Raw genomic sequence first — 45,312 nt, 5'->3', positions numbered from 1 at the left:
TTGATACCCAGCTGAGTATCGCGGGTCTGTGTCCAGGTGGTCACACGGGACAGCATATCAATCTCGCCGGACACCAGCGCAGTAAAACGCTCTTTAGCATTCAGTGGAATATACTTAACTTTAGTTGCATCACCCAGCACGGCGGCGGCCACCGCCCGGCATACGTCAACGTCCAGACCTTTCCAGTTACCTTTATCATCAGGCACCGAGAAGCCAGGGACACCACTCGTTACACCACACTGAAGTGCGCCACGTTCCTTCACAGTTTCCAAAGTACCAGCCATTGCTGTACCTGTCATTGCAACCATCAGGACGGCAGCAGATATCAGGGTTTTCTTCATTGGATGCTTCCTCTTTGTAACGAATTAATGAATAACAAAAGCGGGCTATGTTCAGCAGCACAGCTACAGCACTATGCTAAGCAAAGAGCGTTCCACTTCTTTATTCTTTTAATCCATATAGTTAACTTTCAGTCTATTAGTGTAGCAACTGTTTTCCGACTGTACAGAAAGCAGCTAATTAACTAACTATTTTCATGCAGCTTTTAAATAATGTTGTAATAAATTTACAATTAAACTGTCAAAAACAGTCAAAAAAACTGACATTTTCGATCACGAAAAAATAGGTACGCACCAAAAAAAACCACCCGGATGGGTGGTTTTTAAAGTACGGCTTATATTCAGTGCGTTATTCAGATGGGTTAATATCCAGTAACTCAACCTCAAACACCAGCGTCTCATTGGGTCCGATCGCGTCACCCATGCCACCGGGGCCGTATGCCAGATCAGCCGGAAGTACAAGGCGAGCTTTCCCCCCCACTTTCATCAGCTGAAGCCCTTCGGTCCAGCCCGGAATCACACCATTCAGAGGGAAAGAAACCGGTTCACCACGACTATAGGAACTATCAAAGTCGGTACCGCTGATCAGCGAACCACGATAATGTACTTTCACAGTATCTTCAGGCTTAGGGCTGGCTCCCTCACCGGCGGTCAGCTCTTCATACTGCAGCCCGGATTCGGTTGTGATAACACCCTCTTTTTTGCCATTCTCAGCCAGGAACGCTTCACCTTTCTTCAGGTTTTCATCTGCCAGCTTATTAAACTCGGCCTGCTTCTCTTCCATTTTTTTCTTCTGGAAGGCCATCATTGTGGCTTCAACCTCATCCGGTTTCAGCAGCGGCTCCTCACCAGAGTACACCGTTTCTACTGCGCGTCGCAGCGCATCAACATCAAGCTCAGCAACATCGGCTTTCAGCCGTTCGCCCAACATCAGACCCAGGCTGTATCCCAGTTTCTGCTGATCAGTCTCCAGAGAGTATGGTTTTTCAACCTTTGCGACGGCTTTATCATCTTTGTCGGGGCCACATCCCACCAACACAATACTTGCTACGGCCACGGCCACCAGCGTTTTCTTCATTGTCATTCCTTAATCCCTAGGGGTCAGTTATCTGCTGTTAGTAAACCATTAAACTGAAAAGTTCAGTTAATTACCACCGCACCCGATTGCTTTCTCAACTAATTGTTGAAAATGAGCCTGCAGATCTCCTGTCATAACAGGGTCGGTACCCGCCGCAGTACACAGATTAACATAGCCCAGTTGATTCATATCACCTGCTGTACCAGAGACATCAGGACAGCGATCTCTCAGATCATAGAGCAAACCTGATTCCACTCTTTCTGCGGCCAGTTCTGCTTTTTTCAACCGCTGATAACATTCCTCTTCTGCGCTTGAACGCTTTGACTGACGCAGCTGATAGCGCAGCAGACGCAGGGGTTCAAGCATATTGATACGCCACTCCCGGACACCCGCATAATCCAGAGTCTCAGGCAGTTGCCGCCCCAGATGCGCCAGCCATAAGGCAAACAACAGATCGTTTACGCTCAATTGATAACGGTTTTGCAACCGCAGACACAGCTGTTCGATAGCCGGGTCAGAATAGATCGCTACGGCATAGTTCCAAAAGGCATTATTTTCTGACATCTGTGATAAAATCCGCCGCCATGATTCAGTTAAACCAGCTTAGCTTACAACGAGGACCCCTGCGCCTGCTAGACAGAGCGCAGCTGACGATTCACGCCAATCAGAAAGTCGGTATTGTGGGTGCCAACGGCGTTGGTAAGTCCTCACTCTTTAAATTAATTCTCGGTCAGCTGCAGCCCGATGAAGGCGACCTGCAGCTGCCAGGCAATCTGACCATCGCCCATATGGCTCAGGAGGTCGCCGACAGTGACCAGCGCGCCATCGATTATGTCCTCGATGGCGACCAGCGACTACGTGCCATTCAACAGGCACTGACTGAGGCAGAGCAGAGCGACAATCATCACCGCATCGGCGAGTTACATGCTCAACTCGATGCCATTAATGGCTACAGTGCCGAAGCCCGCGGGCATCAGTTATTAAGTGGTCTGAGTTTTGCCCCTCGTGATGCCGAACGACCCGTCAACACGTTTTCCGGAGGCTGGCGTATCCGCCTCAACCTGGCACAGGCTCTGATGAGTCATTCCGATATCCTGCTGCTGGATGAGCCCACCAACCACCTGGACCTGGATGCCACGATCTGGCTGGAGCAGTGGCTGCGAAACTATCAGGGTACTCTGCTGCTGATCTCCCACGACCGCGACTTTCTCGATGCGGTCAGCACCCATATTGTGCATATGCATCAGCAGAAAACCGAACTGTATAAAGGCGGCTATAGCGACTTTGAAAAGCGCCGGGCGGAACGGCTGGCACAGCAGCAATCGCAGTTTGAGAAGCAGCAGGTCAGAATCGCCGAGATTGAAAGCTTTGTACGCCGTTTTAAAGCCAAGGCGACCAAAGCGAAGCAGGCGCAAAGCCGGGTTAAAGAGCTGGAACGGATGGAGCTGATCGCTCCCGCCCATGTGGACAGCCCGTTCAGCTTCTCCTTTCAGTCATCGGATAAGATCTCCTTTCCCCTGATGAGTCTGGATAACTGCCAGCTCGGTTACAGCCAGCCGATTCTTAACGACGTAAAGCTGACACTCTCTCCGGGAGACCGGATCGGTCTGCTGGGGCCGAATGGCGCGGGTAAATCCACCCTGATTAAAACCCTTACCCGGGACCTGCCGCTGATTGATGGTCTGTATCAGGCTGGCGAACATCTGAAGATTGGCTATTTTGCCCAGCATCAGCTCGAAGCCCTGGATCTGGAAGCCTCACCCGCCCTGCATATCCAGCGAATATCACCAAAAGCCAGTGATCAGGAGATTCGTAACTACCTGGGCAGCTTTGACTTTAATGGCGACCGGGCACTGGAACCGGTGAAACGTTTTTCCGGCGGTGAAAAAGCCCGGGTAGCATTGGCACTGATCGCCTGGCAACGGCCCAACCTGCTGTTACTGGATGAACCGACCAACCATCTGGACCTGGAGGTTCGCCATGCGCTGACGCTGGCGCTGCAAAATTTTGATGGCGCACTGATTCTGGTATCCCATGACCGCCACCTGCTGCGCAATACCGTTGATCAGTTCCTGCTGGTCGCCAACGGTCAGGTATCCCCCTTTGACGGTGATATGGACGACTACCAGCAGTGGCTCACAGCCCAGCGCCGGACTCAGAATCAGGTCATTGAGGAGCCGAAGGAAAACCGTTCCCTCAGTGCTGCAGAAAAGAAAGAGCAGAAACGACTCGACGCTGAACGGCGTAACGCCCTGCGCCCGCTGCGAAAAGCGATTGAAAAGCTGGAGGCGGATTTAGACAACGTCACTCAAGCGCTACAGCAGATTGAAACCACCCTGGCTGATGTTTCGCTGTATGAAGAGAGCAATAAAGAGCAGCTGAAACAGCAGTTGCAGCGCCAGGGCGAACTGCAGCAGAAGGCGGATGCAATTGAATCCGAATGGATGGAAAAGGTCGAACAACTGGAACAACTGGAGAGCGAGACCGCGATCTGAAACGCAATGATTAGCGGATCAATATCGTAGTCTCTCCCCTCTTAGCCTGGCTTAATGGGCGTGCATAATGGTATGCACCAGGGCATCCAGTTCACCACGACTCGCCACAATGTGGTCGAGTACCTCATCCACATCGGCCTGCGTTATGCGTAACTCACTGAGCACCGAATCAGGAATCGCCTCAACCGGACCATCCGCCAGTTCCTTGCTGCGCAGCGCCCGGCTAACCACATAGATCAGCTTCGCTTCATGGCTCGCCAGCCCGTCATAATTCAGATCATTATGGTAGCGTACCGCCTCAACCACCACCTCGGGCAATCCCCAGTTATCCAATAGCCAGCCACCAATCTGCTCGCGGGTGACATTCATCACCTGCTTCTCAATAAACTCCAGCGCCATATGAGGGTTCGCTTCAATATAGCGGGACAACAAAGAGAAATGAGGCGGAAACAGGTGCGCCAATATCAGGTAGCCAAAGTTTTGTAACAACCCGGCCAGATACACCAGCCCCGGTTTTGGCCTGATCTCGGCAGGCATCTTTTTACACACCAGCTCAGTCGCGGCAGCAAGGTAAACAGACTGTTTCCAGTAGGGAATGCCATCACGCGGCGTATCATCAGGCACCTTGAGGGTTTTACCCATCGCGACCCCCAGCGCCAGATTCACCACCAGATCAAACCCCAGCACCCGGATGACAGCATCTTCAACCGAATGCACCTCGCCCGGAGCGGCATAATAGGGTGACGCTGCCCAGCTCATGACCTGGGCCGCCAGACTGGCATCCCCCCGTACCAAAGGCACCAGATCATCAATTCCTGCAGTGGGATCAGAACGCAGTTCTACCAGGCGTTTCATGGACGGCGGTAACGGCGGTAGTCCAAGAGTATCCTCCAGACGCTGCTGAATCCGCAGCGTGGTAAAGCGCTCAACAGCCCGGGTAATCACCTGTTCATCACTGCCGTCCTGCTGATGCTGGTCAATCGACTGGGAGGTCAGCCCCAACGAGCAGAGGGACATGTGATCCCCAAACCACTCACTCTGGGCCTCAAAAGCCAGCCCGGTATAAGACTCCACCACATCAAACCGCTCATAATCCGCCAGCGACTGATCGATAAATACCGGCAGTTGGAACAGTTTTTCCTGACCGGCCTGTGACTTCAGGGCGGCCTGATTGAAAAATTTTGAAGCGTCTTTACATCTGACAGGTTGCAGATGTCGGCCAGAATGTTTCCAGATACTCACCAGATTTAACAGCATATTCGCCGGTAACAGCACCAGAGCCTTGCCTTCATGATCATTCAATAACACCATGCGGATTACTCTGGAATCTTTATCCGAGCTGAAGATAGATTTAACTGCTATAGACAAAGGGCATTCTCCAATTCACAGGCCATCGAAGAGCTATCGGCCTGAAAAGTACGATCTTTAATTGGTTCCAGTATAGTTAGCGCCCAGCCAGCCAGCAGCAATAAGCTCACCATTTCGGGTTACTCTGTGCAGAGAAATCGCTGTTGTCTGTTCACCGACAGGTCAACTACTTGAGTTATATGATATTTTTTGCAAAGCGAGCCCCTTTTATTGAATATCTGCTTTAATTACAGCTCAGCCCCCCTTTCTGACGGATAAACCAGAATCAGGAACTCAGTTATGCGCAACGTGCTTCTCAGTGTCATTTTGACGACTACCGCCCTGTTCCCATCGTTTCTTTATGCGGTTAATGAAGATCTGGCCCCGGAGTCAGCAACAGGGGTTCAGACGCAGGCAACGGTCAGAGCCCGCCAGCAGTTGGTTGTCTCCGCCCACCCTCTCGCAACGCAGGCGGGATACAACATACTGCAACAGGGTGGCAGTGCCGCGGATGCCGCCGTTGCGGTCCAGGCGATGCTAACGATGGTTGAGCCTCAGTCATCTGGTATCGGCGGCGGTGCGTTTATGCTCTACTGGGATAACAGTGCGCAAAAAATCACCGCATTTGATGGCCGGGAGACAGCCCCTGCTGCTGCCACTGAAGATCTGTTTCTCACAACCAGTGGCACGCCCATGAATTGGTGGGATGCCATGGTGGGAGGACGCTCAGTCGGTACGCCCGGGGTTCTGGCGATGCTGGAGCTGAGCCAGAAAAAGTATGGCAAGCTGCCCTGGGGAAAACTGTTTGATGACGCAATTTCGACCTCAGAAGCCGGTTTTAACGTAACCCCACGGTTACACCAGCTGTTAGCATCGAAGATCAATCCAGGGCTTGGACGCTATCCGCAAGCCCTGCAATATTTCTTTACCGCAGACGGGGAACCTCTGCCCGAAGGATATCTGTTAACTAATCCGGCACTGGCAGACTCTCTGCGGCAGATTGCACAGCAGGGTGCTAAAACACTCTATCAGGGGCCTTTGGCAGGTAAAATCATCACGGCGATAAAACAGGCAAAGGATAACCCGGGCAAACTTACCCTGAGCGATCTGCAAAACTATCGGGCGGTTGAACGCCAGGCAATCTGCCGGCCGTTCAGACAGTATCGGGTCTGCGGTTTTCCGCCACCGACTTCAGGCGGAGTTACCACCCTGCAGATCCTTACACTGATGGCGTTAGCTGAACCGCAAGCGTTGCCACCGGATAGCCTCGAGTTCTATCACCTGTTTACCCAGGCAAGCCGTCTGGCCTATGCCGACCGGGCCCGTTATCTGGCGGACAGCGATTTCATCCCTGTGCCGGTGAATGAGCTGCTGGATGACGAATACCTCCGCCAGCGCAGCCAGCTCATCAGCCCTCTCCGCGATATGGGGAAAGCGGCTCCCGGTGAGTTACCCAACAAGATCAGTCGTGCCGATGATCGCTCTCCTGAGCTGCCCTGTACCAGCCACTTTGTGATCGTTGATCGCTGGGGCAATGCGGTTTCGATGACTACCAGTATTGAGATGGCCTTTGGCTCCACCCTGATGGCAGGCGGCTTTCTGCTGAACAATCAGTTAACTGACTTCTCATTTGTTGCCGAGGTTGACGGGAAACCGGTGGCAAACCGGGTTCAACCCGGCAAGCGCCCCCGCAGTTCGATGTCGCCGATGATGGTATTTGATGAAAATAATCAGTTAATCGCTGCACTGGGCTCCCCCGGTGGCAGCCGGATCATCAGCTATGTCGCTGAAAACCTCTATCGTAAACTCAGCTCTGATATTTCGCTGCAACAGGCGTTTAACAGTCCCCATGTGGTTAATCGCAATGGTGTTACAGAACTGGAAGCAGGCACTACTGCAGAACGGTTTGCCGAACCACTCAAAGCGCTGGGTCATGAGATTAAGATCCGGGATCAGAACAGCGGATTACATGGATTTTTCCGCCAGAGTGATGGCTCATGGGGCAGCGCGGCAGACCCCCGTAGAGAGGGCACCGCACTGGGCAACTAACCCCCTCTCAACCGATCTGGCCTGAGCGGTCGGCCAGATCGAGCCCCCCATAAACTGTCAAAGCGTTTACGGCGCAGGCAGATACTCATTTTAAGGGGAATTCCCCTCTACATATTTAGACTTTAGTCGTTATAATAACCCTAGCAATTGTGCATAGCACAAATTCTCGAAGCGACACAGATTCAACTAATAAAAATAGCCTTTCATAATTCTGAAATCAGCCTCGTATAACCTAACTAATTGATTTTTTAAAAGGGTGAGCCAAGATGTCTAACTTATTGATGGCTGGGAAAAAAGTACTAATTGTCGGAATCGCCAACGACAAAAGCATCGCTTACGGCGTTGCAAAAAAATTGCATGAACAGGGTGCTGAACTCGCTATAACCTACCTGAATGACAAAGCAGAGCGTTTTGTCCGTCCGCTGGCTGAAGAGTTGCAAGCGTCGATTATCATGCCTCTGGATGTGACTCAGGAACAACAGATGGCTGACCTGTTTAAAGCGATCGAAGAAGCCTGGGGTTCTCTCGACGGCCTGGTTCACTCGCTGGCATTTTGCCCGCTGGAAGACCTGCATGCGCCCATATCTGAGTGTTCCCGCGAAGGTTTTGCCCAGGCAATGGATGTCTCCTGCTACTCCTTTATCCATATGGCTTCGTTTGCCAAAGAGCTGATGAAAGATGGCGGTTCGATGATCAACTTCTCCTATCTGGGCAGTGCGCTGACCACCGGGGATTACAACATTATGGGCTGCGCCAAAGCCGCACTGGAAGCAGCTACCCGCTATCTGGCACGGGATCTGGGGCCACAACATATCCGCGTCAACTGCATCTCTCCCGGCACCATTGCAACCCGCGCAGCAGGCGGTATTAAAGATTTCGCCACCATGCTTGAATACAACCAGCATAAAGCCGTAGACCATCAGCTACCCACTATTGAAGAGGTTGGCGATGCGGCAATGTTCTTCCTCAGCGACCTGTCAAAAGGCACTTCCGGCAGCATCCACTATGTCGACCACGGTGTAGGCATTGTCGGCTAAGCTAAATACTGACGCTAAAAAAAAACACCGCACTGCGGTGTTTTTTATATCCAGCGCGTCACTGTCAGTATGTTTTATAGGGTAAAAACTTACCCGAGAAAACGACATTCACCCGGTCACCGTTGGGGTTGGGTTCCCGCTGAATGTCCATTGAGAAGTCGATTGCACTCATAATGCCATCGCCAAACTCTTCATGAATTAACTCTTTGATTGTGCTGCCATAAACATTAACCAGCTCATACCAGCGATAGATCAGAGGGTCGGTTGGCACCGCTGTCGGCAGTGAACCTTTATATGGCGCTATCTGCAGCCAGGCGACCGCTTCGTCAGTTAACTCAAAGATCTCACCTATTTTGGAGGCCTGCTCTTTATCAAGGGCCATCTGCCCGAGGCACGCGGCAGTTGTCCACTCTTTTGATAAACCGACGGCTTCAGCGACAGTGCTCCACTTGATCCCCTTGACGACTTTCTGTGCGAGGATCTGCGCAGTTACTTCTTCACGGCTACTTATCATAATAATGACTCCTTATATGATCGTTTTATTGAGTAAGATTATGGATTTGCCCCAGAAGCACGACGACCGTCACCGCGAGCATCAGAGAGATACTTTTCCAGAACAGTAACGGGTTACGATCCAGCAGTGGTGGACGGGTTTCGCTAAGAAACTTCTGGTTTGGATACCTGAGGTCATAAAGAAACTCCGAGAGTTCTTCATAACGTTTATACGGGTTGGGATTGAGCGCTTTGCGCAAGGTATAGTCGATCCACCTGGGGATCTCACGCTCATCATCAAGCACACTGTGGTACTTCAGTCGTTTCTGTGCAGAAACTGTGCGCGACTTCGCCACCTGAGTATCGTAGGGGAAGCGCCCTGACAGCATATGGTAAGTCAGTACAGCCAGTGAAAACTGATCCGAGCGTCGGGAAACGATCTCTCCAACAAAATATTCGGGCGCCATATACAACGCGGTACCCTGCATCTCATCCTGTTCCAGTGTGTTCTCTGCTTCGACAATACCGGCGATTCTGACACCTCCAAAGTCGATGATCTTCACCGTACCGCTGCTGTCGATCATGACGTTATCAGGCTTAAGATCCTGATGCAGAATCTCCATGCGATGCATCGCCTGTAAGCCTTTCGCCACCTGCTCGATGATACCCCGCACGGTTTCCATATCCGGGTTCGGGTTATCTATCAGCCACTGTTTAAGGGTAATACCCTCGATATATTCCGTAACACTGTAGAGATAATTCCGCTGGCGGTTCTGTAAACCCGCTTTCATCACATGCGCGTTATTGATCCGCCGCGCAACCCACTCTTCCATCAGAAACCGTTCCAGATACGCGGGATTGTTGCGTAGTTCAACAGAGGGGATTTTGATGACAACACGTGAGCCATCCTCAAGATCCTCAGCCAGATAAACATGGCTGCGACTGTTGGCATGCATCTCTCGCAGGATCAGATAACCATCAAACGTCTGGCGGGCATGCAAAACCGGTGGCAGCTCCAACTCTTCGACCTGCTGCTGCAGCGTACTTGCCTCCATAGAAGGCAACCGATCGACCCTGGCAATCTGCAACGTCAGGTTATCATCACTCCCCTGTGCCAGGGCTCGCTGAACCAGTGTTTCTGCAGCCAGGTTCAGATCATCTGCATGTTCACTGAGGACTTCCAGAACATCCTCAGTGTCAATAAATTCATAAACTCCGTCCGTACAAAGCAGGTAATAATCACCCGGTTTTAGTGCAACCGTCTGGTAATCAAACTCAACATCCAGATCAACACCCATTGCCCGGCTGAGATAACTTTTCTCTTTCGAAATCCAGCTGCGGTGATCTTTGGTTAACTGCTCCAGACCCTGGCCACGCAACCGATAAATCCGGCTATCACCGGCATGAAACAGATGCACCGTCGATGCCTTAAAAACGGCCGCACTCAGTGTGCAGACATAACCCTTATCTTTGTTATAACGAAACTCACTACGTTGCGTCTGGGAGCATAGCCAACCATTGACCGATTCAAGTACTCTCAGGCCAGACGTGTAAACGGTCCAGGTATCTGAAGTACAGAAATAGTCATTCAGAAAGCTTTTTACCGCTGTTTCACTGGCAATCTGGCTGACACGACTGGTACTGATACCATCTGCCAGAACCAATGCGGCACCTTTGAGACTGAGCTGCGGTTCGCGTGGAATAACGGCGCCATGAAAATCCTGATTGATCTCTTTGACGCCTTTATCACTGAACTGCCCCAGGCTGAGCTTAAGTTGGCTATTCATACAACCTACGATTCTTCCAGAAATCAGGGGTTAACTTAGAAGGTAACGACATAGTTGTCTGCCCTGAACAAAAAATCCCGGTGATTGTTTCGATCACCGGGATTTCTACTGGTCATTCCACTTTTAAATACCCAGATTACAGAGCAGCTACGGTATGAGCAGATGCTTTACTGCTTTTGCTCTCTTTAACATGAGTCAGGTAAAGAGGCAGACCCACCAGCAGGAATCCACCGAACAGATTACCCAGAGCCGTTGGCAGCTCGTTCCAGATGATGTAATCCATAAGAGTGAAGTCACCACCCATGATCATAGAGAACGGGAACAGGAACATGTTAACAATTGAGTGCTCAAAGCCCATGAAGAAGAACAGCATGATCGGCATCCACATCGCAGCCATTTTAGCGCCCGCAGAAGTAGAGATCATCGCACCAACAACGCCCATGGACACCATCCAGTTACACAGCATGCCGCGAATGAAGATAGTAAACCAGCCACCAACACCCTGAGCCTGATAGCCCAGTGTACGGGCTTCACCGATCTTGCTTACTTTTTCAGCAATCACACCACCATCGGTCTGGTAGCCATAAGTCAGAATAAACGAAGCAAAGAACGCAACCATCAGTGCGCCGGACAGGTTACCGAGGAATACCAGACCCCAGTTACGCATCAGACCACTCATGGTACAGCCTGGACGTTTATCAATCAGTGCCAGAGGAACCAGTGTAAAGACACCGGTAAGCAGGTCAAACTTACACAGGTAAAGCATGATAAATCCAACGGGGAAAAGCAGCGCACCTACCAATGGGATACCCGTTTTAACGGCGACCGTGATGGCAAAAAAAGCGGCCAACGCCAGAATCGCGCCCGCCATAAATGCGCGGACATAGGTATCTTTGGTGGACATGAAGATTTTCTGCTCACCTGAGTCGACCATTTTGGTCGCAAATTCACTTGGTTCTAAGTAAGCCATAGTTTTGCCTCATTTAATTAAGTAAAGTTTCTCATCTGTTTGCCGCTTTCTGCAGGGCAAAAAAAAAGCGCCCACCCCTCTATCACCTGGTAGTGATAAGGGATGGACGCCTTTGTCCGAATTTTTCTAAATTGTATGCGCCGCATATCTGCTACGACTAATTAACGTATTGCAGAATCAGTACCATAATTTCAAAAAATACATTTAATCAACAAGTTAAGAAAAGCGTATTCGAAAAGCATCGCTCCTCTTGCCATTCAATGGTGCAGGCGCACAATCGCTGTGCACTAAAAAACGGTGCAGGGCACCGATGCGGCACTAGCCTGATGAGCAACCAGCTATACTGCCTGTTTTTCCCTCCTGAAAAGTGCCTGGTTAATCTCTGAGACAGAGATTAACCAGGTGCCATCGCTTACTCATCGATCGACTCTTCAGGCAGCACCAGGCTAAGAATGATCGCCGCCAGACCACCGGTGGTAATCGGTGAGCCAAAGACGCTCTGAACCATCTTCGGCAGTTGGTCAAGCAGCCCGGGAGTCATGGTCACGCCGAGCCCCATACCGAAGGCAACCGCCATAATCAGCAGCTTTCGACGATCGAGATGTTCTGAGGCAATAATCTTAATCCCGGCAGCAGCTACGGTGCCAAACATGACCAGTGTTGCGCCACCCAGTACCGGTTTTGGAATCTGCTGCAGCACCCCACCAATCATCGGAAAAAGCCCCAGCAGAATAAGAATGCCACCAATATAGAGAGCCACATGCTTACTCGCCACACCGGTTAGCTGGATGACTCCGTTATTCTGACTGAAGGTGGTGTTGGGGAAGGTATTGAATACCGCTGCCAGAAAGGAGTTAAAACCATCGGCAAACACGCCGCCCCGAACCCGGGAAATATACTCCTCACCCGCAATCGGTTGCTTTGACACCATACAGTTCGCGGTGATATCGCCGGTCGATTCGATTGCGGTGATCATATAGATCAGTGCAATCGGCAGGAATGCACTCCAGTCAAACGAGAAACCATATTTAAAGGGTACAGGAAGACTGATCGCGGACAGGCTGCCCAGATGAGCGAAGCTGACCTTGCCCATAAACCCGGCGATGATCATACCGATCACCAGGCCGATCACAATTGATGACAGGCGGATCCAGCTGTTGCTGGAACGGTTAAGGGCAATAATGCTCACCAGCACAATGCCCCCCAGCATCAGGTTCGCCGGAGCACCAAAATCTTTCGCTTTAAAGCCGCCCGCCAGATCGGTCATACCCACCTTGATCAGGCTCGCCCCAATAATGGTAATCACGATACCAGTGACCAGAGGGGTGATCACTCGCTTCAGCTTATGAATAAACTGGCTGAGAAAGATCTCGATAAAAGCACCCAGCATACACACGCCAAAAATAAGGGAGAGAATCTCTTCCGGGCCGCCCCCCTGACCTTTGGCAATAAAACCAGCAGCCAGTACCGAGCTGAGAAACGCAAAGCTGGTGCCCTGCACGCAGATCATCCCAGCGCCCATACCCAGAGGCCGCTTAGCCTGAATAATGGTGCCAACTCCCGATACCATCAAGGCCATGCTGATCAGATAGGGGACATGTTCGCCCAATCCCAGCACCCCGCCAATAATCAGTGTTGGGGTGATAATACCAATAAAACTTGCCAGAACATGCTGTAGAGCTGCAAAGCCTGATTCTAAAACTCCGGGTTTTGAATCCAGCGAATAGATCAGGTCGTTAGAGTGCTGTGTCGACATAAGGCCTCCTTGTTTCGTGGCAGGGTAAACGACCCTGCCAGTGCACGGTCAGTTTCAGAAGTGCCATTTCAGCAGCAGAGACGCACAACGCTCATCGGTTGTACTGCCATACTTATTGTTCCAGTAGGCGTACTCGATACCCACATACAGAGGCGATTTCAGGCCCAGGTTTTTACCGGCATTCCATTTGATCTGAGGGGTAAAGTTCATCTCAGACTCATTAGTTTTACTGCTGGTACTCCAGTCGAGAAAGCCGTCGATCAGAAACTCCTGACTACCCGCTTCAATCGGGTAGGCCCAGGTCAGCGTCAGTTGCTCATCATTATCGGCAAGATCGTTATAGGCTTTGTATACACTGGCATTGAAGTAACGGAATCCCGGCACATCCAGGCTAACGCTCACCCCATAGAGATAGTTATCGAAACCATCGCCAGCTTCCCAGGTGCCGGTCAGAAACAGATCCTTAACCGGCCCAAAGGAAAGATCACTTCCGGTCACATAGCCCAGACTCAAACGCGGGGAAAACTCACCGTAATAGCTGCTTTTACCATCCTCAGGCATGGTGCGATCGATAAACAGAAAGGTATCGCCCCAGTTATGCCCGGTTGCATTTTCCAGCGTCACAACATCCATATTGCCGGTCGGTGTAAATTTATAGTCATCACCTTTCAGGTAGCTCAGACTGGTATTGGTCCAGAGCATCTCAGCGGCAGCGGGTGTAGCAACAAAAGCGCTTGTTAATAGCGTGGCCAGTGCGAGTGTTCGTTTCATAGTGGTCATCATCCCATTCCATCGTTAAAGAAATTAAAACCGTCCGACAGGACATATGAGCACTACTTCAGCAAAAACCTGGCCAACCGGTCAGAAAAAACAGAAGATGGTTAAATTACCCGTAACAAACAATGAGTTAATAAACGATTTGTAAAGATCAGCTGCGTTTACACAGTTTTTCGCAGTGCATCATCCGAAGGCAATCATGCAACCACCAGCATTAAAATGTTTACTTATGGTGCAAAGAAATAGATACAAGTTGATATTTTTTTGTATACATCTAAGCCAGATAACCCTACAAAATGCCTCTGTTATTTTCTGTGACCATCGGTCACAATATGACCCTTGGTTTTCTGGACAGATAAAGATGCACCCTAATCGGAAGATGAGAGAGTTTGAGCGCCGCGAGCGGGACATTCTCGACACTACACTGACACTATTAACCGGCGAACAATGGCAAACGATCAGCGTCGATAAAATCGCCCAATGCACCGGTATTGGCAAAGGTACCGTTTACAAACATTTTGACTGCAAAAATGATATCTATGCGCATCTGCTGCTGGATAACTACCGGCAGATGCTGACACAGCTTAAACGCTTAGCAGCGGATGACCATTTAACCGGAGTGCAACAGATACGCGGCATGCTGGTATACACGCTTGAGTATCACCGTGAAAACGTTGCTCACCAGCATATGCATCTTCATTTCAGACAAAAAGCGTTCCGCGAACAGATCAGCAGCAGCTATCTGCAACAGTTAGATGACACTGAAGAGCAGTTTATCGAAGCATTTGAACAGGCCGTTTATAAAGGGATTACCGAGGGCGATGTAAATCCGGATATCCCCCGTGAAACGATGATGGCAGGGGTAAGCGCGACATTCGAAGGCGCCATCGTGATGTTGCAGGAAGGCGGCTGTTGTAAACAGCAGATGATGCAAACAGCCGAACAAAAAGATGCCTATATTAATCACGTGGTTGACTACATGATCGCAGCGCTTATCCGTCAGCCAGCAGATAAACAGGAAAAACGATGAACAGATCCGTAATAATGGCGGTTGTGGTGGCTTTGCTAATGACAGCCTGGATGGCTTCAGGCATGCAGGACGACAAGGCTCCCGTGCAGGTATCAGAGCCGTCCTCTCAGGCTAAGCCCCTCATGAAAGTGAAAGTCATCGATTCCAGCGCCCGGAAAGTTCAGCAATTTGTGCGGGTACAGGGGCAGGTGGAAGCTAATCGCACCATCGAGCTCAGAGCTGAGATTGATGGCCGCGTCGAAGCCCTCTCCGCAGATGAAGGGCAGCGACTACAGGCTGGCGACCCGTTATTACAGATATCCGCTGACTTTCGTGCCGCCCAGCTGGCTGAAGCGCAGGCCCTGCTGAAACAGCGCAAAAGTGACCTGGCCGCCAGCATTAATCTGAAGAACAAGGGTCTGCAATCGGAAAATAAGGTATTTGCCGATCAGGCCGGAGTCGAAGCGGCACAAGCTCAACTGGCACGTATAGAGCACGAGCTGGGTGAGACTCAGGTCACCGTCCCCTTTACCGGGGTTTTGAACCGCCGCCTGGTTGAGCTGGGTGATTACCTGCAAGCCGGTGATGTCCTGGGGGAGCTGGTCGATGACGACACCGTGAAAATCACCGGCCAGGTTCCACAACACAGCGTTGGACAGCTGGAGGAGAATCAACCGGTCGATGTAGCGCTGAGCAATGGTTCGACACTGACCGGCCGCTTAAATTTTATCGCCCCCGTTGCGGACCCGGTCACCCGCAGTTACCGGGTTGAAGTACAGATACCCAACCCTCAGCACCAGCGGATTATCGGCTTGTCAGCAACATTAAAACTCCCCGCGGGAGAGCAATCCGGCCACCTGTTGCCCGGCTCGGTACTGGGGTTGAATGAAGCAGGAAACCTGCAGGTCAGGCTGGTCGATGCTCAGAACCGTGTCAGCGAGACCGTCGTCGAGATCATCCGTACCGATAGCAACGGCTTCTGGCTCAGTGGCCTCAATGACGAAGCCCGCGTGATCACCATTGGCCAGGATTTTGTTGCGGTGGGTGAAGAGGTAGAACCGGTCAGCGATACCGAACTGATGTCAAAGCAGGTCAGCAACCTGTCACTGCAGGAGAACTGATCAATGATTGCCGCTCTTGTTGCCGCAGCAATAGACCGCAGCCGCACCAGCATACTTATCTTACTGTTCTTTCTCGTAGGGGGAATGTCTGCATTTCTGAGTATTCCCAAAGAGGCGGATCCCGATGTCGCGATCCCGATCATCTATGTCTCAATCCCCTTTGAAGGGATTTCACCCGATGATGCGGTACGTCTGTTAGTGCGGCCAATGGAAAAAGAGCTGAAATCAATCGAGGGTGTCAAAGAGATGCGCTCGGTGGGCTCAGAGGGCCATGCATCGGTCACCCTCGAATTTGATGCCGGTTTCGATAGTGATACAGCGCTGCAGGATGTTCGTGAACGGGTCGATATCGCTAAAGGCAAACTGCCTGCAGATGCGGATGAACCACAGATTCACGAAGTTAACGTCGCACTGTTCCCGGTGCTGAACATCGCCATCTCTGGCCCGGTCTCAGAACGGATTAAACTGAAAGTCGCCAAAGACCTTCAGGATGAGGTCGAAGGGATCGCGGGTGTCCTGGAGGTTGATATTGGCGGCGAACGTGAAGAGCTGATGGAGATAGAGATAGAGCCTCAGTTACTGGAGAGCTATCAACTGGACTTCGAAACCGTACTCGATAGCGTCGCGCGGAATAATCAGTTGGTTGCAGCCGGAGCGGTCGATACCGGCAGTGGCCGTCAGGTATTGAAGGTACCCGGGGTGGTTTCCGAGTTGAGCGATATGCTCAATATGCCAGTCAAATCAGTTGATGGCACCGTGGTCACCGTTGGCGATATTGCCAAAATCCGCAAAACCTACAAAGACCCTGAAGGCTTCGCCCGTGTCGATGGCGGCGCTGCTATGGTATTAGAGGTGAAGAAAAAGGTTGGCGCTAATATTATCGATACCATTGAAGCGGTCCAGCGAATCGTTACCGAACGCAGTCAGCTATGGCCCCAGGGGCTGAAATACTCCTATATTCTCGATCAGTCCACCCAGATCAGAAGCATGCTCAGAGATCTGATGAATAATGTTCTCAGTGGCATCATTCTGGTTATGGTGGTGGTATTAGCGGCGATGGGCTTGCGCACCTCTTTGCTGGTTGGCCTGGCTATTCCTGGCTCTTTCCTTGCCAGTATGATGGTCCTGAAGTTAATGGGTTTCACCCTCAATATCGTCGTGCTATTCAGTCTGATTCTGGTCGTCGGAATGCTGGTCGACGGGGCTATTGTCGTTGCCGAACTGGCGGAACGACGGATGAGTCAGGGACTGAGTGGCCGGGAAGCCTTCCGTTATGCAGCGTCACGGATGGCCTGGCCGGTGATTGCCGGAACCGCCACGACCCTGGTGGTGTTCATGCCACTGATGTTCTGGCCCGGCGTGATTGGTGAGTTCATGAAATACCTGCCCGCCACCGTTGTCGTCTGCCTGACCGCATCCCTGTTTATGGCACTGATCTTCATGCCCGTACTGGGCGCCGTCAGCGCCAGAAAGCGATACGTAAAACAAAATGACAGCGATGAATATACTCTGCCAAAAACAGCCCTTAACCGTGCCTATACCCGCCTGATGGCAAAGCTGCTGCACTACCCCATCCGGGTGTTTATTGTGGTCTTAATAGCGATTGGCAGTAGTTACGGAGCCTACGCTGTTTTTGGTAAAGGGGTTGAGTTTTTCCCTGATATCGAGCCGGAAATGGTGCTGATCAATCTGCATGCCAGAGGTGATCTGTCTATTTATGAAAAAGACCGGTTACTGCGACAGGTCGAGGAACGGGTGATGGATATCCCCGGACTGAAATCAGTCTATGCCCGTAGTTTCAACCAATCCTCCAATGATGCCGCTGAAGATGTGGTCGGGGTGATACAGTTCCAGTTGGATGACTGGGATAAGCGTGACAAAGCCGCCCACATCCTGGCGCAGATGCGGCAAAAGACCGCCGACCTGCCCGGTGTCATCATAGAAACCCGCAAAGCGGAAAACGGTCCCAGTGAGGGTAAACCTATCAAACTGTTTGTCAGCGGCTACGACAGTGAGGTGATCTATCAAACAGTCGCCGATATCCGCCGGATGATGGACGATATTGGTGGTTTCTCCGGGGCGGAAGATGACCGGCCACTGCCGGGCATCGAGTGGCGCATCATCGTCAACCGGGAGGAAGCCAGCCGCTATGGCGCCAGTATTGCCCTGGTTGGCCAGGCGGTCCGATTGATTACCAACGGCATTAAAGTCACCGATTACCGCCCGGAAACCTCCGATGATGAAGTCGATATTATGATCCGTTTCCCCGAGGATAAACGAAATCTCGATCAGTTGATGCAGATGCAACTCAGCACCCGTTATGGAATGATGCCTATATCCAACTTTATCGAGCTTAAGCCCGCCCCTAAAACCGGTGTTTTGAAACGGGTCGATAGCCGCCGGGTCATTACTATTCAGGCCGACGCTGAAGAGGGGCATCTGGTGAACGACCTGGTGGTTGCTATGCAGCAGCGCTTAGCCAAGCATCAGTTTGATCCGCAGATCCGCCTGACGTTCAAAGGAGAAGATGAACAGCAGAAAGAGACCGGTGCTTTTCTGATTCAGGCCTTTGGCACAGCCCTGTTTCTGATGGCACTGATTCTGGTCACCCAGTTCAACAGTCTGTATCAGGCAGGGCTGGTGCTTTCGGCAATTGTCTTCTCCACCGCTGGCGTTCTCATTGGTTTAATGGTGGCCGGACAGCCCTTCGGCATTGTGATGGTCGGTGTCGGTATTATCGCCTTAGCCGGCATCGTCGTGAACAACAATATTGTACTGATTGATTGTTATAACGACCTGCGCAGGCAGGGGCGTTCCCCCTACGATGCGGCACTGCAAACCGGCAGCTTACGTCTGCGGCCCGTCGTACTCACCGCAGTAACCACGGTGCTCGGCCTGATGCCGATGGTACTGTCGATGAATATCGACCTGATCAACCGTGATATCAGCTTCGGAGCCCCCTCCACCCAGTGGTGGACCCAACTCGCCAGTGCTATCGCTGGAGGTCTTTCGTTTGCAACCATACTCACCCTCTTCCTGACCCCCTGCTTGCTGGTACTGGGAGAGCGCAAGTGGCTGCGGCGAAAACAGCCGCAACCTGAAGCAACCACGGAACAACCGTCGACCTGATCTGGAAACAGAAAGCCCTGCGACAGGCCGCAGGGCTTTTAACAAGAGAACCAGCTGGAAACCGGCTTGTCACGGGTTCCGCTGATAATTATTAGCAGCTTATTCAATAAAGTGGGGAATAATCTGTTCCCGTCCCAGCTCCGCTTCACCAATGATCCATGAACGAAATGTTTCTGCGTGGGGATGTTCATACTGATTATCGGGAGAGACCAGATAGAAAGCTTCTGTCGTTGGAACCCGCTCTTTGAGCGGCGCCACCAGACGACCCGATTCAATCATGTCAGCGACCAGTGCAGAGCGTCCCAGCGCTATGCCTTGCCCGCAAGCAGCCATTTCCAGTGCGGTTATCAGAGTATCAAACTGTACACCCTGATCAGATTTAACATCTTGATAGCCTGTCTGACTGAGCCAGTATCCCCACCCCTCTTCATAGCCCACCACATGCAGCAAGTCATGCCCAGCAAGTGCAGCCGGGGTATCCGGTAGTGCACTGCCACTATCAAGTACAGGACTACAGACTGGAATCAGCTCATCCCAGGATAAACGATCAGACCTGAAACCTCGCCAGTTACCTTTACCGTAGCGGATCTCCAGATCCGTATCTTTTTCCCGTTCATCGGGCCAGATATTACTGCTGAAACGCAAATTAACATCGGGATGCAGTTTACGAAATTTCCCCAACCGGGGCGCCAGCCAGGTAGTAAAGAAGACCAGATTAGTTCTGACCGTCAATAAACGGGTACGCCCCTGGCCGAAAATCTCATCGGTCGCGACAGCCAGGCGCTGAATCGATTCATGCACTGCGGGCAGATAGGCCATACCCGCCTCCGTTAGTTCCAGCCCCCGGGGTAAACGCTTAAACAGGGTTACCCCCAGTTGCGATTCGAGTCCCTTAATCTGCTGACTGATCGCTGCCTGGGTCATATTCAACTCGGTGGCTGCCTGGGTAAAATTCAAATGCCTGGCTGAAACTTCAAAGGAGCGTAGCCAGTTAAGGGGGGGTAATCTTTTTTTCAATGTGTTACCTATAAAAACAGATATCCCAGAGGATCTATTGTATATAAGAATAACGCAAAAAAGGCCACATACCCGTCGCTGAATATGTGGCCAATACGGTGACTCTAAGTTACTTCATGGTTGGCATCGAGAACTCAACACCTTCACGCACGCCTGCAGAAGGCCAGCGCTGAATAATCGTCTTACGTTTGGTATAGAAGCGCACACCATCCGGACCATAGGCATGCAGATCACCAAACAGAGAGCGCTTCCAGCCACCGAAACTGTGGTAGGCCACAGGCACCGGCAGAGGTACATTGATACCCACCATACCAACCTGGATGTGATCGGAGAAATAACGCGCCGCTTCGCCATCACGGGTAAAGATACAGGTACCGTTACCGTATTCATGGTCGTCAATCAGTTGCATCGCTTCGTCCATGCTGCTGACGCGCACAACCTGCAGCACCGGCCCGAAGATCTCTTCCTGGTAACTCTGCATGGCAGGGGTAACGCCATCAATCAGGGTGGCACCGACGAAAAAGCCCTCTTCATAACCGGCGACCTGAGGGTTGCGCCCATCGATCACGACCCGCGCACCATCAGCTTCCGCACTGTCGATATACCCCACCACTTTCTGCTGATGCTGACGAGTGATTACAGGGCCGAAGTCGTTGCTGCTATCGCTATAAGCACCCACTTTCAGGGTCTGCATCGCTTCGCTCATTTTAGCAACCAATGCATCGGCAGCGGCATCACCAACAGCAACCGCAACAGATAGTGCCATACAGCGCTCACCGGATGAACCAAACGCAGCACCGAGCAACTGGTTTACCGCATTATCCATGTCCGCATCAGGCATGATAATCGCGTGGTTCTTCGCACCACCCAGCGCCTGGCAACGCTTACCGTTGGCATTCGCGGTGGAGTAGATATACTCAGCAATCGGTGTAGAACCCACAAAGCTGACGGCTTTGATACGCTGATCAGTCAGCAGCACATCGACTGCTTCCTTGTCACCGTTGACCACGTTCAGTACGCCATCCGGCAAGCCTGCTTCCTGCAACAGCTGGGCGATAAACAGTGTGGAGCTTGGATCACGCTCAGATGGTTTCAGAATGAAGGTGTTGCCACAGGCAATCGCCAACGGGAACATCCACATCGGTACCATCGCGGGGAAGTTAAACGGTGTAATACCGGCGACCACACCCAGTGGCTGAAATTCGCTCCAGGAATCGATATTCGGACCGACATTCTTGCTGTATTCACCTTTCAGCAGTTCTGGAATACCGCAGGCAAACTCAACGTTTTCAATCCCCCGCTGTAGCTCACCTGCCGCATCATGGCTGATTTTACCGTGCTCTTCACCGATCATCTCGCAGATGCGGTCAGCATTCTGTTCCAGCAGTTCCTTAAAGCGGAACATGACCCGGGCACGCTTAATGGCCGGAGTATTACGCCATTCAGGGAATGCAGCCTGAGCCGCAGCGATGGCGTCTTCGACGGTGGCTTTAGATGCCAGTGCGACCTGCTTGGATGCAGTACCGGTGGCAGGATTAAATATATCCTGAACCCGTGCTGCGTCGGTGACAATTTGACCGTTGATCAGATGTCCAACTGTGTTCATGTGATTTTCCTCAAAGTTGAATCAGGCAGGACTTAGCCTGCCGGTATAGCAAAGGGAGACAATTGCTCAGGCGTTACCAGAGCTGCTTGTAGATCTCGACAATCTGTTCAGCACTGGGTACACGGGGGTTATTATTCGGTGAACCTGACGCCAGCGCTTGTTCAGCCATGGTCGGCATCAGGTCAAAGAATTGCTGACGAGCAATGCCGAACTGCTCCGGTGTCGGCACCTGCAGCTCATCATTCAGAGCCCGCAACTCATCCATCAGTTTACTGTTGGCCACATCGGTGCTGTCCTGCTCGGTGGCAACACCCATCGCCCGGGCACAATCCGCATAGCGTTCTGCGGCTTCGGGGATAGAGAACTCGGTAACCGCAGGTAGCAGCATCGCATTCGACAAGCCATGGGGCACGTGGAAAGCAGCACCTATTGGCCGGCTCATGCCATGCACCAGCGCGACCGAGGCGTTGGAAAAAGCGATCCCCGCCAGCGTTGAGCCCAGCATCATCGCTTCCCGGGCAGCTTTATCAGTGCCATCGTGGAACACCCGACGCAGATTAGGGCCGATAAGGCGCATCGCCGAAAGTGCCTGACTATCGCTGTATGGGCTGGCCTTCTTACTGACATAGGCTTCCATCGCATGAGTCAGCGCATCAATACCGGTATCCGCTGTAATCCGCGCCGGCAGGCTCAGGGTCAGGCTGAAATCCACCAGTGCTGCGACCGGCATAAAACCGATACCGACACAGAGCATCTTCTCATCAGTGGTTTCATCCGTAATGATGGTAAAACGGGTCACTTCTGATCCGGTACCGGCGGTGGTTGGTACCGCTATAATTGGCAGACCTTCCTCATTGACGATACGGGGGAATTTGTAATCCCGCATCGTGCCGCCGAACTTACCCAGAATACTGATCGCCTTGGCACTGTCGATCGGACTACCGCCACCCAGGGCGATAATACTGTCGTAGTTACCATGACGCACAGTATCAACACCCGCCTGAATAGAGCTGACAGTCGGCTCTGGTACCGTGTCATCAAAGACCTCGGCGGTGATGGACTGTGCCGCTAAACGGGTTTGAATGCTATCTGCATAACCCAGCTGGACCATCATCTTGTCGGTAATAATCAACGGCCGGGAGCAACCCAGGCTGGTGAGGATAGCCGGAATTTCCTGACTTGCCCCTTCACCAACCTGCATGACACGGGGAAGAATTATCTGAGTAGACATAAGAACTCCACTTTTCTGAGATCCCAGCATTATCCAGCTGGAAATCCAATAAATAAGCGCTGTTAGGGCACCTCAACCAGAGGGCTATGGTGCCCGGTCAGGCTATGTGTTAACGGTTACAGCAACATCTTTTTCACTGACGGAGGGCGTCAGCACAGTGCTTGCAAGACTCTTAGGAGAGACAGTCAGCGCCCCTGGAAGCGGCTCGTTACGTAACGATTTACACAAGCCAAAAGCCGCGAGAATGACCACAATCGAGAATGGTAATGCAGCCACAATAGACGCAGTCTGCAAGGCTTTAAGTCCACCAGCAAACAGCAATACCGCAGCCACCGCACCGATAGCGATACCCCAGAAGACCCGATAACGCGCTGGCGGATGCTCATCACCCATGGAGATCAGCGTACAGATAACCAGCGTCGCAGAATCAGCCGAGGTTACAAAATAAGTCACCAGCAAAACGGTACAGATGCCGGCCATCAGCATGGTCACCAGCTCACCATTGCCCATCAGCTCGATCGTTTTAAACAGCGCCATCGTCAGATCATCGTTAACCGCCTCGGTCACACCGCCGCTGCCGAACAACTCAATAAACATCGCGGTATTACCAAAAATGGTGATCCATAATGCCGCCAGCATAGTCGGCGCCAGCAACACACCCAGGACAAACTCACGAATGGTACGTCCTTTAGAAATACGGGCGATAAACATGCCACAGAAAGGAGCCCAGGCGATCCACCAACCCCAGTAGAAAATTGTCCACCAGCCCTGCCACTGACTCTCAGGGTCAGGATTAACCCATAAACCCAGCTCTACTGCATGGAACAGGTAGTCACCGGTATTGGTGAAAAAGGAGCCGAGTAAGTACGCGGTCGGTCCAAAGATGACAAACAGCAGCAGAATCACGATCGTCAACTGCATATTCAGCTCACTGAGAATCCGGATTCCCTTATTCACACCGGAAAGAACGGAGGCGGTAGCAACGACCGAGATAACGGCAATCAGAATAATCTGATTGGTGATAGACACTTCCAGACCGAGTAGATAGTTCAGGCCGGCATTCATCTGTTGCGCCCCAAGGCCCAGTGAGGTAGCAATACCAAAGACCGTACCAAAGACTGCCAGCAGGTCTGCTGCATGACCAATAGGCCCATAAATCTTGTCACCAAAGATGGGATACAGGCTCGAACGGATAGACAGGGGTAAGCCTTTACGATACGAGAAATAGGCAAGCGCCAGACCGATGACCGCAAATAATCCCCAGCCATGCAAACCCCAATGGAAAATAGCAATTCGCATCGCTACCTGAGCTGCTTCTACAGTCTTAGCCTGCCCGTCTGCAATAAACGGGTTACTCTGAAAGTGATAGATGGGCTCGGCAATACTCCAGAACAGAATGCCTATGCCGATACCCGCGCCAAACAGCATGGAAAACCATGAAAAACGGCTAAACTCAGCCTTTTCTCCCTCTTTCCCCAGCCGGATATCTCCATAACGGCTAAAGATCAGCCATACGGAGAGAAACAGAAACGCACTCATGATCCCCACATAGTACCAGCCGAGGTCTGACGCAATATACGCTTTAGCAGCACTGTAGATCGAATTGGCATATTCCGGATCGATAACAGTAAATAACACAAACGCCATTACCAGCAGGCCTGAGCCGACTGCCATAATAGGGTGAGTACCAGCAAACAGGCCCGTTTCAGGCATCATCGCTTTATAATTCATGACGCACTCCTTTCGCGTATTACCATCACGGAACAATCAGCATGACGCATAACATGAGCAGCATTGGCGCCTATCAGGTAGTCTTTTAGTTCCGGACGATGGGATGCCATGACGATCAGATCCGCATCAACTGAAGTCGCCAAACGAAGAATCTCTTTGTAAATACTCCCCTGACCAACCATTGGATTAACGGTAATGCTTTCCGGAACCTGCTGTGCAATCAACTGCTTGAGTGATTCGAGGCCCTCCTGTTGGATATGTTCATCAATTCCATCCGGCAGATGAGCCGCGATAGCGGGAATATCGGCATTAGGAACAACGGTGACAACATGCAATGTTGCACCGTTGCTTTGCGCTTGTTCGATTGCATCCGGCAGGGCTGAACGCCACGAGCTTTCGTGGTACAGATCTACCGGTATGACGATGTTGTTGTATTTATTATTCATGGTTCGTCTCTTTGCTTAGGGTTCAGGTTTTTGAATCGAGCCCGGTGGCAGTGACCACTTCTTCCAGACTGGCTGCAGAAGCAATTCGGCAGCCATTGTTATGAATCGCCCCAGAACTGAAAAGCAAAAAAAAAACACCCTTAGACCATAAAATATTTATGTATAGACAGGCAGTCTCATAAGATTTTATAAAAAACCTATTAAAAACAGATAGATCACTCAATTACCTTGAAGACACAAAACAAAGCCATAAAAAAAATGATGCCTAAGCGGTTTTTTTTATTGCTGGTTCCGCTCCTGGTTCACTCCTAACATTGCCAACCGATAGCCTTCCCGTGCCGAACAGTCCCGTCGGCAGAGGAACGTTATCAGCGATCAGGCCAGTGCCGCCTTAGGCGACCGTAGCCATGATCGCTTTGAATACAAACCGGCATTTCCGGATGTAACAGTAGAAACCGATCGTTCCTCACCTTGATAAGCGTTGCTACGGGCAGGAACCGCTTCTGATTAGGAAGAAAATTGAGATGAACAATAACAACCAATTACCTCTGACCGGTGTCCGCGTAGTAGACTTTGGCCAACAGATTGCCGGTCCAGCGACGGCCATGACTCTGGCAGATCTCGGCGCCACAGTGATACATATCGATCCACCTCAGGGACCTCAATGGAACCATCCGGCTAATGCCATTCTTAACCGCAACAAGCGCTGTCTGAATCTGGACCTGAAGACCCGCAACGGTCTGCAGCAAGCACTGTCACTGATCGAACAGGCCGACATCGTTATCGAAAGTTTTCGTCCGGGAGTCATGCAGCGTTTGGGGATCGATTTCGGGCAGCTACGCGCTGAGCGCCCGGAACTGATCACCCTCTCCGTACCGGGTTTTGCCAGCAATGATGAGCTGCGGCGTGAATGGAAAGCCACCGAAGCAGTGGTTGCAGCCACCTCTGGCGCTTTCACCGATATGGGTTTCAACCGGGTACTAATGGGTATTGAGCCCAGCTTCTCACCTCTGCCGCTGGGTTCGTCCTACGCCACTACGCTGGCCGCCAGCTCTGTCGTGCTAGCCCTGCTGGAGCGGGAAAAAACTGGCCGTGGAGACAGTATCGAAGTTCCGGTAAGTGCTGCCCTGATGGAAGGCCTGTCTTACAACTCCTATGTTGTCGAAGGGCTACCCGATCGTTATAAAACCATGCGTGAACACGAGATCGAATACCGTAAAGCTAACAACATTAAAATGGATCTCTCCTATGATGATCTGCAGGAATACCTGGATCCTTTCTATCGCACTTATGAGTGTGCCGATAGTCGCAAGTTCTACTGTGTCTGCCCATCCCACCGCAACCATGCCAAACGGGCTTTGCAGGTTCTGGGAATCTATGATGAGCTGGTCGCCGAAGGCCTGCCCGATGTAAAAGACCTGCACCAGCCGATTGCAGAATGGGAGGGGGAAACCTCGATTGGTGTTTATCCACTGCCGAAAAAGTGGGCAGACATTATCTCTGCAAAAATGAAAAAGGCTTTTCTGACCAGGACCTCTGAAGAGTGGGGCGTGGCCTTTGGCGAAGGTCAGATTCCGGGGGCACCGCATCGCACCACCCAGGAATGGGTTAACAATGAACACACCAATGCCGCAGGCCTGATCGTTGAAGTTGATGATCCGGAATACGGTTTGATGAAACAACCAGGCCCTTTTACCTGGTTTGAACATAATGCCGAGCAGATGCTGACACCACAACCACGCAAAAAAGTCAGCTTTGATGAGGCATTGGCAGAACTGAAGTCCGTTGCTCAGGCAGAAAGGGTCACCCGTCCTGTGGGTAATGCTATTCAGCCAGCATCCGGTAAAGGGTGGCTGGACGGTCTGCGGGTTCTGGATCTGACCAATGTGATTGCCGGTCCGCACTCCGGCGCCTTCCTGAGCCGTTTCGGTGCCGAAGTGATCAAGCTTGATCCGGTTACGCCACTGTACGATCCTTTGATCGGCACCCTGTTTAGCTTCCAGACTGACATGGGCAAGAAAAAAGCCCTGGTTGATATCATGACGACAGAGGGCCGCGAAGCGTTCAACCGCCTGGTACGTTCAGTCGATCTGGTACTGATCAACGCACCGAGCCGACAGATGATACCACTGGGCCTGGACCATGACAGCCTGCAGGCCGTCAATCCGGGTGTGCTGTTCTGTCGCCTCGACTGCCTTGGCGGCCCACGTCCGGGCCCCAAAACTAACTATATCGGTTACGACGATATCATTCAGGCTAACAGCGGTATCATGAGTCGCTTTGGCGGTCCGGACACCCCTGAGGAGCACGCCCACCTGGGGACACTGGATGTAAACTGTGGTTTTGCTGCTGGTCTGGGGATGGCCGTGGCGATCTATCACAAACTCAGAACCGGCATCGTATCCCGTGTCAGAACGTCGTTGTCAGCAGCTACCAACCTGGCCCAGATTCCCTTTGCGTTCGACTATGAAGGTCGGGCACCGTTCGATGAACCCTCCGGTCGTAATGTACAGGGGAATCACGAGCTGTCCCATTTCTACGAGACCAGCGATGGCTGGATATTCCTCGACTCAGATATCTCTGAACTCAATAAACTTAGCGCTATCGAGGGGCTGGAGCAGATTGTCCATGCTGAGTGCATCTCAGACTACCTGACAACCGCCTTTAAACAAGCCGTTAGCGCATACTGGGTTGATGTTTTGCACAGTGCCGATATCGCAGCGGCGGTACCTAACTCGATCGAAACCCTGCGCGATCAGTACAGCCGCGTAGCCGATGGCAGTGTGGGAGTCGACCGGGGCAGCTATGCCTTCTCGATCCACCCTGATCATCCCAGCGGTCACTGCCTGACGCAGATTGATCATTACGCTATCCGGCCTGTTGAAGCCAGAATCAAAGCGGTGTCGCCCGCAGAAAGCTTTGGTCATTCCACCCGAGAAATACTCCGTTCGGTGGGTTACAGCGAGATTGAAATCGAGTCGATGATTGAACGCAAAATTGCCGGCCTGGCCTGGGGTAGAGAGTTCCTGCCAAGTTAATTGCACCAAACAGGCGGGGAGTCCCCCGCCTGTTACTTTTCAGGAGGGTTGCATGTCTTATCGTATCGTATCCCCACGTATTATGCAGATAGGCGACGGTTCGATCTCAGAGCTACCGCATATTCTTCGCTCACTGGGTTATCGTGTCCCGATGATTGTGACCGATATAGCCATCGCCGGTCTGGGTATTACCAACCGCGTCTCTCAACTGCTGGATACCTATCGTATCCGCCACGAAATTTTTCAGGAAATACAGACAGAGCCAACCATCACTGCAATAACCGCGGGGGTAACCAAAGCGCTGGCCGGAAATAACGACCTTTTCCCTGAGCCTTTTGATTGCATCATCGCCCTGGGTGGCGGCAGCACAATCGACATCGCTAAAGCGATCGGCAGGGTAGCAGAATCGGGATTCACGTCTCTGGATACCCGCTATCACACTGCATCGACCGACGGCCTGCCAATTATCGCAATACCTACCGCCATCAGCGGATCTGAAACATCAAAATACAGTTTTATTAAGGATAACAACGCAGAATCACAGATCACCTGCACAGACCTGGGCTTCAATCCCGTTGCAGTAATCGTCGATTCTGAACTGAATCGCAGCCTTTCCCCGCGAATGATCGCCGATTCCGGGCTGGCAGCATTAGCCCGGGGAATCGAATCGTTCGTCAGTCGCAACGCGACGCCGTATAGCGACCTGCAGGCATTAACAGCCATACGCCTGATCAGTCAAAACCTGCGTCCCGCAGTACTGCAGAAAAATAATACCACTGCGCGACAAGCTATCATGCTGGGAGCCAACCTGGCGGGCAGCGCTTTTTCCATCACCTCAGGCGCTCTGTTGCAGAGCATGAGCAACACGCTGCAAAGCTTTTGTCGCCTGCCTCATAATCTTGCTAATGCGATGCTGCTACCCGCCATCACAGCATTTTCCGCCTCTTCTACTCCGGAACGGTACGCTAACTGCGCCAGAACCATGGGTATAGCGACCGATAAAGACAGCGATGAGGCTGCCATTAAAAAACTTATTGCTGCGCTGGAAACCCTATACCAGGAGCTAAAACTTCCGAGCCTGTCAGCATACGGCGTGGAACAAGCGTATTTCCATACCCATCTCGAACAGATGACCGAACAGGTCATCGCATCCGACCTGATTCACAACCATCCACGCATTCCCACCCGGGAAGAGATCATCTTCATCTATGAAAAACTGTGGCATACGCAGTGACCATGCTTCCCGTTTTCTCTCTTTGTGAACTGATCAGTCTAACGATCATTCAGCAACCGGTTAACTAACCGGCCTTAACAAGATAAATGAAGATCTAGCAAAATAAGTGGGCCCGGAGGCGGATCAATGCCCGAAGGCCATGACAACATCGTCGCTCTTTGACGATGGCCCTAGGTGTAAGCAGAAAACGCAAATAATCGAACCAGGTTCGAGGACGCCCTGTCCAAGTCCCAGATACGAAAAAGCCCCAGCTCTCTTCCTACAAGATGAGCGAGGCTCTATCAAAAAAAAGTGGTGCCCGGAGGCTGAGCGATGGCCGAAGGCCATTACAACATCGTCGCTCTTTGATGATGGCCCTAAGTGTAAGCAGAAAACGCAAATAATCGAACCGGTTCGAGGACGCCCTGCCCAAGTCCCAGATACGAAAAAGCCCCAACTCTCTTTTTACAAAGATGAGTGAGGCTTTATCAGAATCATTGATGCCCGGAGGCGGAGCGATGGCCGAAGGCCATTACAACATCGTCGCTCTTTGATGATGGCCCTAGGTGTAAGCAGAAAACGCAAATAATCGAACCAGGTTCGAGGACGCCCTAACCAACTTCCAGATACGAAAAAGCCCCGCTACGAAGCGAGGCTCTATCAAAAATAAGTGGTGCCCGGAGGCGGAATCGAACCACCGACACGAGGATTTTCAATCCTCTGCTCTACCGACTGAGCTATCCGGGCAACGGGCGCCTATTAAACACGGCCCCCCAATAAAAATCAACTTAATTTCCAGACTGTCCTGTGAAATATTATGTTATTGATCAATAAGTAACCGATCAGATACCATATTGTGTCCGATATGCAGAAATTGCTTCGATCTGAGCGTCCATGCCACCCTTTTCTGCCAGATAATCAAGCAGATCGTTCAGCGACACGATGCTGGCAACCGGCATATTGTAATCGCGCTCCACTTCCTGAATCGCCGACAGTTCTCCTTTGCCCTTCTCCTGCCGGTTCAGCGCAATCACGGTGCCTGCCGGTGTTGCTCCTGCCTTATCGATAATATCCATCACTTCACGGATCGCAGTACCTGCGGTTATGACATCATCGATGATCAATACCCGGCCTTCCAGCGGCGCCCCCACCAGATTGCCCCCTTCACCGTGGTCTTTTGCCTCTTTGCGGTTGAACACGTAGGGAACATCCTGACCAAACTCAGTCGCCAGCGCCACACAGGTTGCTGCGGCCAGCGGAATCCCTTTGTAGGCAGGCCCCAGGATGACATCATACTCAATACCGGACTGCTGAATGGCTGCCGCATAGCAGGCGCCCAGACGGGCAAGCGCGGCACCACTGTTAAACAGTCCCGCATTGAAAAAGTAGGGGCTGGTGCGGCCCGATTTCAGGGTGAACTCGCCGAATCGCAACACCTCTTTATCAATAGCGAACTCGATAAACTCTCTCTGATAGTCCTGCATCCGGGGTCTCCGCAAAGCTGTGTAAAAAGTAGCGCGTATAATACAGGGTTTCTTACTGTGCCTCCATTGTGAACAATACTTAAACTCTGAATTCTTCACGGAACCATTAATAGTCGGTGCTTTAGATTCAATTTTGCTTAAACACCCAGTACAATGCGCCTTTCGCCTCAAATTGTGTTTCTCACAGGTTTATACGTTATGCGCGTCATTACATTCAATACGCAGGGTATTGAACAGGCAACAGACAACGGGTTCTTCCAGTGGATGGTGAAGCAGGATGCCGACGTGGTATGTCTGCAGGATCTGCGTGCCAAAGATTATCAGTTGGATGATAAACGCTATCGTCCGGATGGCTATGAAGCTTATTTCTTCGATGCCTTTGAAGATGGCTATAGTGGCGTGGCGATCTACACCCGGGTGATGCCGAAAGCGATTATGACCGGTCTTGGATTTGAACAGTGTGACTTCAATGGTCGCTTTATTCAGGCCGATTTTGACAATGTCAGTGTGGCATCCTTCAGTGTCCCTTCAGGTCTCAAGGGCGCTGAAGCTCAACAGGCCAAAGATGAATATCTTCACCTGCTCAAGGGACACTTCACCAAAACCCTGCGCAAACGACGTGAGTTTATCTTCTGCGGGCCTCTGTTAATCGCCCACAAACCAAAGGACCTGAGCAACTGGTATGTTAACCAGAAGGTGTCCGGCTTTCTGCCTCAGGAACGGGAATGGATGGAAGAGCTGTTTGGCGAAATGGGGTATGTCGATGCTTTCCGTCAGGTTAACCATGTGGATCAGCAATACACCTGGTGGCCGGACTACAACAAAGCACGGGATCTGAACGAGGGAGCTCGCCTGGATTATCAGATCACCACCGCCAACCTGCGTAAAACGATCAAATCAGCCTCAATCTACCGGGGTGAGGTGTTTTCCGCCCACGCACCGCTGATTATTGATTATGATCTCTGAGATCGGCCTGACGCATAAAAAAGGGAGCCGTGGCTCCCTTTTTATATTCGATTAGGCTCAGGCTAAAACTTTTTCCTGAAGCTCACACAGCTCTGCAATGCCCTTTTTTGCCAGTTCCAGCATCGCATTCAGCTCTTCCTGTGAATAGGGTTCACCCTCTGCGGTGCCCTGTACCTCAACGAAACCACCTTTATCGGTCATGATCACATTCATATCGGTTTCGGCAGCAGAATCTTCAGCATAATCCAGGTCCAGCACTGGTTCACCTTTATAGACACCAACAGAGATTGCCGCCAGGCCATACTTGATCGGATCCCCTTTCATCGCCCCATGCTTATCTTTCTTGAGAAAGCTGACCGCATCGCGCAAAGCCACATACGCACCGGTAATCGACGCCGTGCGGGTGCCGCCATCCGCCTGAATAACATCACAGTCGATGGTAATGGTGTTCTCACCCAGTTTCTTCAGATCCATACAGGCCCGCAGTGAGCGGCCAATCAGCCGCTGAATCTCAACGGTACGACCACCCTGCTGTCCCCGGGCGGCTTCACGGCCGTTACGACTGCCAGTTGCCCGCGGCAGCATGCCATACTCAGCGGTAACCCAGCCCGAACCCGAGCCACGCAGAAAACGTGGAACACCCCGCTCAACCGACGCGGTACAGATCACTTTGGTATCGCCAAACTCCACCAGCACGGAGCCCTCAGCATGCTTAGTGAAGTTCCGGGTGATACGCACCTCACGCATCTGGTCCGCCCTGCGATTACTCGGCCGGAAAGTTGTGACGCCAAGGTTTTGTAACTGATCTGAAATTGTTGAGCTCATGTACTTAGGAATCCTGTTCGGAACCCCGACTGCACGCATAGTGGAAGCGGCCGAGGACTGTTAGAATAAAGCGCAAATCCGCCAACACCCGTTCAGTGTCGGCAACGAAAACAGCATTCTAAACGAGAACCGACAATATGACACGTAGCATGACCGCTTTTGCCCGCCAGGAAATGCAACATGAGTGGGGCAGCCTGATCTGGGAAGTCCGTTCAGTCAATCACCGCTATCTGGAGCCCCACCTGCGTCTGCCAGAAAGCCTGCGTGATCTCGAAGGTCCGCTGCGGGAAACCCTGCGCAACAAGCTCAGCCGCGGCAAAGTAGAATGCACACTGCGGTTTGTACCAGAGGCCCAGTCGCAGACGCTGACCGTAAACGAAGCCTTTGCCCGGGAACTGCTGGCAGCGGCACAGCAGGTGGAAAACCTGCTCCCGGTATCCAAACCGATCGACACCATGGATCTGCTGCGCTGGCCGGGTGTTCTGCAGGATACCAGGCTGGACATGGACGCCGTCAAGAAAGCCTCCCTGACCCTGTTTCACAAAGCGCTCGATGAACTGATCGACAGCCGCGGCCGCGAAGGTGTAGAACTGGCCGCCCTGATTGATCAGCGCCTCGACACCATTACTGAGATTGTGACTGAAGTCCGCTCTAAGTTACCGGGTATCCTGCAGGCCCAGCGCGACAACCTGAGAGCCCGTCTGGAAGACCTCAAAGCGGAGCTGGACGAAGGCCGTCTTGAGCAGGAGATGGTCATCCTGGCCCAGAAAGCTGATGTGGATGAAGAGATGGACCGCCTCAACACCCATGTTCAGGAAGTAAAACGGGTGCTCAAATCCAAAGGCCCTGTTGGCCGCCGACTGGACTTCCTGATGCAGGAACTCAACCGCGAAGCCAATACCCTGTCATCCAAATCAATCGTATCGGACACCACTCAAAGCGCAGTGGAACTGAAGGTTTTGATTGAGCAGATGCGGGAACAGATCCAGAATATTGAGTGATATTGCTTATCTATATTAAAACAGATAGCGGTAAACGCCCCGGAGCCTATTTTGAAACAGAACATGTTCGTTAAGTACCTGATCTGGATCGCCGAGATATTTACCGAGGCTAAATCATTTGAAGCCAACCCAATTCTGGGCAACAGGCTTCTGAATCGCCCGGGGCTGCATGTTTTGCGAGTTGTTATTGCTCGTTTAATAACAGGGTTTCGCCGCTGGATTCTTAGCTGGAACATCAGTTCAGCACACCGCCGCGAGTTTCGTCAAAAGGATTATTTGCGCATCAGCAATGCTCTACCGCCTGAACTGTTTAAACGTTTGCAGGATGAAGGTGAGCACTGCTGGCCAGAGATTCGGGAGTTTATTCAGGGCAATACCACCACCCGGATCACCTTTCTTGATCAGGAGGCCCTGAAGCAGCTTCCTGCAGCCAGAATGCTGTGTGAGTCATCCTCAATAAGAGATCTGCTGACTTACGTGGCTTCAACCGCTATCCGTCCCTGACCCCACTTCCTGCGTGTCTGCAACCGCGGCTGTGAAGTTAACGGCGACCCGCAGAAACACTTCCATTCAGATACCTTTCACCCAACGATGAAAGCCTGGTTGTTTCTTGAAGATGTCACGGCCGACAAAGGCCCCTTCCAGTATGTCGAAGGTTCTCACCGGTTAACGCTGAAACGGCTTGGCTGGGAGTACCGACAAAGCATTCAGGGGCGGCAGCTGAATGAACGCTATGCGGCGCGAGGATCATTGCGCATTCCTGAGCGTGAACTGGCCTCACTGGATCTTTTGCATATTCAGACATTTGATGTTCCCGCCAATACGCTGGTGATTGCCGATACCTCCGGCTTTCACCGCAGGGGAGAAGCTGCGGCAGACTCTTCGCGCCTGTCGGTCTATTTCTCTTCGCGATTAAACCCGTATATCCCCTTCCCCCTGCCTGATTTTGAGCCGATAAACCGGTTTGCCGAAAAGCAGGTAGCGAAGCAGGTTGCCAGCACAACCACAAGGGCAACATCCAATGAATAATCCAACCACCTGATTGCACCGTTTTTGCCCACAATAATGAATCACCGGTAGTTAAGGGGGCAAAAATAGCGGCCACTAAGCACATTATTTGCGATATCCACTGAATATTCAGCCATACACTAAAGCGGCTTACTTTTTGCTATCTCTTTCTGACAATATTTTGGCATGGCAATGAAGCCTCCTTTAGTCCTCTCTCCGATGACTAAATAGGGGCTTTTTTTGTTTCTGAGGGAGAGAGCTCAATGCAGTGGTTAACCTATCCGGTTTTTTTATTGTTATATCAGATTGGAATCAAAGGAGTGATCGCGCTACTTTCAGCCACCACTCTGTCCGGCTTAGGTTTATTCCTGATACTACCCAACCCCCCTGTCTGGCCCTTACTATTAACCGGATACCTTGGCTGCGCGACACTCGGATTACTTCTGAGAGAAGTTGATCACCTCAGTGATAGAACGCTCCCAGTATCCGCAGAACAATCTGACTGTACAGGTGGGTTACTGATACAACCACTGTTTCGTCAGTTTCAGCAGTTGCTGAGAGCATCAGGCCGAAAACAACAGCTACTGCAACAGCGGCTGGATGAGATCTCCCACTCTTCACAGGAACTGGAACAAAGCGCCATTAGTGTCACTCGTAGCGCGGAACAACAAAGTGACGCCGCTGGCACAGCGGCGGCTGCGGTTGAAGAACTGAATGTCAGCATCAATGAGGTCACCCGACTGGCAGATGCCTCCCGGCACACCAGTCTGGATGCCAGTACCCAGATTGAAGAAAGTATTCAGCAATTAAATGAGCTGGTTGCCACTGTTGCCGATATAGCAGAACAGGCACTTGCCACCAATGCGCTGATGCGCGAACTGAGTGCTAACTCCGAAGCGATCAACAAAATGTCGGGGGTGATTCAGGGCATTGCCGATCAGACCAACCTGCTCTCCCTGAATGCCGCCATCGAAGCGGCACGGGCCGGAGCCAGTGGTAAAGGTTTCGCCGTGGTGGCAGATGAGGTCCGTAACCTGGCGCGTCACAGCCAGGAATCGGCGGCAGAGATCACCCGCAAGATTGAGTCTGTACAGCACCATATCACCTCAACCGGTGAAAAAATGTCCCGCCTGTCAGCCAGTGCCAACCAGAGCCTGCAGCGTTCGGAGCGGGTTCGCTCACAACTCGATAGCGTTTGTGGTCGTACGCAGGCGTTAACTGAACAGGTTATACAGGTTGCCGTCAGCACAGAACAACAAAGCCTGGCGGTTGCCGAAATAGCCGCTCTGGCTGAACGGGTCTCTCAGGGCAACAGGGATAATCTCGAGGCAGCGGCCCAGGCACGAACCATCGCTCACCATCTGACACAGCTGACGGGGTAATCAGGATGACCGGATTTTTCTATCCAGAGTGGCCAGGATTAACCGGTATCCTGCTACTTACGGGCCTTGCTGCGATCTTTTTTATCTTGCACCGGCGGATGCGAAAGCAGCAACACCGCCAGTTGACCTCAGGCATTAAGCAACTGGCGTTACTCCGGCTTCTGCTGGCTGACTTTCAGCGGCATCGGGGACTAAGCACCGGTCTGCTTTCAGGAGACCACAGCCTCCAGACTGATCTGGATATCACCAGAAAGCAACTCGAAACCCATATATCCAAAGCCCGACAACAGAGCACACGATATCAGACCCAATGGCATAGACTGACTACCCAGTGGCAACAGATTTGCCAGAGCACAACGTCTGCAGACACCAATCTGCTCAATCATCATGACCTGATCCGCAACACCATCTTTCTGATCGAGGATATAGCCAGTGAACTGGATCTGAGCTCCTGCCCCAAAGAGATGAACTATCTGCAGAGCATCTGGCAGGAAGTGGTGCAAACCGCAGAATGGACCGGCCAGGCACGGGCACTTGGCACCGGCATCGCAGCAGCAGGATCCAGCAGCGCCGCTCAGAGAGTACGCCTGAGATTTCTGCATGCAAAAATCAAACAGCTATCGTTAACCGCTTTTACCGCGCTGAAACAAAGCAAAACAGACCACCTTAATCTGCAACAATCACAGGCAACCGTGAATAGTTTCCTGTTATGCCTGGAGCAGGATCTGCTAAACTGCGATCGCCCTCAAATAGACGCCAAACTCTACTTCGAACAGGCAACCGTCGCGATTAATAACCTTCTGGGGCTGATGGATGCTGCGTTAAAGGATTTACAGCATGTTACCAAAGCGTTCTGACACGCCATACGAAGCGATAACCCGCTCGGCGAATCGGTCAGAAAAAAAACGGATAGCGAAGTACATCGCTTCCCCTGGCCAGTATCGGGACTATTCGCTTTCAAGCCACTTTCAGCCGATCTACAGCGTCGCACATCGACGCCCTATCGGCTACGAGGGGCTGATCAGAGCCCGATCTGCAGCGGGCTTATCAATCCCGCCGGCAGAGCTGCTGTCATTACCCCAAAACAGTTCTCAGATGCTGACGCTGGACCGACTTTGCCGCACACTGCATGTGCAAAATTTCACTCCGCAGAGTGTCAACAATGAGTGGCTGTTCGTAAACCTCAACGCGCAATCGCTGATCTGTGAGAACCCGCAAAATGGGTTCACCCAGCAACTGTTAGAAGACACGGGGTTAGCCGCGCACCGACTGGTTATTGAGATTCTGGAAAACGAAGTCAAAGACACCGGACTCCTGAAAAACTATATCGATTATATTCATCATCTAAACTGCCTGATCGCCATTGACGACTTCGGCGCTGGCCACTCAAACTTTGATCGTATCTGGCAACTGAAACCCGATATCGTCAAACTCGACCGAAACCTGATCCGCGAAGCCGCACAAAGCAAACGGGCAGCCAGTATTCTCTCGGGAATAATCTCTTTGCTGCACCAGACCGGAAGTCTGGTAGTGGTTGAGGGAGTTGAAACTGAAGCAGAAGCGACGGCAGCGATCGCCGCAAATGCGGATATGATGCAAGGCTTTTATTTCGCCCGCCCTGCCCCCTGGTTGTTAACAGAGAACACCGCTTGCGACATCATCGACCAACTGCTGTTCAGGCAGAGGGATCAGCGCTCGATGCAGTTTAAAGCTCAGTCAGACAATATGGGGCATATCAAGCACCTTTTTCAACAGGCACTGAATGACTTCATCCTCCATGAAAGCCTGCCGCAAAGCTGTACTCAACTTTTCCGAGACCCCCGCGCGGTGCGTTGTTTTCTGCTGGATGAGAACGGCCATCAGACCAGCAGTACACTGAATCCATTCCATCCGAGACAACAGATAGAACTGCGCTTTGCGCCGCTTCTGTGCGGTGACAAGGGCAACTGGTCTCACCGCCCCTATCACTACCTGGCCATTGATCAGCCCGGCACCACCATTATTAGTGAACCCTACCTTTCCATAGCCGACTCGCGCATGTGTGTCACCCTGTCACAGGCGATTCAAGCGGGTAACCACGTGCAGGTTTACTGCTGTGATCTTGACTGGCAGTAAAGCCCCACCATTGACACAGCTCCCTTAATTGGAGCCGCTGACCATGCCCTGATTGTTTGTTTCAAAGCGCTATATAACGGTTTCTGTTAGCTTGTGGCCTGCATATTGCTAAATCTTCATAGCAAAGTGTTTTCAACCATTCCAGACAATTTTTAGTGCTATATTGCACTGTTATATGGCATGGTTGAATTGGCCGCTCAAGGGCGCACAAGAAAAGTGCAACAAGGTTCCTGGAACCGAGGGTATCTACATGAGTATCGACTGGACAGAGTATTCCACCGGCAACTTTTATGATGAACTGATCGCAGAGGACTGCTCCCCAAGGGAACCGGCGACCCGGCTGGTAAACTACCTTGGCTCTTTAAGTACAGCTGAGATAAATAAACGCAAAGAGATGGCCGAATCAACCATTCAGGAGATGGGCGTCAGCTTTACCGTTTACACCGAAGAGGGCAATATTGACCGCGCCTGGCCTTTTGACATCATTCCACGCACCATTTCAGCGTCACACTGGGAGAAAACCGCCAAAGGTCTGAAACAACGACTCAAAGCGCTGAATATGTTTATCAACGATCTCTACCATGATCAGGAGATCATCAAAGACGGCGTCATTCCTGCTGAAATTGTCCTGAAATCCAAGAATTTCCGCCCTGAGTGTGTTGGTGTTACCCCGCCTCATGGTGTCTGGGCTAATATCTGTGGTACTGATCTGGTCCGCGATCTGGATGGCCAGTTTTATGTACTGGAAGATAACCTTCGGGTGCCATCCGGCGTGTCTTACATGATTGAAAACCGGGAGATCACCAAACGGGTTCTGCCGGAGCTGTTCTCCAAAGACTCAATTCTGCCGGTGAATAACTACCCCGCTCACCTGTTTGATATGCTGGCGTCACTTTCGCCACGGGATATATCCCAGCCTGAGATCGTCGTCCTGACTCCGGGAATATTCAACTCTGCCTATTTTGAGCATGCCTTTCTGGCGCAGCAGATGGGGGCAGAACTGGTCGAAGGCAGCGACCTGGTGGTGGAAGATGACGATTGTGTCTATATGAAAACCATCAGCGGTCTGGAACAGGTTGATGTGATCTATCGCCGTATCGATGATGAGTTTCTTGATCCCGAAACCTTCAGAGAAGACTCAATGCTGGGTGTTCCTGGCCTGATGCGGGCATGGAAAGCGGGCAATGTAGCGCTGGCCAATGCGCCCGGTGCAGGGGTTGCCGATGATAAGGTGGTCTATGCTTATGTCCCCGATATCATCCGTTACTATTTGCAGGAAGAGCCTCTGCTGCCAAACGTAGAGACTTTCCTCTGCTCCGACCCGGAGCAGCGTCAGTACGTGCTGGAAAATCTGGATAAGCTGGTGGTCAAGCCCGCGAATGAATCCGGCGGTTACGGTATGCTGGTCGGTCCCCACTCAACCAAAAAAGAGCAGGAACAGTTCGCCACACTGATCAGCAAAAATCCACGTAACTACATCGCTCAGCCAACCCTGAGCCTGTCAACCGCCCCCACCCTGTGCGGTTCGACACCGGAACCCCGCCACCTGGATCTGCGCCCCTTTATTCTTCAGGGTAAAAACCTGTTTGTCACCACCGGAGGCCTTACCCGGGTGGCGATGAAAAAAGGGTCTCTGGTGGTTAACTCATCTCAGGGTGGCGGTAGTAAAGACACCTGGATTGTTGAGGAGAAACGCTAATGCTATCTAAAGTTGCTGAACGGATGTACTGGTTCTCCCGCTATATCGAGCGAGCTGAAAATACCGCCCGGATGGTCGGAGTGTACGACAACCTCCTGTTTGACCTGCCCCGCTCAATCAATATCAGTTGGTTCAATCTGGTGGTCATCAACTCATCCGAAGATGTATTTAATGCACGTTATACCGTCAAGGATGAAAAAAATGTTGTCAAACTGCTGTTAGCGGACAGCACCAACCCAAACTCAATGTCATCCAGCCTGCTGATGGCCCGGGAGAATGTGCGCACCAGCCGGGATGTCTTACCGCTGCCACTGTGGGAACTGATCAATGAGCTGTGCATGTATGTATCAGAACATATTCGCGATGGTATCAACCGCACCAATCGTCACGGCTTTCTTGATAATGTGATTAAGGGTTGTCAACAGATTAACGGTCTTCTGGCAGACAACATGAGCAAGGATGCAGCCTGGCAGTTTATCCGCCTGGGCCGTAACCTGGAGCGGGCCGATATGGCCAGCCGTATCCTCGATGCAGGTATTACCGCGCAGCTGAGCAGTAGCGATGTAGAACAGGATCTTGATCCCTCGCAAATCATCTGGGGGAACGTATTACGGTCATGCGATGGCGCCATGAACTACCGGCGCACCATGCGGGCTACAGTTGAGGGAACCCGGGTGTGTCAGTTCCTGTTACACGATAAACACTTCCCCCGCTCAATCACCTTCTGTGCTGATCAGATAGCAGCGGCCGTCGATCTGCTGCCCGCCTGTGAAATAGAGGAACTGGCAAAACTCAAAACCTTACTGGCCGGGGAACCCGGCGAGCTGGATGAAAGCTTCAGCGATTACCTCAATGACCTGCAGTTAAGCTTTGCGAACCTGCATATGCAGTTTGGTCAGTGCTGGTTCGCGCTGGACAGGTAGACTAGCTCAACCAGACATCTGATGCACTCAGGTCTGAGGCAACGCTCTCTGGCAGAACCGAATATCGCCGATGACCTGAAACCACACAACAGATCAGCAATCATAACGTTGACCACGCCGGTGGCCCCAGACAGGTATCCCTGATACGGCGCGGAAAAACAGCTACCTGTGCAACCTAAAAAACCCCGCTAAGCGGCTATTTTCCACCCAGCGAATACTCTATCGCGGGCGAAAGCGCTATACTCTCCCCCTCAGATTTTATGCCGTCATTCACGGTGAAATAACAGCCCGGAAAAGCGACCAGATTTATGACCCAGTTAGGAACCCTGTATGTTATCTCAGCACCCTCCGGCGCCGGTAAAACCAGCCTGGTAAAAGCCCTGCTAGCGCAGGACACACAGGTTCGCGTCTCGGTATCCCACACAACCCGCCCGATCCGTCCAGGCGAAACCGATGGTAAAGATTATAACTTTGTCACCATGGAAACCTTTGACGCTGAAATTCAGAAAGGTCAGTTCCTGGAATACGCCAACGTCTTCACCAATAAATATGGCACCTCCCGGATATGGGTTGAGGAACAGCTGTCACAGGGAATGGATGTCATTCTGGAAATCGACTGGCAGGGCGCGCAACAGGTTCGCCAACAGATGCCTGACTGCGTCTCCCTGTTTATCCTGCCCCCCTCAATCACCGAATTGCGTAAACGCCTCACCGGTCGTGGCACCGATTCTGAAGAGACCATTAATCATCGTATGTCAGAAGCCCTTAATGAGATACGTCACTACCGTGAATATCAATACCTGCTGGTCAATGACAATTTTGATACCGCGTTGCAGGAACTGCAGTCTGTCTTCACTGCCCGCCGACTGGAACTCAGACGACAACAACAAAAGCATGCCGCAATGCTAACCGGACTCTTGTCAGAATAGATCGGCTCAGGTAGACTGGCCGGCTCTCCGAATCAGGTCTGAAAATTGGCCTGAATGACTGAATCCTATATCCGAGGTCGCTAAATGGCTCGCGTAACTGTTGAAGATTGTCTTGAACATGTAGACAACCGTTTTGAATTGGTAATGATCGCTTCTAAGCGTGCTCGCCAGATCGCAACGGGTGGTAAAGACCCAAAAGTTGAATGGGAAAATGACAAGCCTACAGTCGTTGCTCTGCGTGAAATCGCAGAACAGTATATCGACGTAAGCATTTTGGATGAACGGGAAGAAGATTAACTCTTTTTCAATCCGTCCGAATAAGGCATCATCACTATAGTTTCTGTTTTTTTGTAGTCCTGAGAAATCTGACTACGCTAGAGGCATAGGAGTAATTGATGCCAACTGTTGATGCGCTTTCTGATCGTCTGACCGGCTACCTTGATCTGCAACAGATCAAGCTGGTCAGACGTGCGTATTATTATGCTGAACAAGCCCATGACGGGCAGCGCCGTAAAAGCGGTGAACCCTACGTTACCCACCCCCTTGCAGTAGCCTCAATTCTTGCCGGAATGCACATGGATCATCAGAGTCTGATGGCGGCTATGCTGCATGATGTGATCGAAGATACGGCGGTTTCCCGGGATGGCCTCGAAGGCCAGTTTGGCACAGTTGTCGCTGATATCGTTGACGGTGTCAGTAAGCTGACACATCTGGAGTTTGAAACCCGCGCCGAAGCGCAGGCGGAGAACTTTCAGAAGATGGTACTGGCGATGGCAGTTGATATCCGGGTAATACTGGTGAAACTCGCTGACCGCCTGCATAACATGCGCACCCTCGGCGCTATGCCGCCAGAAAAACAGCGACGTATCGCCCGTGAAACCCTCGATATATACGCTCCGGTTGCCGCCCGTTTAGGCATGCGCGATCTGCAACTCGAACTCGAAGACCTGGCATTTCAGTCATACCACCCGATGCGGGCCAAATATATCCGCCGGGCTGTGGTACAGGCACGGGGGCAACGTAAAGATGTCATCACCTCCATAGAGGAAGCGATCCGCAACCGGCTTAAACAGGAGGGCCTCCCCGGTACGGTTTCTGGCAGGGAAAAACACCTCTACAGCATCTACAGTAAGATGAAAACAAAGGGTAAATCCTTTGCCGAGATCATGGATGTATTTGCTTTCCGGATTGTCACTGAATCCGTAGACGACTGTTATCGTGCCCTGGGTATTGTACACAACCTGTATAAGCCAGTGCCGGGACGCTTCAAGGATTACGTTGCCATTCCCAAAGCCAACGGTTATCAGTCACTGCACACCGACCTGTTTGGTGCCAGGGATATCACCATTGAAGTACAGATCCGTACCAAAGAGATGGATGCAGTGGCCAGCCAGGGGATCGCCGAACACAGTCACTATAAAATCTACGGTGACTCAAGTTCAGCAATTGATGGCTATAACCGGGCGCGCAAATGGGTGCAGGGACTGCTGGAGATGCAAAAACGGGCCGGGAACTCGATGGAGTTTATCGAAACCGTTAAAACCGACCTGTTCCCTGATGAAGTCTACGTGTTCTCGCCTAAGGGGCGGATCTTTGAACTACCTCAGGGTGCCACTGCCGTTGATTTTGCCTATGCGGTCCATACAGATATCGGCAACTCCTGTGTATCCTGTCGCATCAATCGGCGCTTAGCCCCCCTGTCACAGCCTCTGCACAGCGGCCAGACAGTCGAGATAATTACCACCCCCAGCGCCCAGCCCAACATGGCCTGGCTTAACTTTGTTATCACCGGCAAAGCCCGTTCCGCTATCCGCCACTTTATTAAAGTGCAGCATCGCGGAGAATCAATTGAACTCGGCCGGCGACTGTTAACTCAGTTCCTGTCTAACTACGGTTCAAGCATAGAAGAGATCGATCCAGCAGCTCTGGCTACTGTGTTACAGGAAGCGGAACTGAAATCACTGGACGAACTGCTTCAGGATATCGGCATGGGTAACCGTATGGCCTATGTCGTAGCCCGACGGCTACGCCCGGTTGAGCATGAAGAGGATGAGCCTCAGGAGCTCCCTGACAGCAATAAGGCAACTCTGGCTATCCGTGGTACCGAAGGGATGGTACTGCACTACGCGCGCTGCTGCGGCCCTATTCCGGGCGATAGCATCACCGGGCATATCAGTACCGGCCGCGGCCTGGTCATCCATCGTACCGACTGTCGTAATATCGCCTTTATGAAAGACGATGCTGAGAAGTGTGTCTATCTGGAATGGTCTAACAGCATCGATGAAGAATTCATCGTCAATCTGGACCTCAAAGTCGAGCCTAAGCGCGGCCTTATCGCCACGCTGGCAACCACCGCATCGGGTGCCAGTGCAAACGTTCTGAAAATAGATATCACCGAAACAGACGATGCCCTCAATACCGTCCATATCGACCTGACGGTTAAGGACAGGGTCCACTTAGCGAAAGTGATGCGCAAGCTCAAAGCGCTCAAAGCCGTATACAAAGTCACCCGGGTTTAGCTTTTATCCGCATAAATAGCGCACCTTCGGGTGCGTTTTTTTATAACGACAGTTGCCAGACGTGGCTGCGTGAATCAAAGCAGCTGCTAGACGTGGCTACGCCACTTGCCAGAACGGAGCCTTCGGCTCCTGCTAGAAAAAGCATCGCGACGGGACGTCGCTCGCTACAGGGCCTTGGCTTCTTCAGGGCCACGCTGGCATGCTCCAACCCGCTTACAAAGCGTCCTTTCTGTGAAAATTACCGATACTCCCGGCTAAAAAGGCTTTTGCTCTTGCTCTTGCTCTTGCTCTTGCTCTTGCTCTTGCTCTTGCTCTTGCTCTTGCTCTTGCTCTTGCTCTTGCTCTTGCTCTTACGCTTATTCTAACCACTAGCAGGCGCGCAGCGCCGTTCTAGCAAGCGACGCAGTCGCGTCTGATTTTTCCGTTTGCCCACAAACGAAAAAACCCCAGCACACAGTGCTGGGGTTTCCGTATTAGGTGCTTGGCGATGACCTACTCTCGCATGGAGAAGCTCCACACTACCATCGGCGCTAAGACGTTTCACTTCCGAGTTCGGGAAGGGATCGGGTGGTTCCATCTCGCTATTGTCGCCAAGCAAAACTGGTTGCTCTAACGATTTGAACATCAGTGTTAACCTATGCTCAAAGCGTCATTCGAATCCTGTAATCGGAGAGTTATGCACAAACTCTAATCCGTGGCTGTTTTATTCAGCCGCAATGTATCTTTTTCTATCAGCTGACCCAAACGCTTTTGGCGTTATATGGTCAAGCCTCACGAGCAATTAGTACTGGTTA

Annotated in this window: 36 protein-coding genes, 1 tRNA gene and 1 rRNA gene; 20 read left to right on the top strand and 18 right to left on the bottom strand. The window is 51.7% G+C overall.

All coding sequences use genetic code 11. From position 1 onward, the window contains the following. The 3 genes from BMY09_RS21240 to BMY09_RS21230 form a co-directional block, all read right to left on the bottom strand. On the bottom strand, nt 1-341 hold a 341-nt coding region (locus BMY09_RS21240), incomplete at its 3' end, for a transporter substrate-binding domain-containing protein (RefSeq protein ID WP_139203235.1). 346 nt (nt 342-687) lie between these two features. Then, the gene (locus tag BMY09_RS21235) at nt 688-1,416 is read right to left on the bottom strand and encodes an FKBP-type peptidyl-prolyl cis-trans isomerase (protein WP_091362149.1); all 729 of its coding nucleotides are present in this window, start codon (nt 1,414-1,416) and stop codon (nt 688-690) included. Between the two features lie 66 nt (nt 1,417-1,482). After that, the gene (locus BMY09_RS21230; protein ID WP_091362148.1) at nt 1,483-1,980 is read right to left on the bottom strand and encodes a TIGR02444 family protein; all 498 of its coding nucleotides are present in this window, start codon (nt 1,978-1,980) and stop codon (nt 1,483-1,485) included. 20 nt (nt 1,981-2,000) lie between these two features. Here BMY09_RS21230 and BMY09_RS21225 point away from each other — a divergent pair, with 20 nt between their 5' ends. Further along, nucleotides 2,001-3,911 (top strand): ATP-binding cassette domain-containing protein, encoded by a 1,911-nt coding sequence (locus BMY09_RS21225; RefSeq protein ID WP_091362147.1) that lies wholly within the window; start codon nt 2,001-2,003, stop codon nt 3,909-3,911. 51 nt (nt 3,912-3,962) lie between these two features. Here the strand turns inward: BMY09_RS21225 and BMY09_RS21220 are convergent, their stop codons facing one another. Beyond that, nucleotides 3,963-5,279, bottom strand: coding sequence for an HDOD domain-containing protein (locus tag BMY09_RS21220; protein ID WP_091362146.1), 1,317 nt, complete (start codon nt 5,277-5,279; stop codon nt 3,963-3,965). A 279-nt stretch (nt 5,280-5,558) separates the two neighbouring features. Between BMY09_RS21220 and ggt the strand changes: the two genes are divergently transcribed. Together ggt and fabI are read left to right on the top strand one after the other, a co-directional pair. Further along, a complete protein-coding gene (gene ggt / locus BMY09_RS21215) occupies nt 5,559-7,307 on the top strand; it encodes a gamma-glutamyltransferase (protein ID WP_091362145.1) in 1,749 nt (582 codons plus the stop codon). Between the two features lie 266 nt (nt 7,308-7,573). Beyond that, on the top strand, nt 7,574-8,344 hold the full coding sequence (gene fabI / locus BMY09_RS21210) for an enoyl-ACP reductase FabI (protein ID WP_091362144.1): 771 nt from the start codon (nt 7,574-7,576) through the stop codon (nt 8,342-8,344). Nucleotides 8,345-8,408: 64 nt separating this feature from the next. On the opposite strand, the gene cynS is transcribed toward fabI, so the two are convergent. The 5 genes from cynS to BMY09_RS21185 form a co-directional block, all read right to left on the bottom strand. Continuing rightward, nucleotides 8,409-8,858: a cyanase gene (gene cynS / locus BMY09_RS21205; protein WP_091362143.1), complete on the bottom strand. Its 450-nt coding sequence runs from the start codon at nt 8,856-8,858 to the stop codon at nt 8,409-8,411. Between the two features lie 25 nt (nt 8,859-8,883). After that, nucleotides 8,884-10,623, bottom strand: a complete 1,740-nt coding sequence (locus BMY09_RS21200; protein WP_091362142.1) for a bifunctional protein-serine/threonine kinase/phosphatase — start codon at nt 10,621-10,623, stop codon at nt 8,884-8,886. Between the two features lie 136 nt (nt 10,624-10,759). Then, nucleotides 10,760-11,593 (bottom strand): formate/nitrite transporter family protein, encoded by an 834-nt coding sequence (locus tag BMY09_RS21195; protein ID WP_091362141.1) that lies wholly within the window; start codon nt 11,591-11,593, stop codon nt 10,760-10,762. A 412-nt stretch (nt 11,594-12,005) separates the two neighbouring features. Then, nucleotides 12,006-13,349 carry a uracil-xanthine permease family protein gene (locus tag BMY09_RS21190; protein ID WP_091362140.1) on the bottom strand — a complete coding sequence of 448 codons (1,344 nt, stop codon included), beginning with the start codon at nt 13,347-13,349 and terminating at the stop codon, nt 12,006-12,008. A gap of 54 nt (nt 13,350-13,403) precedes the next feature. Beyond that, a complete protein-coding gene (locus BMY09_RS21185; RefSeq protein WP_091362151.1) occupies nt 13,404-14,120 on the bottom strand; it encodes an outer membrane protein OmpK in 717 nt (238 codons plus the stop codon). Nucleotides 14,121-14,487: 367 nt separating this feature from the next. Here BMY09_RS21185 and BMY09_RS21180 point away from each other — a divergent pair, with 367 nt between their 5' ends. The 3 genes from BMY09_RS21180 to BMY09_RS21170 are packed head-to-tail and all read left to right on the top strand — an operon-like array spanning nt 14,488 to nt 19,385. Further along, entirely contained in the window at nt 14,488-15,156 is a 669-nt protein-coding gene (locus BMY09_RS21180; protein ID WP_175483627.1) for a TetR/AcrR family transcriptional regulator, read from the top strand. Further along, a complete protein-coding gene (locus tag BMY09_RS21175) occupies nt 15,153-16,256 on the top strand; it encodes an efflux RND transporter periplasmic adaptor subunit (protein WP_091362138.1) in 1,104 nt (367 codons plus the stop codon). Before BMY09_RS21180 ends, BMY09_RS21175 begins: the two co-directional genes overlap by 4 nt. Nucleotides 16,257-16,259: 3 nt before the next feature. Further along, nucleotides 16,260-19,385 (top strand): efflux RND transporter permease subunit, encoded by a 3,126-nt coding sequence (locus tag BMY09_RS21170; RefSeq protein WP_091362137.1) that lies wholly within the window; start codon nt 16,260-16,262, stop codon nt 19,383-19,385. A gap of 99 nt (nt 19,386-19,484) precedes the next feature. Here BMY09_RS21170 and gcvA read toward each other — a convergent pair whose 3' ends face one another. The 5 genes from gcvA to BMY09_RS21145 all read right to left on the bottom strand — a co-directional run bounded on the left by gcvA (nt 19,485) and on the right by BMY09_RS21145 (nt 25,416). Beyond that, nucleotides 19,485-20,402, bottom strand: a complete 918-nt coding sequence (gene gcvA / locus BMY09_RS21165) for a transcriptional regulator GcvA (protein ID WP_091362136.1) — start codon at nt 20,400-20,402, stop codon at nt 19,485-19,487. 109 nt (nt 20,403-20,511) lie between these two features. Continuing rightward, the gene (locus BMY09_RS21160; RefSeq protein WP_091362135.1) at nt 20,512-22,008 is read right to left on the bottom strand and encodes a CoA-acylating methylmalonate-semialdehyde dehydrogenase; all 1,497 of its coding nucleotides are present in this window, start codon (nt 22,006-22,008) and stop codon (nt 20,512-20,514) included. 73 nt (nt 22,009-22,081) lie between these two features. Next, complete coding sequence (locus BMY09_RS21155) at nt 22,082-23,239, bottom strand: iron-containing alcohol dehydrogenase (protein ID WP_091362134.1); 1,158 nt, start codon at nt 23,237-23,239, stop codon at nt 22,082-22,084. Between the two features lie 102 nt (nt 23,240-23,341). After that, nucleotides 23,342-24,970, bottom strand: a complete 1,629-nt coding sequence (locus BMY09_RS21150; RefSeq protein WP_175483626.1) for a BCCT family transporter — start codon at nt 24,968-24,970, stop codon at nt 23,342-23,344. Beyond that, nucleotides 24,967-25,416: a universal stress protein gene (locus BMY09_RS21145; RefSeq protein ID WP_091362133.1), complete on the bottom strand. Its 450-nt coding sequence runs from the start codon at nt 25,414-25,416 to the stop codon at nt 24,967-24,969. The genes BMY09_RS21150 and BMY09_RS21145 overlap by 4 nt, the downstream gene beginning before the upstream one ends. A gap of 524 nt (nt 25,417-25,940) precedes the next feature. Here BMY09_RS21145 and BMY09_RS21140 point away from each other — a divergent pair. After that, nucleotides 25,941-28,454 (top strand): CoA transferase, encoded by a 2,514-nt coding sequence (locus BMY09_RS21140; protein WP_091362132.1) that lies wholly within the window; start codon nt 25,941-25,943, stop codon nt 28,452-28,454. Nucleotides 28,455-28,506: 52 nt separating this feature from the next. Next, nucleotides 28,507-29,688 (top strand): iron-containing alcohol dehydrogenase, encoded by a 1,182-nt coding sequence (locus tag BMY09_RS21135; RefSeq protein ID WP_091362131.1) that lies wholly within the window; start codon nt 28,507-28,509, stop codon nt 29,686-29,688. Between the two features lie 650 nt (nt 29,689-30,338). On the opposite strand, the gene BMY09_RS21125 is transcribed toward BMY09_RS21135, so the two are convergent. Together BMY09_RS21125 and pyrE are read right to left on the bottom strand one after the other, a co-directional pair. Next, nucleotides 30,339-30,414 (bottom strand) — tRNA-Phe (locus BMY09_RS21125). A gap of 95 nt (nt 30,415-30,509) precedes the next feature. Then, entirely contained in the window at nt 30,510-31,151 is a 642-nt protein-coding gene (pyrE, locus tag BMY09_RS21120; RefSeq protein WP_091362129.1) for an orotate phosphoribosyltransferase, read from the bottom strand. Between the two features lie 198 nt (nt 31,152-31,349). On the opposite strand from pyrE, the gene BMY09_RS21115 reads away from it, so the two are divergent. Then, nucleotides 31,350-32,117 (top strand): exodeoxyribonuclease III, encoded by a 768-nt coding sequence (locus tag BMY09_RS21115; RefSeq protein WP_091362128.1) that lies wholly within the window; start codon nt 31,350-31,352, stop codon nt 32,115-32,117. 57 nt (nt 32,118-32,174) lie between these two features. On the opposite strand, the gene rph is transcribed toward BMY09_RS21115, so the two are convergent. Then, nucleotides 32,175-32,942, bottom strand: a complete 768-nt coding sequence (gene rph, locus BMY09_RS21110) for a ribonuclease PH (protein ID WP_091362127.1) — start codon at nt 32,940-32,942, stop codon at nt 32,175-32,177. A 137-nt stretch (nt 32,943-33,079) separates the two neighbouring features. Between rph and BMY09_RS21105 the strand changes: the two genes are divergently transcribed. The 11 genes from BMY09_RS21105 to BMY09_RS21055 all read left to right on the top strand — a co-directional run bounded on the left by BMY09_RS21105 (nt 33,080) and on the right by BMY09_RS21055 (nt 44,518). Continuing rightward, nucleotides 33,080-33,943 carry a YicC/YloC family endoribonuclease gene (locus BMY09_RS21105; protein WP_091362126.1) on the top strand — a complete coding sequence of 288 codons (864 nt, stop codon included), beginning with the start codon at nt 33,080-33,082 and terminating at the stop codon, nt 33,941-33,943. 51 nt (nt 33,944-33,994) lie between these two features. Then, nucleotides 33,995-34,447 carry a hypothetical protein gene (locus BMY09_RS21100; protein WP_091362125.1) on the top strand — a complete coding sequence of 151 codons (453 nt, stop codon included), beginning with the start codon at nt 33,995-33,997 and terminating at the stop codon, nt 34,445-34,447. Nucleotides 34,448-34,534: 87 nt separating this feature from the next. Then, complete coding sequence (locus BMY09_RS21095) at nt 34,535-34,972, top strand: phytanoyl-CoA dioxygenase family protein (protein WP_091362124.1); 438 nt, start codon at nt 34,535-34,537, stop codon at nt 34,970-34,972. Between the two features lie 530 nt (nt 34,973-35,502). Beyond that, nucleotides 35,503-36,333 (top strand): methyl-accepting chemotaxis protein, encoded by an 831-nt coding sequence (locus tag BMY09_RS21090; protein WP_217647482.1) that lies wholly within the window; start codon nt 35,503-35,505, stop codon nt 36,331-36,333. 5 nt (nt 36,334-36,338) lie between these two features. Beyond that, nucleotides 36,339-37,190, top strand: a complete 852-nt coding sequence (locus BMY09_RS21085) for a nitrate- and nitrite sensing domain-containing protein (RefSeq protein WP_091362122.1) — start codon at nt 36,339-36,341, stop codon at nt 37,188-37,190. Continuing rightward, a complete protein-coding gene (locus BMY09_RS21080; RefSeq protein WP_091362121.1) occupies nt 37,171-38,448 on the top strand; it encodes a sensor domain-containing phosphodiesterase in 1,278 nt (425 codons plus the stop codon). Before BMY09_RS21085 ends, BMY09_RS21080 begins: the two co-directional genes overlap by 20 nt. A gap of 250 nt (nt 38,449-38,698) precedes the next feature. Further along, nucleotides 38,699-40,147: a circularly permuted type 2 ATP-grasp protein gene (locus tag BMY09_RS21075; protein ID WP_091362120.1), complete on the top strand. Its 1,449-nt coding sequence runs from the start codon at nt 38,699-38,701 to the stop codon at nt 40,145-40,147. Then, nucleotides 40,147-41,070, top strand: coding sequence for an alpha-E domain-containing protein (locus tag BMY09_RS21070; RefSeq protein WP_091362119.1), 924 nt, complete (start codon nt 40,147-40,149; stop codon nt 41,068-41,070). The genes BMY09_RS21075 and BMY09_RS21070 overlap by 1 nt, the downstream gene beginning before the upstream one ends. Before the next feature lie 308 nt (nt 41,071-41,378). Next, on the top strand, nt 41,379-41,999 hold the full coding sequence (gmk, locus tag BMY09_RS21065) for a guanylate kinase (RefSeq protein WP_091362118.1): 621 nt from the start codon (nt 41,379-41,381) through the stop codon (nt 41,997-41,999). Nucleotides 42,000-42,083: 84 nt separating this feature from the next. Beyond that, nucleotides 42,084-42,296, top strand: coding sequence for a DNA-directed RNA polymerase subunit omega (gene rpoZ, locus BMY09_RS21060; protein ID WP_091362117.1), 213 nt, complete (start codon nt 42,084-42,086; stop codon nt 42,294-42,296). Nucleotides 42,297-42,394: 98 nt separating this feature from the next. Then, nucleotides 42,395-44,518 carry a RelA/SpoT family protein gene (locus tag BMY09_RS21055; protein ID WP_091362116.1) on the top strand — a complete coding sequence of 708 codons (2,124 nt, stop codon included), beginning with the start codon at nt 42,395-42,397 and terminating at the stop codon, nt 44,516-44,518. 479 nt (nt 44,519-44,997) lie between these two features. Here BMY09_RS21055 and rrf read toward each other — a convergent pair. Further along, nucleotides 44,998-45,113 (bottom strand): 5S ribosomal RNA (gene rrf, locus BMY09_RS21050). Nucleotides 45,114-45,312 lie beyond the last annotated feature (199 nt).

The sequence above is a fragment of the Amphritea atlantica genome (genome assembly GCF_900111095.1).
In the GTDB taxonomy this organism is placed as follows: domain Bacteria; phylum Pseudomonadota; class Gammaproteobacteria; order Pseudomonadales; family Balneatricaceae; genus Amphritea; species Amphritea atlantica.
Note: the sequence above shows the minus strand (reverse complement) of the source record. Positions and strands in the feature narration are given on the sequence as shown.

Coding starts and splice junctions, on each gene's coding strand:
- BMY09_RS21235 (WP_091362149.1), bottom strand. CDS start 1,416: ATGAAGAAAACGCTGGTGGCCGTGGCCGTAGCAAGTATTGTGTTGGTG.
- BMY09_RS21225 (WP_091362147.1), top strand. CDS start 2,001: ATGATTCAGTTAAACCAGCTTAGCTTACAACGAGGACCCCTGCGCCTG.
- gmk (WP_091362118.1), top strand. CDS start 41,379: ATGACCCAGTTAGGAACCCTGTATGTTATCTCAGCACCCTCCGGCGCC.
- BMY09_RS21095 (WP_091362124.1), top strand. CDS start 34,535: ATGAAAGCCTGGTTGTTTCTTGAAGATGTCACGGCCGACAAAGGCCCC.
- fabI (WP_091362144.1), top strand. CDS start 7,574: ATGTCTAACTTATTGATGGCTGGGAAAAAAGTACTAATTGTCGGAATC.
- ggt (WP_091362145.1), top strand. CDS start 5,559: ATGCGCAACGTGCTTCTCAGTGTCATTTTGACGACTACCGCCCTGTTC.
- BMY09_RS21080 (WP_091362121.1), top strand. CDS start 37,171: ATGTTACCAAAGCGTTCTGACACGCCATACGAAGCGATAACCCGCTCG.
- BMY09_RS21180 (WP_175483627.1), top strand. CDS start 14,488: ATGCACCCTAATCGGAAGATGAGAGAGTTTGAGCGCCGCGAGCGGGAC.
- BMY09_RS21105 (WP_091362126.1), top strand. CDS start 33,080: ATGACACGTAGCATGACCGCTTTTGCCCGCCAGGAAATGCAACATGAG.
- BMY09_RS21135 (WP_091362131.1), top strand. CDS start 28,507: ATGTCTTATCGTATCGTATCCCCACGTATTATGCAGATAGGCGACGGT.
- BMY09_RS21175 (WP_091362138.1), top strand. CDS start 15,153: ATGAACAGATCCGTAATAATGGCGGTTGTGGTGGCTTTGCTAATGACA.
- BMY09_RS21115 (WP_091362128.1), top strand. CDS start 31,350: ATGCGCGTCATTACATTCAATACGCAGGGTATTGAACAGGCAACAGAC.
- cynS (WP_091362143.1), bottom strand. CDS start 8,858: ATGATAAGTAGCCGTGAAGAAGTAACTGCGCAGATCCTCGCACAGAAA.
- BMY09_RS21230 (WP_091362148.1), bottom strand. CDS start 1,980: ATGTCAGAAAATAATGCCTTTTGGAACTATGCCGTAGCGATCTATTCT.
- BMY09_RS21150 (WP_175483626.1), bottom strand. CDS start 24,970: ATGAATTATAAAGCGATGATGCCTGAAACGGGCCTGTTTGCTGGTACT.
- pyrE (WP_091362129.1), bottom strand. CDS start 31,151: ATGCAGGACTATCAGAGAGAGTTTATCGAGTTCGCTATTGATAAAGAG.
- BMY09_RS21160 (WP_091362135.1), bottom strand. CDS start 22,008: ATGAACACAGTTGGACATCTGATCAACGGTCAAATTGTCACCGACGCA.
- BMY09_RS21075 (WP_091362120.1), top strand. CDS start 38,699: ATGAGTATCGACTGGACAGAGTATTCCACCGGCAACTTTTATGATGAA.
- BMY09_RS21085 (WP_091362122.1), top strand. CDS start 36,339: ATGACCGGATTTTTCTATCCAGAGTGGCCAGGATTAACCGGTATCCTG.
- BMY09_RS21070 (WP_091362119.1), top strand. CDS start 40,147: ATGCTATCTAAAGTTGCTGAACGGATGTACTGGTTCTCCCGCTATATC.
- rpoZ (WP_091362117.1), top strand. CDS start 42,084: ATGGCTCGCGTAACTGTTGAAGATTGTCTTGAACATGTAGACAACCGT.
- BMY09_RS21145 (WP_091362133.1), bottom strand. CDS start 25,416: ATGAATAATAAATACAACAACATCGTCATACCGGTAGATCTGTACCAC.
- BMY09_RS21200 (WP_091362142.1), bottom strand. CDS start 10,623: ATGAATAGCCAACTTAAGCTCAGCCTGGGGCAGTTCAGTGATAAAGGC.
- BMY09_RS21155 (WP_091362134.1), bottom strand. CDS start 23,239: ATGTCTACTCAGATAATTCTTCCCCGTGTCATGCAGGTTGGTGAAGGG.
- BMY09_RS21170 (WP_091362137.1), top strand. CDS start 16,260: ATGATTGCCGCTCTTGTTGCCGCAGCAATAGACCGCAGCCGCACCAGC.
- BMY09_RS21190 (WP_091362140.1), bottom strand. CDS start 13,349: ATGTCGACACAGCACTCTAACGACCTGATCTATTCGCTGGATTCAAAA.
- BMY09_RS21195 (WP_091362141.1), bottom strand. CDS start 11,593: ATGGCTTACTTAGAACCAAGTGAATTTGCGACCAAAATGGTCGACTCA.
- BMY09_RS21055 (WP_091362116.1), top strand. CDS start 42,395: ATGCCAACTGTTGATGCGCTTTCTGATCGTCTGACCGGCTACCTTGAT.
- rph (WP_091362127.1), bottom strand. CDS start 32,942: ATGAGCTCAACAATTTCAGATCAGTTACAAAACCTTGGCGTCACAACT.
- BMY09_RS21185 (WP_091362151.1), bottom strand. CDS start 14,120: ATGAAACGAACACTCGCACTGGCCACGCTATTAACAAGCGCTTTTGTT.
- BMY09_RS21140 (WP_091362132.1), top strand. CDS start 25,941: ATGAACAATAACAACCAATTACCTCTGACCGGTGTCCGCGTAGTAGAC.